The sequence below is a fragment of the Ruegeria sp. YKSF131 genome, from assembly GCF_059612645.1.
Window position 1 is genome coordinate 1 of record NZ_JBXWQZ010000016.1, and the last position, 56,733, is coordinate 56,733.

General features: G+C 57.1%; 53 protein-coding genes and 2 tRNA genes (1 of these 55 only partly in view). 34 read left to right on the forward strand and 21 right to left on the reverse strand.

All coding sequences use genetic code 11. The annotated features are described in order from the left end of the window. Window positions 1-1,241 (reverse strand): trimethylamine methyltransferase family protein (locus tag AC2FLZ_RS07760; protein ID WP_496882036.1); only part of this gene is annotated, 1,241 nt, incomplete at its 3' end. 414 nt (window positions 1,242-1,655) lie between these two features. Between AC2FLZ_RS07760 and AC2FLZ_RS07765 the strand changes: the two genes are divergently transcribed. Beyond that, window positions 1,656-2,174, forward strand: coding sequence for an outer membrane protein (locus AC2FLZ_RS07765; protein WP_480517136.1), 519 nt, complete (start codon window positions 1,656-1,658; stop codon window positions 2,172-2,174). Window positions 2,175-2,180: 6 nt separating this feature from the next. Here AC2FLZ_RS07765 and AC2FLZ_RS07770 read toward each other — a convergent pair whose 3' ends face one another. Together AC2FLZ_RS07770 and AC2FLZ_RS07775 are read right to left on the reverse strand one after the other, a co-directional pair. Next, entirely contained in the window at window positions 2,181-3,365 is a 1,185-nt protein-coding gene (locus AC2FLZ_RS07770; protein WP_496882037.1) for a pyridoxal phosphate-dependent aminotransferase, read from the reverse strand. A 56-nt stretch (window positions 3,366-3,421) separates the two neighbouring features. Further along, window positions 3,422-3,766: an MmcQ/YjbR family DNA-binding protein gene (locus AC2FLZ_RS07775; protein ID WP_480553591.1), complete on the reverse strand. Its 345-nt coding sequence runs from the start codon at window positions 3,764-3,766 to the stop codon at window positions 3,422-3,424. A gap of 219 nt (window positions 3,767-3,985) precedes the next feature. On the opposite strand from AC2FLZ_RS07775, the gene cysS reads away from it, so the two are divergent. From cysS to AC2FLZ_RS07790, 3 genes are read left to right on the forward strand one after another with little or no spacing between them, the layout of a single operon-like run. Continuing rightward, a complete protein-coding gene (gene cysS, locus AC2FLZ_RS07780) occupies window positions 3,986-5,383 on the forward strand; it encodes a cysteine--tRNA ligase (RefSeq protein WP_496882038.1) in 1,398 nt (465 codons plus the stop codon). Further along, the gene (cimA, locus tag AC2FLZ_RS07785) at window positions 5,383-7,017 is read left to right on the forward strand and encodes a citramalate synthase (RefSeq protein WP_480517130.1); all 1,635 of its coding nucleotides are present in this window, start codon (window positions 5,383-5,385) and stop codon (window positions 7,015-7,017) included. The genes cysS and cimA overlap by 1 nt, the downstream gene beginning before the upstream one ends. A gap of 2 nt (window positions 7,018-7,019) precedes the next feature. Further along, the gene (locus AC2FLZ_RS07790; protein ID WP_496714376.1) at window positions 7,020-7,796 is read left to right on the forward strand and encodes a squalene/phytoene synthase family protein; all 777 of its coding nucleotides are present in this window, start codon (window positions 7,020-7,022) and stop codon (window positions 7,794-7,796) included. Here AC2FLZ_RS07790 and AC2FLZ_RS07795 read toward each other — a convergent pair whose 3' ends face one another. Further along, window positions 7,797-9,023, reverse strand: a complete 1,227-nt coding sequence (locus AC2FLZ_RS07795) for an MFS transporter (RefSeq protein ID WP_480553587.1) — start codon at window positions 9,021-9,023, stop codon at window positions 7,797-7,799. It abuts the gene before it with no gap. 97 nt (window positions 9,024-9,120) lie between these two features. Between AC2FLZ_RS07795 and AC2FLZ_RS07800 the strand changes: the two genes are divergently transcribed. Both AC2FLZ_RS07800 and AC2FLZ_RS07805 read left to right on the forward strand, forming a co-directional pair. Continuing rightward, the gene (locus tag AC2FLZ_RS07800; RefSeq protein ID WP_496882050.1) at window positions 9,121-9,753 is read left to right on the forward strand and encodes a DNA-3-methyladenine glycosylase family protein; all 633 of its coding nucleotides are present in this window, start codon (window positions 9,121-9,123) and stop codon (window positions 9,751-9,753) included. Then, window positions 9,750-10,415: an alpha/beta hydrolase gene (locus AC2FLZ_RS07805; protein ID WP_480553585.1), complete on the forward strand. Its 666-nt coding sequence runs from the start codon at window positions 9,750-9,752 to the stop codon at window positions 10,413-10,415. The genes AC2FLZ_RS07800 and AC2FLZ_RS07805 overlap by 4 nt, the downstream gene beginning before the upstream one ends. A 43-nt stretch (window positions 10,416-10,458) precedes the next feature. Here AC2FLZ_RS07805 and AC2FLZ_RS07810 read toward each other — a convergent pair whose 3' ends face one another. Both AC2FLZ_RS07810 and AC2FLZ_RS07815 read right to left on the reverse strand, forming a co-directional pair. After that, window positions 10,459-10,884, reverse strand: a complete 426-nt coding sequence (locus AC2FLZ_RS07810) for a VOC family protein (protein WP_480472925.1) — start codon at window positions 10,882-10,884, stop codon at window positions 10,459-10,461. Window positions 10,885-10,916: 32 nt separating this feature from the next. Next, complete coding sequence (locus AC2FLZ_RS07815; RefSeq protein WP_480476745.1) at window positions 10,917-11,522, reverse strand: rRNA large subunit pseudouridine synthase E; 606 nt, start codon at window positions 11,520-11,522, stop codon at window positions 10,917-10,919. Between the two features lie 213 nt (window positions 11,523-11,735). Between AC2FLZ_RS07815 and AC2FLZ_RS07820 the strand changes: the two genes are divergently transcribed. Continuing rightward, on the forward strand, window positions 11,736-12,323 hold the full coding sequence (locus AC2FLZ_RS07820; protein WP_209503840.1) for an HNH endonuclease: 588 nt from the start codon (window positions 11,736-11,738) through the stop codon (window positions 12,321-12,323). Here the strand turns inward: AC2FLZ_RS07820 and AC2FLZ_RS07825 are convergent. After that, complete coding sequence (locus AC2FLZ_RS07825) at window positions 12,320-12,790, reverse strand: disulfide bond formation protein B (RefSeq protein WP_480472923.1); 471 nt, start codon at window positions 12,788-12,790, stop codon at window positions 12,320-12,322. The two genes, AC2FLZ_RS07820 and AC2FLZ_RS07825, sit on opposite strands and share 4 nt — an antisense overlap. Beyond that, window positions 12,787-13,365 carry a YqaA family protein gene (locus AC2FLZ_RS07830; protein WP_480472921.1) on the reverse strand — a complete coding sequence of 193 codons (579 nt, stop codon included), beginning with the start codon at window positions 13,363-13,365 and terminating at the stop codon, window positions 12,787-12,789. The genes AC2FLZ_RS07825 and AC2FLZ_RS07830 overlap by 4 nt, the downstream gene beginning before the upstream one ends. Window positions 13,366-13,510: 145 nt before the next feature. Here AC2FLZ_RS07830 and AC2FLZ_RS07835 point away from each other — a divergent pair. The 4 genes from AC2FLZ_RS07835 to AC2FLZ_RS07850 all read left to right on the forward strand — a co-directional run bounded on the left by AC2FLZ_RS07835 (window position 13,511) and on the right by AC2FLZ_RS07850 (window position 18,176). Continuing rightward, window positions 13,511-13,596: transfer RNA gene (locus tag AC2FLZ_RS07835), tRNA-Leu, on the forward strand. 465 nt (window positions 13,597-14,061) lie between these two features. After that, window positions 14,062-15,030: a TAXI family TRAP transporter solute-binding subunit gene (locus tag AC2FLZ_RS07840; RefSeq protein ID WP_480603544.1), complete on the forward strand. Its 969-nt coding sequence runs from the start codon at window positions 14,062-14,064 to the stop codon at window positions 15,028-15,030. 108 nt (window positions 15,031-15,138) lie between these two features. Next, a complete protein-coding gene (locus tag AC2FLZ_RS07845; protein WP_480553581.1) occupies window positions 15,139-17,748 on the forward strand; it encodes a TRAP transporter permease in 2,610 nt (869 codons plus the stop codon). Continuing rightward, complete coding sequence (locus AC2FLZ_RS07850) at window positions 17,745-18,176, forward strand: universal stress protein (protein ID WP_480472915.1); 432 nt, start codon at window positions 17,745-17,747, stop codon at window positions 18,174-18,176. The genes AC2FLZ_RS07845 and AC2FLZ_RS07850 overlap by 4 nt, the downstream gene beginning before the upstream one ends. A gap of 58 nt (window positions 18,177-18,234) precedes the next feature. Here the strand turns inward: AC2FLZ_RS07850 and AC2FLZ_RS07855 are convergent, their stop codons facing one another. Genes AC2FLZ_RS07855 through AC2FLZ_RS07865 form a run of 3 tightly spaced genes read right to left on the reverse strand, consistent with a single transcriptional unit; the run spans window position 18,235 to window position 22,323 of the window. Continuing rightward, the gene (locus AC2FLZ_RS07855; RefSeq protein WP_496714299.1) at window positions 18,235-19,275 is read right to left on the reverse strand and encodes a lipocalin-like domain-containing protein; all 1,041 of its coding nucleotides are present in this window, start codon (window positions 19,273-19,275) and stop codon (window positions 18,235-18,237) included. Beyond that, window positions 19,265-21,679, reverse strand: a complete 2,415-nt coding sequence (locus AC2FLZ_RS07860; RefSeq protein WP_496714297.1) for an FtsX-like permease family protein — start codon at window positions 21,677-21,679, stop codon at window positions 19,265-19,267. The genes AC2FLZ_RS07855 and AC2FLZ_RS07860 overlap by 11 nt, the downstream gene beginning before the upstream one ends. Beyond that, window positions 21,676-22,323, reverse strand: coding sequence for an ABC transporter ATP-binding protein (locus AC2FLZ_RS07865; RefSeq protein ID WP_480472909.1), 648 nt, complete (start codon window positions 22,321-22,323; stop codon window positions 21,676-21,678). The genes AC2FLZ_RS07860 and AC2FLZ_RS07865 overlap by 4 nt, the downstream gene beginning before the upstream one ends. 171 nt (window positions 22,324-22,494) lie before the next feature. On the opposite strand from AC2FLZ_RS07865, the gene AC2FLZ_RS07870 reads away from it, so the two are divergent. Then, window positions 22,495-22,929: an ion channel gene (locus AC2FLZ_RS07870; protein ID WP_480472907.1), complete on the forward strand. Its 435-nt coding sequence runs from the start codon at window positions 22,495-22,497 to the stop codon at window positions 22,927-22,929. On the opposite strand, the gene cls is transcribed toward AC2FLZ_RS07870, so the two are convergent. From cls to AC2FLZ_RS07885, 3 genes are all read right to left on the reverse strand, one after another. Beyond that, a complete protein-coding gene (cls, locus tag AC2FLZ_RS07875; protein WP_480472905.1) occupies window positions 22,926-24,338 on the reverse strand; it encodes a cardiolipin synthase in 1,413 nt (470 codons plus the stop codon). The two genes, AC2FLZ_RS07870 and cls, sit on opposite strands and share 4 nt — an antisense overlap. A 24-nt stretch (window positions 24,339-24,362) precedes the next feature. Continuing rightward, window positions 24,363-25,334, reverse strand: a complete 972-nt coding sequence (locus AC2FLZ_RS07880) for an HAD family hydrolase (protein ID WP_496882039.1) — start codon at window positions 25,332-25,334, stop codon at window positions 24,363-24,365. Between the two features lie 94 nt (window positions 25,335-25,428). Beyond that, window positions 25,429-27,048 carry an arylsulfatase gene (locus tag AC2FLZ_RS07885; protein ID WP_480480823.1) on the reverse strand — a complete coding sequence of 540 codons (1,620 nt, stop codon included), beginning with the start codon at window positions 27,046-27,048 and terminating at the stop codon, window positions 25,429-25,431. Window positions 27,049-27,254: 206 nt separating this feature from the next. Here AC2FLZ_RS07885 and AC2FLZ_RS07890 point away from each other — a divergent pair, with 206 nt between their 5' ends. After that, window positions 27,255-27,923 (forward strand): Crp/Fnr family transcriptional regulator, encoded by a 669-nt coding sequence (locus AC2FLZ_RS07890; RefSeq protein ID WP_480472899.1) that lies wholly within the window; start codon window positions 27,255-27,257, stop codon window positions 27,921-27,923. A gap of 99 nt (window positions 27,924-28,022) precedes the next feature. Here AC2FLZ_RS07890 and AC2FLZ_RS07895 read toward each other — a convergent pair whose 3' ends face one another. Continuing rightward, complete coding sequence (locus AC2FLZ_RS07895; protein ID WP_480603559.1) at window positions 28,023-29,111, reverse strand: AI-2E family transporter; 1,089 nt, start codon at window positions 29,109-29,111, stop codon at window positions 28,023-28,025. 171 nt (window positions 29,112-29,282) lie between these two features. Between AC2FLZ_RS07895 and AC2FLZ_RS07900 the strand changes: the two genes are divergently transcribed. From AC2FLZ_RS07900 to AC2FLZ_RS07910, 3 genes are all read left to right on the forward strand, one after another. Next, the gene (locus AC2FLZ_RS07900) at window positions 29,283-30,149 is read left to right on the forward strand and encodes a YihY/virulence factor BrkB family protein (RefSeq protein ID WP_480603561.1); all 867 of its coding nucleotides are present in this window, start codon (window positions 29,283-29,285) and stop codon (window positions 30,147-30,149) included. Then, window positions 30,146-32,047, forward strand: a complete 1,902-nt coding sequence (locus AC2FLZ_RS07905) for a cytochrome c3 family protein (protein ID WP_496882040.1) — start codon at window positions 30,146-30,148, stop codon at window positions 32,045-32,047. Before AC2FLZ_RS07900 ends, AC2FLZ_RS07905 begins: the two co-directional genes overlap by 4 nt. An 87-nt stretch (window positions 32,048-32,134) precedes the next feature. Then, window positions 32,135-32,326: a hypothetical protein gene (locus AC2FLZ_RS07910; RefSeq protein WP_480472891.1), complete on the forward strand. Its 192-nt coding sequence runs from the start codon at window positions 32,135-32,137 to the stop codon at window positions 32,324-32,326. A 2-nt stretch (window positions 32,327-32,328) separates the two neighbouring features. Here AC2FLZ_RS07910 and AC2FLZ_RS07915 read toward each other — a convergent pair whose 3' ends face one another. Then, window positions 32,329-33,045, reverse strand: coding sequence for an RlmE family RNA methyltransferase (locus tag AC2FLZ_RS07915; RefSeq protein WP_496714286.1), 717 nt, complete (start codon window positions 33,043-33,045; stop codon window positions 32,329-32,331). Next, window positions 33,045-34,157 (reverse strand): Ppx/GppA phosphatase family protein, encoded by a 1,113-nt coding sequence (locus AC2FLZ_RS07920; RefSeq protein WP_209503859.1) that lies wholly within the window; start codon window positions 34,155-34,157, stop codon window positions 33,045-33,047. Before AC2FLZ_RS07920 ends, AC2FLZ_RS07915 begins: the two co-directional genes overlap by 1 nt. Window positions 34,158-34,335: 178 nt before the next feature. Between AC2FLZ_RS07920 and AC2FLZ_RS07925 the strand changes: the two genes are divergently transcribed. From AC2FLZ_RS07925 to AC2FLZ_RS07955, 7 genes are all read left to right on the forward strand, one after another. Further along, window positions 34,336-36,222, forward strand: a complete 1,887-nt coding sequence (locus AC2FLZ_RS07925) for a PhoX family protein (protein WP_496882041.1) — start codon at window positions 34,336-34,338, stop codon at window positions 36,220-36,222. Between the two features lie 249 nt (window positions 36,223-36,471). Next, window positions 36,472-36,768, forward strand: coding sequence for a virulence factor (locus AC2FLZ_RS07930; RefSeq protein ID WP_209503861.1), 297 nt, complete (start codon window positions 36,472-36,474; stop codon window positions 36,766-36,768). 25 nt (window positions 36,769-36,793) lie between these two features. Then, on the forward strand, window positions 36,794-37,720 hold the full coding sequence (locus AC2FLZ_RS07935; RefSeq protein WP_496882042.1) for a methylenetetrahydrofolate reductase: 927 nt from the start codon (window positions 36,794-36,796) through the stop codon (window positions 37,718-37,720). Between the two features lie 9 nt (window positions 37,721-37,729). Next, on the forward strand, window positions 37,730-38,785 hold the full coding sequence (locus AC2FLZ_RS07940; protein ID WP_480553557.1) for a methyltetrahydrofolate cobalamin methyltransferase: 1,056 nt from the start codon (window positions 37,730-37,732) through the stop codon (window positions 38,783-38,785). Between the two features lie 125 nt (window positions 38,786-38,910). After that, window positions 38,911-39,738: a polyphosphate kinase 2 family protein gene (locus AC2FLZ_RS07945; protein ID WP_480472879.1), complete on the forward strand. Its 828-nt coding sequence runs from the start codon at window positions 38,911-38,913 to the stop codon at window positions 39,736-39,738. Window positions 39,739-39,807: 69 nt separating this feature from the next. After that, a tRNA-Gly gene (locus tag AC2FLZ_RS07950) sits at window positions 39,808-39,881 on the forward strand. A gap of 190 nt (window positions 39,882-40,071) precedes the next feature. Then, window positions 40,072-41,664, forward strand: a complete 1,593-nt coding sequence (locus AC2FLZ_RS07955; protein ID WP_496882043.1) for a trypsin-like peptidase domain-containing protein — start codon at window positions 40,072-40,074, stop codon at window positions 41,662-41,664. Here AC2FLZ_RS07955 and AC2FLZ_RS07960 read toward each other — a convergent pair whose 3' ends face one another. From AC2FLZ_RS07960 to AC2FLZ_RS07970, 3 genes are all read right to left on the reverse strand, one after another. After that, entirely contained in the window at window positions 41,665-43,203 is a 1,539-nt protein-coding gene (locus AC2FLZ_RS07960) for an MFS transporter (protein ID WP_496808789.1), read from the reverse strand. Window positions 43,204-43,329: 126 nt separating this feature from the next. Next, entirely contained in the window at window positions 43,330-44,550 is a 1,221-nt protein-coding gene (locus AC2FLZ_RS07965) for an APC family permease (protein ID WP_480603569.1), read from the reverse strand. Window positions 44,551-44,932: 382 nt separating this feature from the next. Beyond that, window positions 44,933-45,955, reverse strand: coding sequence for a LacI family DNA-binding transcriptional regulator (locus AC2FLZ_RS07970; RefSeq protein ID WP_480517104.1), 1,023 nt, complete (start codon window positions 45,953-45,955; stop codon window positions 44,933-44,935). A gap of 135 nt (window positions 45,956-46,090) precedes the next feature. Between AC2FLZ_RS07970 and AC2FLZ_RS07975 the strand changes: the two genes are divergently transcribed. The 11 genes from AC2FLZ_RS07975 to AC2FLZ_RS08025 all read left to right on the forward strand — a co-directional run bounded on the left by AC2FLZ_RS07975 (window position 46,091) and on the right by AC2FLZ_RS08025 (window position 55,101). After that, entirely contained in the window at window positions 46,091-46,276 is a 186-nt protein-coding gene (locus AC2FLZ_RS07975; RefSeq protein ID WP_480557875.1) for a hypothetical protein, read from the forward strand. A gap of 23 nt (window positions 46,277-46,299) precedes the next feature. Further along, complete coding sequence (locus AC2FLZ_RS07980; protein ID WP_480557873.1) at window positions 46,300-47,445, forward strand: TRAP transporter substrate-binding protein; 1,146 nt, start codon at window positions 46,300-46,302, stop codon at window positions 47,443-47,445. Between the two features lie 108 nt (window positions 47,446-47,553). Beyond that, window positions 47,554-48,066 (forward strand): TRAP transporter small permease, encoded by a 513-nt coding sequence (locus AC2FLZ_RS07985; RefSeq protein ID WP_480517100.1) that lies wholly within the window; start codon window positions 47,554-47,556, stop codon window positions 48,064-48,066. Window positions 48,067-48,077: 11 nt separating this feature from the next. Continuing rightward, window positions 48,078-49,406 (forward strand): TRAP transporter large permease, encoded by a 1,329-nt coding sequence (locus AC2FLZ_RS07990; protein ID WP_480517098.1) that lies wholly within the window; start codon window positions 48,078-48,080, stop codon window positions 49,404-49,406. A gap of 12 nt (window positions 49,407-49,418) precedes the next feature. Further along, window positions 49,419-50,726, forward strand: coding sequence for a histidinol dehydrogenase (hisD, locus tag AC2FLZ_RS07995; RefSeq protein ID WP_496882044.1), 1,308 nt, complete (start codon window positions 49,419-49,421; stop codon window positions 50,724-50,726). Continuing rightward, window positions 50,719-51,480 carry an SDR family NAD(P)-dependent oxidoreductase gene (locus tag AC2FLZ_RS08000; RefSeq protein ID WP_480517094.1) on the forward strand — a complete coding sequence of 254 codons (762 nt, stop codon included), beginning with the start codon at window positions 50,719-50,721 and terminating at the stop codon, window positions 51,478-51,480. Before hisD ends, AC2FLZ_RS08000 begins: the two co-directional genes overlap by 8 nt. Next, window positions 51,477-52,457 carry an alcohol dehydrogenase catalytic domain-containing protein gene (locus tag AC2FLZ_RS08005; RefSeq protein WP_480493122.1) on the forward strand — a complete coding sequence of 327 codons (981 nt, stop codon included), beginning with the start codon at window positions 51,477-51,479 and terminating at the stop codon, window positions 52,455-52,457. The genes AC2FLZ_RS08000 and AC2FLZ_RS08005 overlap by 4 nt, the downstream gene beginning before the upstream one ends. Window positions 52,458-52,480: 23 nt before the next feature. Further along, window positions 52,481-52,891, forward strand: a complete 411-nt coding sequence (locus AC2FLZ_RS08010; protein ID WP_480553549.1) for a universal stress protein — start codon at window positions 52,481-52,483, stop codon at window positions 52,889-52,891. 46 nt (window positions 52,892-52,937) lie between these two features. After that, window positions 52,938-53,444, forward strand: coding sequence for a sulfopyruvate decarboxylase subunit alpha (gene comD, locus AC2FLZ_RS08015; protein WP_480517090.1), 507 nt, complete (start codon window positions 52,938-52,940; stop codon window positions 53,442-53,444). After that, window positions 53,441-53,995 carry a sulfopyruvate decarboxylase subunit beta gene (gene comE / locus AC2FLZ_RS08020; RefSeq protein WP_209503877.1) on the forward strand — a complete coding sequence of 185 codons (555 nt, stop codon included), beginning with the start codon at window positions 53,441-53,443 and terminating at the stop codon, window positions 53,993-53,995. The genes comD and comE overlap by 4 nt, the downstream gene beginning before the upstream one ends. Beyond that, complete coding sequence (locus AC2FLZ_RS08025) at window positions 53,995-55,101, forward strand: alpha-hydroxy acid oxidase (RefSeq protein ID WP_480472854.1); 1,107 nt, start codon at window positions 53,995-53,997, stop codon at window positions 55,099-55,101. Before comE ends, AC2FLZ_RS08025 begins: the two co-directional genes overlap by 1 nt. 53 nt (window positions 55,102-55,154) lie before the next feature. Here AC2FLZ_RS08025 and AC2FLZ_RS08030 read toward each other — a convergent pair whose 3' ends face one another. After that, window positions 55,155-56,733, reverse strand: the 3' portion of a protein-coding gene (locus AC2FLZ_RS08030) for an ASKHA domain-containing protein (protein ID WP_480476741.1). Its footprint extends 467 nt past the window's final position; the window shows 1,579 of its 2,046 coding nt (coding positions 468-2,046); its start codon lies off the right edge, out of view — the gene reads right to left on this strand; its stop codon occupies window positions 55,155-55,157.

Consider the following 56,733-nt stretch of genomic DNA (forward strand, 5'->3'; position numbering starts at 1 on the left):
ACACAGCGTTGCGCCTGTCCGATCAGATCATCGCTGAGGATAAGGCTTTCCAGGCAGAACCCCAGCAACGAGGCATGCATCCCGGCCGCCTCATACACCATGTTCAGACCGGACAGACCTGCCATGACGTTCGAACACATCTGTTCCCAGCCGGCCTGCATATCGGGCAGTTTCGAATCCGATGCGCCAGCCGCAGCTCCGCCCGGCAAGTCATAGAACCGGTGCATCTGGGCGCATCCGGCAGTCAGAAGGGCCTGTTCCCCTGAACCAATCGACATGGCACCGGTCCGCAGGTCCAGACCAAAGGGCCAGGTGCCGAAAATCGCCGGGGCACCGGGACTTACGGCATTAACATAAACCAATCCCGCCAGGCATTCCGCAGTTGCTTGCGTGATCGCACCGGCGATGGTCGACGGCGCTGTGGCACCGGCCATACCAGCAGATAGCAACAAGACAGGCATACCGGCCTTGATGCATGCTTCCATCACTTCGCAGCTTTCGGTTGCGAATTTCATTGGAGGAACAACAAAGCAGTTCGAGTTCGAAACGAAGGGGCGCTCGCGAAATTTGTTTTCACCGCCCGCAATCATATAGATCATCTCCATCGCCGGTGCGACGTGGCTTGGTTCGGTGAAGGATGTCCCGACATGTTTGAAGGACCCAGAACAACAGGCGTAAATTGTGTTGAGGTCCATTTCGAAGTTGTCCGCGATGTCACGACAGACCATTGGCCGCTGCACAAAGTGAATGTTATCAAGCTGTTGGCAGATTCGCGCGGCATCGTGCAGATCTTGCACGGTGGAATGGCGATATTCCCGACCGTGGACGTCGACCATGGACACGGCGGCCCCGGCCGTACCGTAGTGCACTTTGGTGCCCGACAATTCCAGATCGGTGTTTCCATCCCGGCTGTACAAAGTGACTGAGCGGTTCGCCTTAGCAATCGTGTCCTCGACAAGGGCACGAGGGAAACGGATACGGCCATCGTCACCCAAGGTGCAGCCCGCACCGACCAGATAGTCAATGCCACTTTGCGGGGCATCCGCCAAGCCAATGGTTTCAAGCGCGGTAAGTGCTGCTTCGTGGATGCGTTCGATCTGCGCCTGTGTCAGTACATTCAGGACGCCGCCTTCCATTCCGGGGCGGACAGGTCGCAGGTGCTCAGGCAGTGCGGTTGCACGGGCAGCACGGCGCGCGGCGCGGCCGCCACTGCGCGAAGAATTGCGGGGTTGGTCGTTCATTTCAAGAATCCGGTCGTTGAGTGATGTCTTAAGGTGTCTGCAAGCACACCTTTACGGCCGTCCTCGTGCGGCACGGCCACGATCCGCCCCAATGGTGCGGCTGATCAGGCTGATTTTCCAGTCATCGTCTGCCATTTTGCCCCTCAACGTCTTGAGCCACAATTCCAAAACGCGGCGACACAATCTGTTCTATTTGCGACCTTTGATGATTATTCATATGGACAATTCTCACGGCTTATGGGGTCAGAGAACCAAACGCCGAGATTTTCGCCCGTTTTGGAAGAAATCTGTTATACTGCATTCACTTACTTCCAAGGTCTGCTGCGCGGAGTTGAATTGTGAGCAGCAGGTCACAGATTGAATTGAAGTCTTGCCTCTGATCGAAACCAGAGCGGTGTTGCATTGAACCCGACTATGAACCCTATTTCCGTCCTTGTTGTTGCGATATTTATCGCCGGCGCTAACCCTGTTGCGGCGGAGGATTGGACTGGCGGGTATGCCGGTTTCAGTTTTGGATTTGCAGATGCCGATGGTCCGGGTGGTGCGAATGGCGATGATACGGCCTTTGGTGCGCATCTGGGCTATGACCGGGACTTTGGGAATTTCGTTCTGGGCGGTGAGTTGGAGTATAATCGGCTGTCCCTGAACCTCGGACAGTCTCAGGGCAGTCTCGACAGCATGACCAGCTTGAAATTGCGTGGTGGATATGATTTCGGTAACGCTCTGGGTTATGTGGTCGTAGGCGCAGCGCGGGCTGATACATCGGTCGACAGTGACACAGCCGCGGTTTACGGAATCGGATTGGCCTATCCGATTGGCGAGAATTTCGTCATCAGCGGTGAAGCACTGCGGCAGAATTTCGACGATGTCACCCGGTCCAGTGGCAGTCTGGACACCAATGTTTTCAACCTGCGTACGACGTTTCGGTTTTGAATGCGGCTATTCAGCCGCGTGTCGCTTGGCGAGCTGCGCTGAAAACATGCACAGGGTTCTCAAGGCACTGACAAATTTCTCATCATCCACGGTCATGGCAACCCGAATGTGCCCCGCTGCGGCTTTGCCAAAGCTTTCGCCCGGCATGACCGCAATCGCATGAGTGTCCAAAAGGGCGTTCGCAAACCCTTCACTCGTCAACCCGGTCGCCCGTACATCCAGCATCAGATACATAGAACCCTGCGCCGGGACGAGCCCCACTGTGTTCTGTGCCGCTAATACGTCCATCGCCAATGAACGGCGGCGACGGAATGGCGCGGCGATCTTGTTTTCAAGTTCGTGTCCTGCGGTCAGTGCAAAGCTGGCCGCGTCCTGAATGAACCCCGGTACGCCATAGGTTGTATGAGTAGCCAGATCTATCAGGTGACGGATCACGTATTCAGGACCAACGATCCACCCGCATCGGGACCCGGTCATGGCATGAGATTTGGACATTGATCCAACAACCAAGGTACGGTCGGCCATTCCGGGCAGCACGCGGGCGGACAGGTGCTCGCCCTCCCAGATCTGGGTGTCATAGACTTCGTCTGATATCAGCCACAGGTCACGGCGTTGGCAAACATCGGCAATGGCTTCAAGTGACTGACGGGAATACACCACTCCGGTCGGGTTGTTCGGTGTGTTGATCAACAGCGAAACCGCGCCTTCCGCGGCTGCATCAATCAATTCGGCGCGCGGTTGAAATGCATCCTCTGCAGCGGTCCGAACAGCGCGGGCAATGGCCCCGGCACCGCGAATCGTCCCGGGATAGGTGGCATAATACGGGTCAAGAAACAGCCCGGTGTCGCCGGGATCGCACACAGCCATATGCGCCGCGAACAGGGCGGACTGCCCACCGGGCGTGACCAGTACATTGTTGCGCGTCGTTGGAATACCTGTGCGGGACTGAACCCGGGCAGCAACCGTATCACGCAGCAAATCTGTTCCGGGCACAGTGGCATAACCGGTGTGACCGTTGCGGGCCGACAGGCCCATAGCGTGCAGGATCGACGGGTCGGTACGAACGTCATGCTCGCCGATTGTCATTTCTGTCACGGCATGCCCATCATTCAGCATCCGTCGGGCGCGGTTGAACACCTCCCACCCGTCGCTGCCGCCGGTGATCTGCGTGATGCGCTTGGACAATTCCATGACAAGGGCCCCGGTTACTCTGCGCTGAATGGGACAGAGCGGCAGGCGTTTGTCAATCAGCTTCGCGGCGCTATCGAGGCCTGAAGTTTTTTGGTCAATGATGCGCGGACAAGGTCATAGGACACAGTCAAACGATGGCGCATTTCGTCAGCGCCGGTTTCAAACGGAAGACGCACCCAGCTGCGGTGGAAATAGGGGGCTTTTACGCCGATCCCGGCGTCAATCAGCATCTGCGCCGTCTCGATATCGGGCGTTTTGACGGAAACACCATCATTTGCGATTCCGATACAGGCGAACATCTTGCCACCAATTTTCCAGGCGTCATGGCCACCGCCCCAGGGATCGGACAGTTCAGCGCCGGGAAGCGTTTTGCAGATGGAAGTGACGAAATTTCGGTCCATGTTTGGCACTGTGCCCAACGGGGGTGGCAAACTCAACACTTGGCTTGCGAATGATCCCATGCTAACCGATGTCCCATGAACCCGGTGACCTGCATCATTATCTGCTGCATTACCTGCTGATTTATCAAGCGGGCCGGTTTCTTTCGTTTTCATCCCTGAGACAAGTTGCTAAGCCCGCGCCAACGCGCAAGCCTTTGCTGTTTCTTAGGAGCCCGACCGATGACGACGATCAAGCTGCACAACACACGGACGCGGACGAAGGAAGACTTCGTACCGATCGATCCTGAAAACGTGCGGATGTATGTCTGTGGCCCAACGGTCTATGACCGCGCCCATTTGGGTAATGCCCGTCCGGTGGTTGTGTTCGATGTGCTCTATCGCCTTTTGCGCTACGTCTATGGCGCAAAGCATGTGACCTATGTGCGCAACTTCACCGATGTGGACGACAAGATCAATGCGACGGCGCTGGCGCGCAAGCAGGCTGGTGCAGAAGGCTCGCTGGAACAATTGGTGCAGGAGCGGTCGGACGAGACCATCGACTGGTACTTGCACGACATGGGGGCGTTGGGAGCGTTGGAACCCAACCAGATGCCGCGCGCGACCCAGTATATCGCCCAGATGATCGCGATGATCGAAGACCTGATCGCCAAGGGCCACGCCTATGCCGCCGAAGGCCATGTTCTGTTCGCGGTCGACAGCTGGAAAGAAAGCTATGGCAAGCTGTCTGGCCGGTCGGTCGATGACATGATCGCAGGTGCGCGGGTCGAGGTGGCACCATACAAGAAAAACCCGATGGATTTCGTGTTGTGGAAGCCTTCGACCGATGAACTGCCGGGCTGGGACAGCCCATGGGGCAGGGGACGTCCGGGCTGGCACATCGAATGCTCAGCCATGAGCTATGAACTGCTGGGTGAGAGCTTTGATATCCATGGTGGTGGCAACGACCTGATGTTCCCGCATCATGAGAACGAGATCGCCCAAAGCAAATGCGCGCACCCGCATGGCGAATTCGCGCGGGTCTGGCTGCATAACGAGATGCTGCAGGTTGAAGGAAAGAAAATGTCCAAATCGCTGGGCAATTTCTTTACCGTGCACGATCTGTTGGAGCAGGGCGTGCCGGGTGAAGTGATCCGCTTCGTCTTTCTTCAGACGCATTATCGCAAGCCGATGGACTGGACCGAGAAAAAGGCCCATGAGGCCGAGGCGACGCTGCGCAAATGGCGGGCGCTGACAGCAGGTATCGAACCTGCCGCCAGTGCGGCACCTGAAGTCATCGCAGCACTAAGTGACGATCTGAATACGGCAGGTGCCATGAGCGAGCTTTACCGCCTGGCTTCAGATGGTGACGCCGCAGGCCTGTTGGCAAGTTCGCAACAGCTGGGTTTGCTTTTGTCTGAGATGGGCGACTGGGCCGATACCGCATCTTTCGACCTGACCGCCCATGCGGACCGTTTGGCGAAAGCACGAGCCACCGCGATGCAAAGCAAGGACTTCTCGGAAGTTGATCGCTTGAAGGCAGCATATGTAGCGGCGGGGCTTGAGGTTCGAATGAGCAAGGAAGGTGTCGAACTGGTGCCGGGCGCCGGTTTTGATGCTGCCAAGCTGGAGGAGGTCTGATGACCAAGGAACGCCTCTACCTTTACGACACAACCCTGCGCGATGGGCAGCAAACGCAGGGCGTGCAGTTCTCGACCGCAGAAAAAGTGCAGATCGCGCAGGCGCTGGACGCATTGGGCGTGGATTACATCGAAGGCGGTTGGCCCGGCGCCAACCCGACCGATAGCGCGTTTTTCGAGGTGGCTCCGAAAACCGCGGCCCGGTTGACGGCATTCGGCATGACCAAACGCGCAGGACGATCAGCCGAGAATGACGATGTGCTGGCTGCGGTGATGAATGCGGGAACGCAGGCTGTTTGTCTGGTCGGCAAGTCGCATGATTATCACGTCACCCACGCGCTTGGCATTTCACTGGAAGAAAACACGGAAAACGTGCGCGCCTCGGTCGCGCATATCGTCGCGCAGGGGCGTGAAGCGCTGTTTGATGCGGAACATTTCTTTGATGGCTACAAGGACAATCCGGAATATGCCGTGGATGTATGTCGCGCAGCGCTTGAGGCTGGCGCGCGGTGGGTTGTCCTGTGCGACACAAATGGTGGCGCTTTGCCGTCCGAGGTCGGGCGGATTGTATCCGAGGTGATCGCAGCCGGGCTGCCCGGTGATCGGCTGGGCATTCACACCCATAACGATACCGAAAACGCCGTTGCCTGTTCTCTGGCTGCTGTTGAGGCCGGTGCACGGCAAATTCAGGGCACATTGAATGGTTTGGGCGAGCGTTGCGGCAATGCAAATCTGACCGCTTTGATCCCGACGCTGTTGCTGAAGGAACCCTATGCGTCGCAGTTTGATATTGGTGTCAGCCGTGAGGCTTTGGCTGGTTTGACCCGGATCAGCCGGATGCTGGATGATGTTCTGAATCGGGTGCCCAGCAAGCAGGCGGCTTATGTCGGGGCGTCGGCTTTTGCGCATAAGGCCGGGCTGCACGCCAGCGCGATCCTCAAGGATCCATCGACATATGAGCATGTGGAACCCGCAAGCGTCGGGAACTCGCGTATCATTCCGATGTCGAACCAAGCTGGCCAGTCAAACCTGCGTAAGCGTTTGACCGAGGCCGGTTTGCGTGTTGAGGCAGGTGACCCGGCACTTGGCCGCATCCTTGACCAGATAAAAGCCCGCGAGGCTGACGGATATTCCTATGACACCGCTCAGGCCAGTTTTGAACTGCTGGCGCGGGAAGAGCTGGGTCAATTGCCCGAGTTCTTCGAGGTTAAGCGTTACAAAGTCACCGTTGAACGGCGTAAGAACAAATACAACAAGATGGTCAGCCTGTCCGAGGCCGTTGTTGTCGTAAGAGTGGATGGCGAAAAGAAGCTGTCTGTCAGCGAATCCATGGACGAGTCAGGCAGCGACAGGGGGCCGGTGAACGCGCTGGCCAAAGCCTTGGCCAAGGACCTGGGCCAGTATTCGCAGGTACTGTCAGATATGCGTCTGGTCGACTTCAAGGTGCGGATTACGCAAGGCGGCACCGAAGCGGTCACGCGTGTCATCATCGACAGCGAAGACGGGCAGGGGCGGCGCTGGTCTACCGTGGGCGTCAGCGCGAACATAGTCGATGCGTCTTTCGAGGCGCTTCTGGATGCGATTCAGTGGAAGTTGGTGCGCGATTGTGATCCGAAAAAGGCAGCAGCCGAGTGAGCGTGGTCTTTGACCAAGACGTCAAAGCCTGCGCGGCACTTGTGCAAAGGGCTGATCCAGATCGTTTCCGCGCAGCGATGGCTGCACCGGTTGCAGACCGTGCAGTCCTGTTCCCAATTTACGCGCTGAACGTCGAAGTTGCCCGCGCACCCTGGGTGACGCAAGAGCCGATGATCGCCGAGATGCGGCTGCAATGGTGGCGTGACGCGCTACAGGAAATTGCTGAAGGGGCAACCGTACGGCGGCACGAGGTGGTAACACCCTTGTCACGGGTTCTTTCGCCCCATCTGGCAGGCGTTTTGGATGAATATGTGGCCGTAAGGCGTTGGGATATATACCGTGACCCGTTCGAAGATCAGGAACACTTTGACGCCTATATCGATCACAGTACGGGTTCATTGTTTGTTGCATCCGCTCAGGCACTGGGGGCAGCGGATGAACCAGCGTTGCGTGATTTTGGATATGCGGTCGGGGTGGCGAACTGGCTCAGGGCTATCCCTGAACTGGAACGACGCGGGCGGATACCGTTGCTGGACGGCACCTACGAAGGGGTGCGTGCCTTGGCCGGGGCCGCATTGAATCGTCTGTACAAAGCCAGATCGCATCGGGCTGATATTTCGGTTGAGGCACGGTCGGCATTATATTCCGGGTGGTTGGCCGAACGGATATTGAAGCAAGCCATAGCTCGACCCGAACGTGTTGCCTCTGGTGCTCTGGTACCGGGAGAAATACAGCAGCGATTGTCCTTGATGTGGGCTGTGGGCAGCGGGCGCTGGTGATCAGGCCCGTTCCGGGTCGGCCGGTCGCAGAACCAGCCACAACAGGGCTCCGCCTGCCAGTGTCAGCAATGGGATCATTGCAAGGTTGACTGCTGTCCACCCTTCGACCGGGGACCCACCCGAGCAGTTCATCAATCCACCCGAAGCCAGCGAGGCCATAGTCACTCCGCCAAACACCAGCAAGTCGTTAAGGCCCTGCATCCGGCCGCGTTCCTGCGGCTCATGCGATGCGGCCAGCATCGTTGTCGCGCCGATAAAGCCAAAGTTCCATCCAACACCCAGAAGAATGAGGGCAACGAAAAAGTTCCCCAATTCAACGCCCTGCAAGGCGACCAGGCCAGCGGTTGCAAGAATCGCCAGACCCAGCGCAACAATCCTTTCGATACCAAACCGGGCGATCAGGTGACCGGTGAAGAAACTGGGCACATACATGGCAAGCACGTGGCTGGTAACGATGTCCGCCGCGTCATTGGCCGAGTAACCACAACCAACCACGGCCAACGGCGTTGACGTCATCACAAGGTTCATCAGCGCGTAAGATACCATGGCACATATGATGGCCACGGCGATGTGAGGTGTTTTCAACAACTCCAGTCGCGACCGCCCCTTGGGCTCGGAGCCGGTGGGTTTTGCAGGTGTTGGAATATCAAGGAAGAAGAACAGGGCGGACCCCAGAACATTGATCCCAATGACAGCCAGATAGGTGCCCAGAAAAGGGATGACATAGGCTTCGGATGTGAGTTTTACGATTTGCGGGCCAATGATGGCAGCCGCCAGTCCACCAGCCATGACATAGGAAATCGCTTTGGGGCGGAACTCGTCCGACGCGATGTCCGCTGCGGCGAACCGGTAGAATCCGTGGGCGCTCATGTAGAGGCCCGTCAACAGGCTGCCGACAAGGAAGACGGGGAAAGAGCCAAGAAACAGGCCATAGGCCCCGATCAACCCGCCCAACGCACCGGATGTCGCGCCAACAAAGAACCCGACGCGACGCCCCCATTTTTGCATGATGGCCGAAATTGGCGTGGCCGCCAGCATCGATCCCAGAACAATCAGTGAAATGGGCAATGTCGCCAGGCAGGGATTGGTCGCCAGCGACTGACCGGCCAGCCCTCCGACGATGAACATCATTGGCATCTGCGCGCCCAGAATGGCCTGCGCCGCCACTAAGACAGCAACGTTGCGTTTGGCCTGACGGTCATTAGGAAGGGTCGAGATCATGGTCATGGCGGAATGGGTATCGGCTAAGTGTTTGCGGCACAACCCGGTTGCATCTGCGGCACTTGCGCCTAACGTGCCAGTAACAACCGAGCAGGGGGACTACATGCCCGTTGGCCGCATCATCGAAACGCCGGGTTGTGTGGCGGAAGGGGCTGAATGGCTGGCCCGGAGCTGCCCACGCATGGCCTATGCAATGGAACAGATTGGCCCATTGCCGCTACGTCGCCGTCCTGACGGGTTCGCGCAGCTGCTGAGTGCCATTGTCAGCCAACAGGTCAGCGTGGCTTCGGCCATTGCAATATGGCAACGCCTGCAAGACGCCAAACTGACAGGTCCGCGTAAGATCATGTGGGCAACGGATGACGATCTGCGGGCCGTAGGGCTAAGCCGTCAGAAGATCCGATATGCAAAGGCGTTGGCAGAAGCGCGTTTAGATTACAAAGCGTTACGTGATGTTCCTGATGCGGAGGTTGTGACCACGCTGACGCAAGTGCCAGGCATCGGCGTATGGACTGCGGAAATATACGCAATGTTCTCACTTGGTCGCGCTGACGTGATCGCCCCCGGCGACCTGGCGCTGCAAGAGGCCGCGCGCATCCTCTATGACCTGCCCAATCGCCCAACGGATAAAGAACTGCGCAAGATGGCCGAGGCCTGGTCGCCCTGGCGCTCGGTTGCGGCGCGGGTGCTGTGGGCCTATTACCGGGTTGCAAAGCAAAGAGAAGGGATCAGATGACACGGGTTTTGAATGCGCTCCGGAAAGAGCCTGTTTCGGCCGACACGCGCTCGGTTGTGGTGTTCGTGCATGGCTATGGCGCAAACGGTGCCGATCTGCTGGGTTTGGCCGACCCGCTGGGTGAACATCTGCCCGACACATTGTTCGTGGCCCCGGACGCGCCCGAGCAGATCCCCGGAATGCCGAATGGCTTTCAGTGGTTTCCGATTCCCTGGATTGACGGGTCGTCTGAGGAAGAAGCGCGCAGGGGCATGGAAATGGCGGTCGAGGACTTTAATGCCTTTCTGGATGCGCTGATGGTGGATGAAGATGTTCTGCCCGAACAGGTAGTCCTGTTTGGTTTCAGTCAGGGCACGATGATGAGCTTGTATGTCGCGCCCCGCCGCGAAGACCCCGTGGCCGGAATTGTCGCTTTCTCAGGCCGTTTGCTAGAGGCGGACCTTCTGGCAGACGAAACTGTCAGCCGGATGCCGGTATTGCTGGTGCATGGCGACGCCGACGACGTCGTCCCGCCGCAATCCTTGCCCGAAGCGGCAGAGGCCCTGCAATCCGCCGGTTTCAAAGAGGTCTACGCTCATGTCATGAAGGGCACCGGGCACGGCATCGCCCCGGACGGGCTGAGTGTGGCCCTGGCCTTCATGCGCGACAAGCTGAGCCTTTAGCCGGTAAGATTAAATCAGCAGAACACTGTCGTTTCGCATCGGATTAAGACCAAAGATGCGCTTCCGCAAACTCGACTGAGTTTCCGGCCGGGTCGCGCACGTACAAAGATCGTGCGCCTCCGGGCCAGTCAAATTCTGCGTCTACGGGGACATTCCAGTCCAGAAGGTGCTTGCGCATTACCGCGATTTCATCACGGGTCAGTACAAGACACACATGCCCGGCACCACGGGCGCCATGTGGCGGAACGGGCATGTCCGGGTTGAGGGGCGGCTGTTCCGTCTGTTCCGGGTTAAAGATCAGCAGGACCGATCCGCCAATTCGGTAAAACACGTGGCGGTCGGCGACACGCTGAATGCGTTTCAGGCCCAGTACTTCGCCGTAAAACTGTTCTGCTGCGTCCAGATCATCGACATAAAGCGACGCTTCCAGAATCGCCGAAGGGGCCGGTATTCCGGGAGTTAGTTTCATGACTCAAGTTTAGCAGATCAGGGCAGGGTATGTCACCGGCGCGGTCGACGGTCGCGTTTTCGTTGCGGTGTGGTGTTCAGGGATGGCATGGGCAGGCTGTCCCACTGGCCCGGTTCCAGATCGTCCAGAGTCCAGTCTCCGATTCGATAACGGATCAGGCGCAGGGTCGGCAGGCCCACGGCGGCCGTCATTCGACGCACCTGACGGTTTTTGCCCTCGCGTATGGACAGTTCTATCCAACTGTCTGGAACTGTCTCGCGTTCGCGGATTGGTGGGGTGCGGGGCCACAGGTCGTCTGGCTCGTCGATCTGGCGCACCTTCGCCGGACGGGTCAGGCCGTCTTTCAACTCGACGCCGTTTCGCAGCGCTTTCAGGGCGGTTTCGTCCGGGATGCCTTCGACCTGAACCCAATAGGTTTTTGCCATCTTGTGCTTGGGATCCGATATCTGCGCCTGCAACTTGCCGTGGTCAGTCAGCAGCATCAAACCTTCGCTGTCACGATCCAACCGACCGGCGGGATAAACCCCGGGCAGATCGATGAAATCGGACAGTGTACTGCGCGGAGTATCCCCATTGTCGCGGTCGGTGAACTGCGGCAGCACATCATAAGGTTTGTTGAAGCGAATGAACCAGGACATGACCCGCGCATACCCCGAAGAGTGCGTCCCGCGCAAGCTGTGGATAACTGTCATGCGCCTGTTACGGATTCGCATTACCCAGTTTGCGACATATTGTGGAAAATCAGGGCTTGTCAGAGTATTAACACGATATATAGTTATACTAAGGCCGGGGCGGGTGTTCCCCGCTCTGATGTCAAAAACGGGCAGAGCAGAGCGAGGAGCGATTCTGATATGGACGGAGACTTCAGGACCGAATTTGTCAGGGAGCCTGGTGCGCTGAAGCATCATCCGGCATTGGTTTTGAACGCCGATTATCGCCCCCTGTCTTATTACCCGTTGTCCCTGTGGCCCTGGCAGGAAGCGATCAAGGCCGCCTGGCTGGATCGCGTCGACATCGTGGCCGAATACGACGAAGTGGTTCGCAGCCCAAGTACTCAGATCCGAATACCTTCGGTCGTTGTTCTGAAAGACTATGTAAAACCCAGAAAGCGCGTGGCCTTCACGCGCTTTAATTTATTTCTGAGGGACGAGTTCCGGTGCCAGTACTGTGGCAGCCGCGGTGATTTGACCTTTGATCATGTGGTGCCACGCGCCGCCGGTGGGGTGACCAGTTGGCAGAACGTTGTGGCGGCGTGCAGCCCGTGCAACCTGCGCAAAGGGTCGAAATCGCTGCGTCAGGCAGGAATGAGCCTGCGAAAGCCGCCCCGTCAGCCTGACGCCGAAGCACTGCGCAATGTTGGTCGGAAGTTTCCGCCCAATCACTTACACGAAAGCTGGATCGATTTTCTGTATTGGGATGCTGAGCTGGACGAATTCTAGGCCTTGCTTGCCCGCCACGCCGCGAGCCAGATCAGTACCAGAACAGCCGAGGCAATGGCATTCCATCCGGCCATCGAGATGTTGAACATTTCCCACGGGATATCGTCGCAGCGAACCAAAGGCGCTGACATAATCTGGTCGAACAGGTCGTCATTCGACATCCCACTGATGCTGCCGGATGTGCAACTGGTCGGACCTTCCCACCATCCTTGTTCAACGCCGGCGTGGTAAAACCCAATACCCGAAGTGACAGCCGCTGCCATCGCGCCACATAGTGGCAGGATGCTCAGTCTTGGCAAGGCCAGCGCCAAAACGCCAATCGCGATTGCGACCCCATGCGGGTAGCGCTGCCAGATACACATTTTACAGGGGGCAAGGCCGCCCAGATATTGAAAGCCAAAAGCTGCCAGCAGAAGGGCCAGGGACCCAAGACTTGCCAGTGCGATAAGTTGTGAACGTCTCGTCATAGGTATTTCACCACCAGGAAGCCGCCGAACAGGAGGACGATGAACAAGGTGAACATCAGCCCCAAGCGTTTTTCAATAAATTCACGGATCGGCTCGCCAAAGCCCCAAAGCAGGGCCGCAACAAGGAAGAATCTGAGCGCACGTGCCAGTATCGACGTTGCGATGAATGTCCCAAGCGGCATTCCTGTCCAGCCGGACATGATGGTGATGACCTTGTACGGGAAAGGCGTCACTCCGGCGGCCAGGACCGCCCAGAACCCGAAATCGTTGAAGCGTGTGTTGAATTCTTCCATCGCATGGGCCTTGCCCATGGATTCAAGAATGGGCTGCCCCAGACTTTCATAGAAAAACGCACCAATCGCATAGCCCAGCATCCCGCCCAGAACCGAAGCCACCAGAGCAACAGTTGCAATCAGCCAGGCGCGCGACGGGCGCGCCAGGATCATCGGAATCATCAGAACGTCGGGGGGAATCGGAAAGAACGAACTTTCGACAAAGGCCACAACAGCCAGCGCCCACAGCGCATGAGGGTGTTCCGCCAGACGAATTGTCCAGTCATAAAGTGATCGCAACATTAAGCACTCAAATCCCGTTCTCGGCCCCGGAAAGCCAAACCACGCACCTGACGGCCCGTCAACCATCGCGGTCGAAACAAATGGATTATTGGATGATTTTTGCCTCTGGACCTTCCCTCGGATGGGCGCTAATCCAGTGTCCGTGGCCCAAGTGGCGGAATGGTAGACGCAGGGGATTCAAAATCCCCCGGTAGTGATACCGTGCCGGTTCGAGTCCGGCCTTGGGTACCAAAGTAAAAACAGGGGGTTAGGGGAACCTGCTTCCTGTTTTTTCTTTTCGGGCTTATTGCGTGCTCGCGCACTTAACTCTCACTTTTCGATCTGGTCTCGTTCTTTTCAGTCCTCTGTTATCAGTCTCATGCTAATACAGGGGCACCGTATACGTCCTGCTGTCGAACCGACCTGAACAGAAAAGGACAGTAAAGTTCCGGAAGACTGATCGGGCGGGTTTTCCTGTGTGCCAGAGGGGAAAATTCAAAACTTACGCTCATATATGCGGAATGGAGCAAGTCAGGCTGGCGCTGGCCTTGACATTGAATGTATCTGGATGAACCCTCAAGGGGGTTGGGAGAAACTGGAAAATTCAACAGGTTGCATCTGCTGTGAAGCGGGCCGATTTTTTTATCGGCACGGATTCATGAGCAGGGTGATTGATTTGAATTCCAACTGCCAGACAAAAAATGTGGGAGTTCTGAAATGAAAAACAGCAGAAAATTGAGCCTCGGCGCGTTTGTAACCGCAGCCATGTTGGCTCCGGCGGCCTATGCCGAAGAGTTCATTACAATTGGTACTGGCGGCGTGACCGGTGTTTACTATCCGACAGGTGGCGCGATCTGCCGTCTGGTGAACAAGGGCCGGAAAGAGCACGGAGTGCGCTGCTCGGTCGAATCGACCGGTGGCTCGGTCTACAACATCAACACCATTCGCGAAGGCGAGCTGGAATTCGGTGTTGCCCAGTCCGACTGGCAGTATCACGCGTATAACGGCACCTCGAAATTTGAAGAGGCAGGTCCCTTCGAAAAGCTACGTGCGGTGTTCTCGGTCCACCCCGAGCCATTCACCGTTGTGGCCCGCGCGGATGCCGGTATTTCCAGCTTTGAAGACCTCAAGGGCAAGCGCGTGAACATCGGTAACCCGGGTTCTGGCCAACGTGGCACCATGGATGTGGTTCTGGAAGCGTTGGGCTGGACCGTCGATGATTTCGAATTGGCGTCCGAGCTGAAAGCGGCTGAGCAGTCGGCTGCGCTTTGTGACAACCAACTGGATGCGATGATTTACACCGTGGGTCACCCGTCGGGTTCGATTCAGGAAGCTACGACAGCCTGCGATTCTGTTCTAGTGAACGTCACCGGTGATGCGATTCAGGGTCTGATCGACAACAACTCATACTACCGCACTGCGACTATCCCGGGTGGCATGTACCGGGGTTCGGACAATGACACCACCACCTTTGGCGTGGGCGCGACCTTCGTGACTTCGGCGGATGTGTCGGACGATGCTGTCTATGCGGTTGTAAGCTCGGTCTTTGAGAACTTCGAAGACTTCAAAAAGCTGCACCCGGCATTTGCAAATCTCAAGCCCGAGGAGATGATTTCGGACGGCCTGTCCGCTCCGCTGCATCCGGGCGCCGAAAAGTACTACAAAGAAAAAGGCTGGATTCAGTAAGCCAGACTTTACACGGGGCGTCCTTTTGCGGCGCCCCGGTTCACATCCGGGATAAACCGGGGACAAGAGGGCCAAAGAATCCAAGGCCGCAGGACGGGGAGATTTCACATGAGTTCCGATACACAGGGCAATCGCCCACTCTCGGAGGAAGAGCTTCAGGACCTTGTCGCCTCATCCGATGCAGGGGCGCGAAATCCCGCTGGAAACGTGGGGCTGTTTCTGGCGATTGTTGCCGTTTTGTGGTCGGTATATCAGATCGTTCTGGCCTCTCCCTTGTCGAATTACCTGCTGCCCGGAAGCGTGGTGAATAATTCACGCCAGATCCATCTGGCCTTTGCGATCTTTCTGGCGTTTGCGGCCTATCCGGCGCTGAAATCCAGCCCGCGCAATTATGTCCCTGTTCAGGACTGGGTCATGGGCGTTTTGGGCGCGGGTATCGCGCTGTACGGCTACATCTTCTATGAGAAACTGGTCAATAATGGCCTGCTGGCCGATGACATCGACAAATGGGTGGCTTTGTTGGGGCTGCTGTTGCTGTTTGAGGCCGCGCGCCGCGCACTTGGTCCGGCAATGGCGATCATAGCCACGGTTTTCCTGGCCTATGTGTTCTTTGGATCGTCTTCCTGGGTCCCCGAAGTGATCCAGTGGAAAGGTGCGAGCCTGAAAAAGGCCATGAGCCATATGTGGATCACGTCCGAAGGCGTGTTTGGCATCGCGCTGGGTGTTTCTACGAAATTCGTATTCCTGTTCGTGCTGTTTGGCGCGCTACTCGATAAGGCTGGGGCAGGGAACTACTTCATAAAAATGGCCTTTGGCGCTCTGGGTCACCTGCGGGGCGGCCCTGCCAAGGCGGCCGTTGTGGGGTCTGCGGCAACTGGCCTGATCTCGGGTTCGTCGATTGCCAACGTTGTTACCACCGGTACGTTCACCATTCCGTTGATGAAGCGCGTTGGCTTTTCCAGCGAACAGGCGGGGTCGGTCGAAGTTGCAAGTTCCGTGAACGGTCAGATCATGCCGCCTGTAATGGGTGCTGCGGCGTTCCTGATGGTGGAATATGTGGGCATCTCATATGTCGAGGTGATCACCCACGCCTTCCTGCCAGCGGCGATTTCTTACATCGCACTGGTCTATATTGTGCATTTGGAAGCGGTGAAGCGGAACATGCCAACCTTGGGTGACCGAGACGTGCATCTGGCGCGAACCGTTGTGGGTATGCTGGCCTTCTTCCTGGTGTTTGCTGGGCTTTGCTATGGCTCGCAATTCCCGGTTGATGCTGTAACAAGCTGGATTCCGTCCGCGGCGGGCTTTGTGCTGAGCCTGATCGTCTGCGCGGTTTACGTCGGATTGCTTTTTCTGGCGGCACAAGTGCCGGACCTTGAGCCTGACGATCCGAATGCAAAGGAAGTCACGCTGCCGGTTGTCGCAGATATCTACAAGGCAGGTTTGCACCACCTGCTGCCGATCGTCGTTCTGGTTTACTTCCTGATGATCGAACAAAAATCACCGGGGCTGTCGGCCTTCTGGGCAACCGCATTGCTGTTCGTAATCCTGCTGACGCAGAAACCGCTCAAGGCGCTTTTCCGGGGGCAGAGCAATTTAATCAGTACCTTCGTCGACGGTGTCGCTGACCTGTGGCAAGGTCTGATTGACGGCGCGCGGAACATGATCGGTATCGCACTGGCAACTGCAACTGCGGGCGTGATCGTGGGTACCGTGACCTTGACGGGTGTTGGTCAGGTTATGGCTGATCTGGTCGAGTTCCTGTCGGGCGGCAATCTTATCCTGATGCTGATCATGGTTGGCCTGCTGAGCCTGATTCTGGGCATGGGCCTGCCGACCACGGCGAATTATATCGTTGTCAGCTCGTTGATGGCCGGAGTGGTCGTTGAACTGGGGGCGCAGAGCGGACTTATCGTGCCGTTGATTGCCGTGCACCTGTTCGTCTTCTACTTCGGGATCATGGCGGATGTGACGCCACCGGTGGGTCTGGCCAGTTTCGCCGCTGCCGCTGTATCAGGCGGTGATGCAATCAAAACCGGCTTCACAGCATTCTTCTACAGCCTGCGCACCGTGGCACTGCCTTTTGTGTTCATCTTCAACACCGATCTTCTGTTGATTGACGTAACATGGTTCGAAGGAATTACGGTGGCAATTTTCGCGACCATAGCGATTCTGGTCTTCACGGCGGGCACGATGGGGTATTTCCTGGCCCGCAGCCGTATATATGAAAGTGTTGCCCTGGTTCTGGTGGCGTTTGCCCTGTTCCGACCAGACTTTTTCATGGATCGTATCTCGCCTCCGTTCGAATCGGTTGAACCCGCTGCATTTGAAGAGACCATTGGTCAGACACCGCCGGGAACGGATGTCCGCCTAGTGGTCGCAGGCCCCGATTACGATACGCTTGAAATGGTGGACACAACCGTTGTTGTCACTGTGGGCGACGAGGAAGGGGGGGCCGCACGGGTCGAGGCGATGGGCCTGCTGCTGTTTCCCGAGGACGGGCTGGTCAAGCTTGACGAGCCGCTGTTCGGCGCGCCGGTGGCCGACGATCTGGCCATCTTTGACTACTATGGCGATGAACCCGTACGCCTGACGTCGGTCAGCTTGCCGTCCGACCAGCTGCCCAAGCAGCTGGTGTATATCCCAGCGATGATCCTCTTGGGTCTTATCGCGTTCCTGCAACGCGGCCGTGCCGCCAGACAAGGGGTGCCCGCATGACACGTTCTGTTCTGTGTGCCATTGATATCAGCAATGGCGAGATTGATGCTCCGGTCCTGCAAAAAGCCGCTGCTTTGGCGGATCTGGAAGGGGCACAGTTGGATGTCGTGACTGTGCTGCCCGATTTCGGGGAAAGCTGGGTGTCCGGGTTTTTTGAATCAGGTTTTCACGACAAGGCGTTGGCCGAGGCGCGAGCCAAACTGACGGCGCTGTGCATTTCGGCATTGGGGGCAGAGCGCAATGAAAGCATCCGCCATGTAGTCGCGACAGGCACAGCCTATCAGGAGATCCTGAAAACCGCCGAAAGTGCCGGTTCCGACCTGATTGTGATCGGCGCGCATAGGCCGGATTTCAAAGACTATCTGCTTGGTCCGAATGCAGCGCGTGTGGTGCGGCATTCCAACGTCTCAGTTTATGTGGTTCGCTGACTGATTTTCCAGCGCGCAAAAGATCGCGTCGCCGGTCGTAGAGAAAAGTCGGGTTGGTTCAGTAACCTGTCATCTCAAGATAGCCAACGCCTTTATGGCTGCCGTTTACGGTGACAGGGCCTTCCCAGTATTCGAAACTGGTACCCATCCACGCATCAGGTGTCAGGGCTGAGACCTGAATATCTATGCCCCGATCCGCTAGGTCGACTTGCCAGTGTGTCGGGATATTGCGTCCGGCAACCTCGTCGGTACTCAGCGGCAAAAGGCCGATTGTACCGTTGGGGATGGCCTCAGTACTGCCGTCAGAATTGATCCAGGTGGCCGAGGTGAAATCGCCTCGATCCCCGCGCAGGCGAAAAGCCATCAGCTTATCGCCTCCCTCAAAACTGAGCGAGAACCAATCCCAGCCCCTCTGATCCGCCGCCAAGGGTTGTGAGGACCATTCCCGATCCAGCCACCCCTGACCGGTTACCTGCACCTCGCCATCCGGCAAATGCAGCACGCCTTCGACTGTGTAAAAGGGCTGCGAGTAATAGTAACTTGCCTGTCTATCGGCGGATTTAACCGAATAGCCCGCGTCGCCGTGAAATACCAATGGCCCTTGCGCAGTCAGTGAAAGATCATAGCCGAATTCATCACCATTGGCCGTCAGTGACAGGCTGTCCAAATCCGATCCGGCCATGCGCCATTCATCAATCCAGGCCTCAAACGGTTGTGCGGTTACACCGGCCTGGCCAATCCCCCCGCGTGACAATCGCTCGGTAAAAAAATGATCCTTGGGGGTCGTGACAGCAGCATGACCCATCCAAAGTTGCGGACTTTGCCACCCGTCGCTGTCATAGGGTTTCAGGGCTGACCGGAACAGGGTCCATTGAATGCCATAGTCCAGGCCGTCGTCCCCTTGGAGATTGGCGGTCAGATACCACCATTCGATGCGGTAGGCCGGGTGGGGGCCGTGATCCTTTGGGAAATCAAATTCAAACCCGGCTGCCGGCACTTCAAAACCTTCAGCGGTTCCGCCTAGACCTGCATAGCCCTGCGCCCAAAGCGGTATCGGGTAGAGCCACATAAGCAGGATTAGTAGGGTCCTAACGTTCATTGGCGAACACTTTCAGCAGATCGGCGGGTGGCAGGCGCAGCATCCGTAGCGCGGGCAGGGCGGCGGCAAGCAGGGCAGCAAGAAGGGTCAGTAGAAACAGCCACAGCCAATCCCAGGGGAAGACGAACATCGGCAGGCGCCAACCAAAAGCCTGAACGTTGATCACCGTCAGCAGAACCCATGCCAGAACAAGCCCAAGTGGCAACGCCAGACAGGCGGTCAATGCCGCCAGCAATAGGCTGCGCAACAGTTCCAGCCCTGCAAGTTGCGCCCTGTTCAGCCCCAGCGCCCAGACCGGTGCGATCTGTGGCAGGCGCTGGGTCCACAGGGTCAGCAGACTGGTGAGAATGGCAAATCCCGCCACGCCGAGGGTCAGCACATTCAAGGCCGAGGTCACGACAAAAGTCTTCTCAAATATCGACAGCGACTGCGCCTTCATTGCAGCTTGCTGTACGACAGCCTGACGTGGAAGGTTGAACCGTTCCCTTAAGGTTTGCGCCATTTCGGTTGCGTTTTCGGGGTTTAGACGAATGCCAAAGCGGCGGGCCTCCGTACCCGGAGCGATCCGGTTCAGTTGGTCCATCGAGACCATGGCTTGCCCGGTCGGATTCCCATAATCCGAATAGACCCCGGCGATGGTCAGGATGTGGTCCGGCGATAAGGCCAAAGCACCGCCGGGCCAGAGATCGGCACGTCGCGCCAGTTGCTCGTTGATCAGAACCGCACGTCCGGCCATGACGTCATCCCATGCATTCGGGCTTGAGGTGATCACTGGCCAGTTCTGCCGATAGACCGGATCATCTACTACACCGTAAAGAAACAAAGGCCCCGTCTCGTGCGACAATTCCACATTTCGGATTGGCAGAATAGCTTCGACCTGAGGGCGCAGCCAGTCGGTAATCTCCTGCCCCTGATCGTCGTCGCTGGCAGTCAGGTAGAGTTCTGACGTCAGGCGCTGGTCAAGCCACCCGACGAATGTCAGCCGGAAGCTGGACACCATCGTGCCTACGCCGACATTCGCTGCCAAAGCCAGTAACAGGGCCATCAGGGCAAGTGACAACCCGGGCAGTTGTGCCCGCATATCTGCCCAGACCCATTGCGTAACAGGGCCCCGCGCCGCGCGGGCGCAGAGTGAAAGCATTACAGACAAAAGCGCAGGCAGCAGCAGCGCTGCACCGGTCAGCAAGCCAGCCAACAAGGCAAACCCGGCGATCAGCCCCCCGAAACTGACATAAGCCAAAACGCCACCCAGGATCATGACCAATCCCAATGCCGCTGCAAGATGGCGCGCGCGGGGGTCGCCCCGCCACGCTTGAACGCCCGGACTTGCCAGCAGGGGCATGCGCGACAGGCGCCATAATGCGTGGCCGCTGGCCAGCAATGTGCCGAAGACTGCCATGGCGATCCCTGCCAAAACCCACTGCAATTGCAGCGTCAGTTGCCCTGTTACTGGTGCGTCGTAAAGGCCACGCAACGTGGCCGCGACATCGGGTAGAAGTGCTCCGGCCAGAAAGAAGCCCAAAAGCAACCCGACGAGCCCACCGATCAGGGCCAGAAAAGTCAGTTCAGCAAGGATCAGCCAGACCAGTAATCGCATCGAGACACCCAGTGCCCGCAGCGAACGGATGATGCCTCTGCGTTGTGCAAAGGCCAGCCCGACCGTGCCGTTCACGATAAAAAGGCCGACCGCAAAGGACAGCAATCCAAAGGCTGACAGGTTCAAATGAAAACTGTCGGTCAGCCGAGCAGTGTCGATCTTTTGTGAAGGGCTGATACGTTCCAGCTCAGGCGTGATCGTGGTTAGGGACTGAAGCCCGCGCGGCTGATCGGGCAGAATAATGAGCCGCGAGATTGCACCGGGCTGATTCAGAAGACGTTCGGCAACGCCGATATCCGTCAGGATCACATCCGGCGGCAGCGCAGAAGTACTGAGAACCGGGGGCAGAGTGTCCTGATCGCGCAACAAGGGCTCCAATTCTGTCGAAACCAGCAGGCGACCCGGAGCAGTCAATATGTCCGCCGGTTCGGGCGGCGCACCGCTTTGCTGGGCCTCGGTAATTGCGGGCAGGGCGGGATAGGCCACCATATCCACGCCCATCAAACGCAACGTACGTCCGGCGACCCGATAAGGGCCTTCCAGTACGGCGGCCACCTGCCACCCCGCGCGACGCAGGTCGACATAACGGGACATGGCGATGAAACCGGCTGGATCGTGCAATTCGTCAAACTGCCCAAGTGCCAGTTGGGCGTTGGCACGGGAATAGCTGGCGCGGGCCTCGGCATTGATGGCCTGTACAGCGGACCACAAACCAGTTGCCAGGGCGATACCGATCAGCAGCGTTGCCAGTTGCAACCAATGCACCCGCCAATGGGACAGCAGGGCCTGGACGACGGCCAATGTCATTGGATGCGCCCGCCGCTCAGGCGTAGGTGCGTGTCCAGACGGGCCGCGATTTGCGGGGAATGCGTCACCAGCAGCAAAGCTGCGCCAGTATCAGCCACAAGTGACAGCATCAGGTCCAGCACTTTGGCGCTGGCGGTTTCGTCAAGATTGCCTGTCGGCTCGTCCGCCAGCAACAGTTTCGGGCGCGCGGCCATGGCCCGTCCTATGGCCACCCGCTGCTGCTGGCCGCCCGACAAGCTTTCGGGGTAGCGGTCCAGCAGATCCGAAAGCCCAAGCCGGTCTGCCAATTGCCCGGACCATTGGGCATTTTCGGTACCTGCAAGGCGGGCATGAAAGGACAGGTTTTGCCCCACGGTCAGCGATGGGATCAGGTTGAACTGCTGGAACACAAGCGAAACCTTTCTGCGCCGCAACCCGGCCCGGCCCGCATCATCCAAAGGGGACAGGGGCGTGCCATCCAGCGTAATCTCGCCTCTGTCGAAACTGTCCAGGGCGGCGGCCAGATTCAGCAAGGTGCTCTTACCGCTGCCGCTTTCACCGGTCAGAGCAAGCGTTTGTCCCTGATCCAGTGTCAGAGACACGTCGCGCAAAACGGGCCGCCCGCCGGGATAAGTCTTTTGAACTCGGTCGATGATCAACAGCATGAAGCGCCCTTTTTGCACAGGATGTGCGCCGGACTTCCCAACTGTCCAGTGCAGACCTTTCACCGGTTCCTTTCGCCGCAGGCTACCTTATCCGGTGGCGGGGTTGTGCCTTGCGTTTTGAAAGGTCATTGTGCCCTGACAGTTCGTGGCCGAAAATCAGGGTGTAAATACATGACGTTGCTGCATCAGATCGTTTGGGGCAGTACCTTTCTGGGTATTTGCATCCTGATCGAGATTCTCTTTCTGACCTGGTGCACGATGTCCATAATCAAGATGGACAAAAAATGGGTCACACGCGGGGTGTTTGTGGCAACCGCGGGGCCGATTGCCGTTGCCTTGGGCTTCATTATCGCAACGCACACCATTCAGGTCTGGATCTGGGCTATCGTCTGGGTGTTGCTAAATGTTCTGCCGGACTGGAACTCGGCCATCTATTTCTCGTTGGTGACGTTTACGACGCTCGGATACGGCGACATCGTTTTGGGTGAAGGGCTGCGCATTTTCGGCTCGTTTGCTTCGGTCACCGGGCTGTTGGCGTTTGGATTGTCGACCGCGTATCTGGTCGCATTGATGACCCGCGTTTTTCAGGAGAAGTTCTTTTCCTAAAGGATCGGTGCAAACAACCGTGCCAGCGGCGCACCAAAGCGGATGTGGGCCGGTTGTTGACGCAACCTACGGGTCAATTCGAAACTGGTTTCGAAATCTTCTTGTAGCATCTGGTCGACGGCCTGTGCAGCCCGGGCATCAAAGAACAGCGCCATTGCTTCGAAGTTGAGGCGGAAGGATCGGTTGTCGAGGTTTGTTGTTCCAACAGCGGCCAGCGTATCGTCGACAACGAACGCCTTTTGATGCATGAACCCGCCGGTATAGCGGAATACGCGCACGCCACAGTCGCGGATTTCATCGAAATAGGCAAACGCGGCCAGCCATGGCAGGCGATGGTCGATCATGTCAGGAACAAGGATGCGCACATCCACACCGCGCATCGCGGCATGTTGCAGCGCTGTCATGACATCGATGTCGGGTACGAAGTAAGGCGACGCAATCCACAACCGTTCTTTTGCCTCGGCGATTGCTGCAAAAAACATCATGGCGCCAGTTTCGGTTTCGTCTCCGGGTCCGGTCGCGACCAGCAGGGCATTCATGTTCTGTTCGGATTCACTGCCCGCCCAGTCAAGTTCATCAATCAGGTCTTCGTTATGCGCCCAATGCCAATCTTCAGTGAAGATAAGCTGCAATTGCCGGACGACATGACCGGACATCATTATGTGAGTGTCGCGCCAATGACCGAAATGCGGATGTTTGCCCAGATATTCCTCGCCAACATTGTGGCCACCGATAAAGCCTGTCTCGCCATCGATAATGACAGTTTTACGATGGTTTCGGTAATTCAGCTGAAACCGGAAATTTGGGCCGCGTTGCTGACGCGGGTCGGCTACATCAATTCCGGCTTCACGCATGGTATCCAGATACGCGCGCGGCAATCCGTAACTGCCGACTGCATCGGTCATGAAACGGACGTGAACCCCACGTTTCGTCGCCTCGATCAGCTTGGATTGCAGTTTGCGGCCCAGTGCGTCGTCTCTGATGATGTAGAACTGAATGAGGATATAGTTCTTGGCCTTGTCGATGGCGTCGAAAATGGCGTCGAATGTGGCTTGCCCGTCAACCAGTAGCCGGGCACCGTTTCCGCTGGACACAGGAAGATGCGCCAGAAACTCGAACGGGCGCGGATTGATGGACATTGAGGAGGGATCGGGCCTTGAGTAATCGGCAAAGGTTTTGATCCCTTCAACAACCCGCTCACTTTTCTGGCGCGCGATGCGATATCCGTGAAAGCGATGGTGTCCCAGAAAAAGATACAACGGCACCGCTAGGAAAGGGGCTGAAACCAAAAAAACCACCCAACCAACGGCACCTTGCGGTGTCCGCGCGGTTTGTGCCGCTCGGATCGAAAACACAAATGCAGCCACGTACAACGTGAATACAAAGATAGATACCAGTGCTGTCCACATGGGGTCTTACATCTTTCGGGCCGTTTAGTTTGCCCCAGTGTAGATGCGTGACCAGTCTTGCGCCATATCGACAATGATCCATCCCTTGTCAGGACCCCGATCCAGCCCATCTGCCAGCTTTCCGATCGAGCTTTCGCGGTCATAAGCCCATTCGCGTTCGGCGTCCGTGTGGTGGATCAGAATTCCCAAACGCGGACCATCACCCGACGTTGTCCAATCCAGCATAGCGAAATCTCCGTCCGAGTTGCCTGCGGCCAGAATAGGGCGTCTGCCAATCGTGCGTTCGATATTGATCGGCTTGCCTTCCTTGTCGTCGATGAAGGCTAGCCCCGGTGCCTTGATGATCGTCGGGTTGCCGTCGATCACCTTATAGGTGCTGTCTGCATAACTCCCCAATATCTGTTCCGGCGGGATACCATAGGCATCCTCGGCAAAGACGCGCATGAAATGAATGCCACCGCCGGATACGATGTAGGTCTTGAAACCTTCGTCACGTAGATAACGCTGCAACTCGACCATCGGCTGATAGGTCATCTGGTCATAACGAAGGCCGGTGTTGGGGTGGCGTTCGGTTTCCAGCCACTGCGCAACAGCTGCCTGAAATTCTTCGACGCTGGTGCCAGAATGCGATGCGTTGACAACTTCGATCAGCGCCTCATGCCCGCCTTCAAGAACGGTCGCTAGATCACCCTTTGCAGCAGCTTCCAGAGCAGGAGTTGTCAGGATCGACGGGTCCCGCTTGGCCAGATCGGCCAGACGATCCATGGCGAAAAGGAACTGAAAATACACCGGCTGTTCGGCCCAAAGCGTTCCGTCATTGTCGAATACGGCGATCCGATCATCAGGCGTCACGTAATGAGCTGAGGCAGGGTCGGTTACCTCGTCAACAAACGAAACGATTTTCGCTTTGGATTCTAAATTGTTCCATGACGGCAAGGGGTCAGCGATGGCGACCGTCGCTCCTAGCACACTGCACAATATCAAAAATAGACGCACGGATTATTCCTCAATTTTCAACCGCTAATGAGAAGGGCCGGGGCCCCGGTATCGGGACTCCGGCTTTGCTGTGTCTTGGATCAAACAGTCAGGTTCACGGTGCGCCCGGAGGTGACGTCAACTTCTCCATCACTTTGTCGAGGCTGAAGCTCGCCGCTTCCTGTCGGGGTGGGTATTCCTTGAAGGTTTCAAGGAACTGCGCGACATAGGCCTGCGCAGGTACCAGCATGTAGGCACGGTCGAGCATCCAGTCATAGTAGGTGTTCGATGTGCGGTAGCCACGCTCGTACGGGTCGCGTCGCAGGTTGGTGATCAATGGCACGCGCAGAGGGGTCAGTGGCTCCATCCAGGCGCGCAAGGTTGCCCATGCCTTCTGTTCCAGGAAGGTGATTTTCCAATCACCGAAGCGCAGTGCCGCAAGGTCACCATCGTCCGTGAAATAGAAGATTTCCCTGCGCGGACTCTTGTCTGTTTCGCCGGTCAGCAACGGCAAGATGTTGTAGCCATCCAGATGCACGCGATAGTCACGCCCGCCGCCAACTTCGGCCACGGTGACACCTTCCAGAAGATCTTCTTTCACGGTTTCGTTGCCAGCTGCAGCCAGGAATGTCGGTAACCAATCCATATGGTGCACGATCTCGTTCGACACAGCGCCTTCGGTAATCTTGCCGGGCCACCGAACCATGGCAGGTACGCGCCATGCGCCCTCCCATTGGGTATTCTTTTCACCCCAGAACGGGGTCATCGCGGCATCTGGCCAGGTATTCATGTGCGGACCATTGTCGGTCGAGTAAAACACGATGGTCTTGTCGGCGATGCCCAGCTCATCCAGCGCAGTCAGGAAGTCGCCGATATGCATATCGTGTTCGATCATGCCAGCCGTATACTCATCTACCTGCTTGCCGACGATTTCATTTGCTTTTGCCCATTTCTCTTCGGAAACATGCGTGCGGAAATGCATCCGGGTACCTGACCACCAGACGAACCACGGTGTGCCGCTTTCCTCTTGTTTGCGGATGAATTCAATCGCAGCCGCCGCGGTTTCATCGTCGACCGTTTCCATGCGCTTCTTGGTCAGCGGGCCGGTATCCTCGATCTCACCACCCGCTGTCGACTTGATTACACCGCGCGGGCCAAAAGCTTGTCGGAAGGTTCTGCCATCGGGCAGAACAGCATCATTGGGATAGTCGATGTTTTCCGGCTCTTCCTCGGCGTTGAGATGGTAGAGGTTGCCAAAAAATTCGTCAAAACCGTGGTTTGTCGGCAGATGTTCATCCCGGTCGCCCAGGTGGTTTTTTCCGAACTGACCCGTGGCGTAGCCTTCCGCTTTCAGAAGGCCCGCAATGGTCGGGTCTTCGATCTGCATGCCTTCCTCAGCGCCCGGCAGGCCAACTTTGGACAGGCCCGTGCGGAAAACGGATTGCCCCATGATGAAAGATGATCGCCCAGCCGTGCACGACTGTTCACCGTAGTAATCCGTGAACATCATACCTTCTTCGGCGATACGGTCGATATTGGGTGTCTGATACCCCATCAACCCCCGCGTGTAGGCCGAGATGTTGGACTGACCAACATCGTCGCCCCAGATCACAAGGATATTCGGTTTCTGGTTCTGCGCCCAGGCGGGTATGGCCAGTGTCAACGTGGCGGTTACCACGGCAAGTCGGCGCAAGTTACTGCGCCAGGTGCCGGATAGCGAACGTGGAGGTAACATGGTTTGCTCCTGATCTGAGAGGATCTTGGCGACCCCAAAGGAAATGAATCACCCGGCGTTCAAATGCATGAACAACGCGGCAGCAAAGTGTTGATTCCCATATTGAAAATCTTTGGTAGCAGGAATCGAACACCATTAGCATAGGTTACTTCTTGCGTCGGAAACTCATCATATGATTATATCGCAAAGTACAAATGTGAGACAAAATGAATAATCTGAAGCTATTACGAAACACCGGATGGTTCAGTGAACGCTCGTCAGAGTTTCAGGCCGATTTGGCAGCCCTTGGCATACCGAAATCGGTAGAGGCGGGAGAGACGCTGTATCACTATGGTGATCCGGCAAATGGTATCTACGCGATTCTCAGCGGTGGTGTGCAGATAACGGCCCCAGCGGATGATGGTCAGGAGTTTGTGCTTCACCGCGACGGCGCTGGGTTCTGGATCGGCGATCTGGCTTTGTTTGCAGGTGCGCTGCGTCTGGTCAGTGTTATCACGACGCAAGCCACTCAAGCCTTGTTTTTCCCAAATTTAAGCATCTCGCGGTTGATTCAGAACAATCCTGACTACATCCGGGATTTCTATGCGTTGACGCATGAGAATATGCGGACCGCTTTGCGCATCATGGCAAATCTGGCTGTGACGGGAACGGAAAAGCGGCTGGTCTTGAGGTTGCTTCACTTGGACGAGGGGACCTCGAAAACCGATGGATGGATTGATGTTTCCCAGGACGATCTGGCGGCGATGATTGCTGTATCGCAACCGACTTTGCACAGGAACCTTCACCGGCTTGTGGATTTGGGGTTAATCGAACTGGGGTATGGCCGGGTTCGACTGCTGGATCGGGGCGCATTGATAGCCAGTTGTCAGACCTGAGGTTTCGGGTCGTGACACCGGTATGCGGTCCAACATATGCGGACAGGCTGGCGGCTGTGTACGGCACCCGACGAACTTAAGCCTACGCCACGCCGCAGTTCAGTTATTAGCACGCGCCTGACCGTCCTCCTCGCCCAATTGGCCGTCCAGAGACATCAGGATCGCGACCGGGCGTAAAGCAGGGATGTGGCTGAACACGATCAGAATACAGACCGTCAGTGGCACGCTCAGGAAAGCGCCGATCAGGCCCCAGACAGTTGTCCAGAATGTCAGCGCCAGAATGACAAGGAATGTCGACATGTTCAGCGAGCGGCCCAGCATGGCCGGATCAAGGAAGTTACCGATCAGGAATTGAAGGGTGCCGCACCCAAATAAGATGATCAGAAACGGAACGATCGTATCAAACTGAACAAGCGCGATCATGGCCGGAAAAAACACCGCTATGATCGACCCGATCGAAGGAATGAAGTTCAAAGCAAAGGTCAAAACGGCCCAGGTTTCCGCATATTCCAAACCAAGGGCCCTGAATACAAAATAACTGATGCCCGCTGTGATCAGGCTGATCAGGGTCTTAACCCCAACATATCGTTGCAGGCTGATCGATATGGCATCAAGCATGGTCGCAAAATCAGCGCCGGTTTGGGGGTCGCCAGCCGCAAGTTGAATTTTCTTGCGAAAGGCCAGACGCTCGGCCATCAGGAACGCGACATAGAGGCTGATCAGAAAGAACTGGTTCAGTAGGGACGTAGCGCTGCCCAGCAACAGGCGTGCGACATAGGTCATGTCGATGCTGACCAGATTGTCGCGGATGAAAGTGGTGACGTCGTTGCCGACAAGACCGGTTATGCGCTCAACCGCCCCGTCGAACTGGTTTTCGTAGGTGCTGACGGACCGTGCAAACTGCGTTGCCTGACTGCCCAGCACGTACATGATCATGAACAAACCCGCCAGAACGATGGTCACACCAGCGATATTTGCCAGCCAGACTGGAGCGCGGGTTAGCGCGACGACGCGGTCGCTCAGCGCAATGATCAGAACGTTGACCAGCAGTGCCATGGCAAGCGGGATCAGGAAGTTCGCCCCCGCATAAAGCCCCAGCACTATCAGCGCCGCGATAATGCAGGTGTCGCGGACAACAGACAGTTTTAGCCTGGGGCGAGCCGTGAAATCTTCCTGATCCGGGATCATTCAGTATCCTGTTTATCTGTTCTTAAGCAGGCTAGTGATCGTCCCGCTTTGCCCAATCCTGCACCTGCATTCCGGTTTTAGCAATGCAGTCAGCGGTTTGCAGACCGGCTTTTGTCACTTTGATACCGATGACGGGTTCTGTGTTTTATTTCGGCGGGTTAGGGTTGCAGGATGACAAAGCCTACGATTCCCCCATTTGGCCGCCCGCTTCAGGCGTTATGGCTGGCGCTTCGCCGGTTCGTCAGGAAAAACGGACCTGTCATGAGCAGCCATGTCGCCATGTCGCTGATGATGGCCCTGTTTCCCTTTGTGTTGTTCACCGTGGCGCTGGCTGGGGCATTGTCGCAGGACTATGTTACCGATGAGCTGATTGATCTGCTGTTCGGGGCATGGCCCAGGGATGTTGCGGACCCGATCGTGGCCGAGCTGCGTGCGGTTCTGGCCGGGGCGGGGTCGGGTGTGATTACGCTGGGTGGTCTGCTTGCAATCTACTTTGCGTCCAACGGGGTTGCCGCAGTACGCGCTGCCATGAATCAGGCCTATCACGATCAGGACAGTTGGCCTTTTTGGAAAACCCGGCTTTTGTGTCTGGTTCTGGTTATCCTTGGCGGTTCGGCAATCCTTGTTATTGCAACGGTCGAGGTGGTCTTGCCGGTCTACACGAAACTGGTGGCAGAGCATACCGAATCTCCGGTAGCGGACTGGCTGTCCGTAGATCGCCTGCGGTGGACGTTTACCGTGGCCGTTCCGGCAGGCACTGTCCTGCTGGCACATCTAATTCTGCCAACCCGCAGGCACAGCCTGACCCAAATCCTGCCCGGCGTCATACTGACATTGGTTTTGTGGGCAGCTGGCGGATGGGCATTTTCAGTCTATATCAGCCAGTTCGCCACCTACAGTGCCACATATGCGGGTTTGGCCGGGGCAATGGCCGCGCTGATTTTCCTGTATCTGTGTTCTGCGATGCTGATCCTTGGCGCTGAATACAACGGCGCATTGATCGACCTTCGGAACGCCGCTGAAGGAGATATGGCATGAGATTTGCCATTCTGGCGGCTTGTTTAACCCTCGCAAGTGAAGGGCAGGCGCAGTCACTGGAATATGTGGGCTCAGATCGGTGTTCAGACTGCCATCAGCACGAGGCCGAGGCATGGGCTTCGTCTCATCATGCCTTGGCCTGGACAGAAGTTGGCGACGGCCATCTGGTCGCCGAATTCGATGGAACCCGGTTCGTGCAGAACGGGATGACGGTTGAATTTACTAAACAGGCAGACAGGTTCACAGCTCGTGTAACGGAAAAAGACGGAGCGACGACGGCATATGATGTGCATTCCGTCGTTGGAATCGCACCTCTGCAACAATATCTGTTTGAAACCGAACCGGGGCGGTTGCAAAGCTTTGATGTGGTTTGGGATACCGAGCAGAAGCGCTGGTATCACTTATACCCCGATCAGGATCTGCCACCAGAAGACGGGCTGCACTGGACGGGCCCTTACAAGAACTGGAACGCGCGCTGCGCCGAATGTCACGCCACAGGGTTTGAAAAGAACTACGACGCGCAATCCAGAACATACTCTTCCCGACAGGCCGAGATTGGTGTTGGCTGCGAAGCCTGCCATGGACCGGGGTCAGCTCATATCGATTGGACCAAAGGGCAGAGCGTTACTGAGGGGCTGAGTGATACAGGCTTTTCGATGAGCTGGGGAAAAGGTCAGACCGAGGCCGAGATCCAGCAATGCGCCGGGTGTCATTCGCGGCGCGAGGCACATGGCAACGGAAACCCTTTGCCGGGAACCTCGTATCATGATGCCTATAACCTGGCTGTGTTGCGGCCCGGTTCGTATCATCCGGACGGGCAGATACTGGATGAGGTCTACGTTTACGGCTCATTCCTGCAATCCAAAATGTATGCCCGAGGGGTCGGGTGCATGAACTGCCACGAGCCACACAGTGCGCAGTTGAAGGCCGAAGGCAACGGTATTTGTACCCAATGTCATTCCACGGCCGGAAACCCTGATTTCCCGACGCTGGCGAAACAGGAATACGATACACCCAATCACCATCATCACGTTACGGATAGCGCGGGTGCCCAGTGCAAAAGCTGCCACATGATCGAACGTAAATATATGGGCGTGGACGGTCGCCGGGATCACAGCTTTCGCGTGCCGCGACCGGATTTGGGATTGGGGGCTGATGCCTGCACTGATTGCCACCAGAATAAGGATCAGGTCTGGGCTGCCAGCCGGATCAAAGGCTGGTTTCCTGACACAGCCAATCGGGCCCCGCATTATGGCACGGTGTTCAAAGCTGCTGCCGATGGCCATTTGAACACGCCAGAGGGTTTGATTGCTGTCGCAACGGACCCCTCGCAACCCGCTATCGTGCGGGCAACAGCAGCGTATCTGCTGCAACCTTTTGGCTCGCTTGAGGTTGCCGCGTATACAGCGCCACTGTTGCAGGAAGACGATCCGCTGATACGCGCAAATGCAGCAGCCTTGCAGCGTCAGGCGAGCCCAACGGATCGTGCGCAAAGGTTAGAGCCCCTTTTGTCTGATCCTTTTCGCAACGTTCGCATAGCCGCCGCCAAGGAATTTCTGAGTATCCCTCTTCAAGCTCTGACATCTCAGCAACAGGATCTGGCCGGGGAGGGGATGGCCGAGTGGCAGGCGGCGATCTCGAACAGGCTGGATGCCCCGGAAACACATCTGGTTCTGGGGGGGATGGCCTTGACGCTGCGCAACGCCCCGGCTGCCGAACGGGCATTTCGCGAGGTTGTAGCGCTGGATCCTCAGCGCGCCGAAGCGTGGCCCATGGTGGTGCAGCTGGCACAGATCAATCGCGGCCCGGAAGCCGCACGTATCGCCCTGCGAGAAGCCTTGGGCAGATTGCCCGATGACCCGGCCTTGCTGCAATTGCTGCAACAACTGGGGCCCTGATCCGGCACAGGTTTGCCCGATTTGTTCCAACTTCACGGCAAAATTTCACGCTAACAGCATTTCAGATTTGCTGTTTTGAGGTGATGTATGTCCGCGGATTCAACAAGACAGAAAGCAACCGGGACGAACCCCGCTACGCTGGCGCAGCGCATTGAAGAGCTGCGCAATCGCGAGCCTGTATATGTTTCGCACGGGGATACACTGATGTTGCAGGGTATGGCCGCGACGTCGCTGCGCGAACAACGGCTGACCGGGAACCGTATCCGATTGGAAGATTAAGTTCAGCCGCGAAACCCGGTTGCCACAACAAATTTTTCTGAACTGTCCGAACGTGATGCGGGCGGTTTCACATGCGCCACTTTCTGAAATTTCTGCTTCAGAAGTTTTTGCAAATCGCCCTCGGCACCGCCGGCAAGAACCTTGGCTACGAATGTGCCACCTTCTTCCAGCACGTCAAACGCGAAATGGGCCGCAGTTTCACACAGTGCGATGATCCGAAGATGGTCGGTCTGCTTGTGACCCGAGGACGCCGCTGCCATGTCTGACATCACCACATCCGCTTTGCCACCCAGCCAGTCCTTGACCTTCTGGTCGGCGTCATCCTCCATGAAGTCCAGCACATGAGTATCGGCACCCGCAACCGGTTCGACTTCCTGCAAGTCGATGCCCAGCACAGTTCCGATCCGTTTCCCTGACTTTTCGCCAAGCGCGTTTACGCGTTTGACTGCAACCTGGCACCAGCCACCGGGCGCGCACCCCAGATCAACAACCCGTGCTCCGGGTACGAGAAAGCGGAACTTGTCGTCTAGCTCCTTGATCTTATACGCGGCCCGCCCCCGGTATCCTTCGGTCTGGGCGCGCTTCACATAGGGATCGTTCAGCTGTCGTTCGAGCCAGCGGGTCGAACTCAGCTTGCGACCACGTGCGGTTTTTACCTTTACCTTCAGGTCACGCTGACCGCGACCCGAGTTGTTTTTGCCAGTTGGTGTCTTCGCCATCAGAACGGTCCGTCTTCCAGTACCCCGTCCGCGCTCATCTGTGCATAAAGCAGGCCCTCGCGTAGCCCCCGATCTGCCACGGAAAGGCGATCAGTGGGCCAGCAGCGCAACAATGCCTGCAAAATGGCTGAGCCGGACATGATCAGGGCCTGCCGGTCTTCACCAATCCGAGGATCCCGGCGGCGCCCATGAGGGCCGAGTTCTAAATACCCGCGTATCACTTTGTCAATCTGATCACTGGTCATACGCAGCCCGTCAACCTTGGTCCGGTCATAGCGCTTCAGGCCAAGATGCGATGCAGCAACCGTTGTGACAGTTCCGCTGGTGCCGACGATCTGAAAACCTTCGCGGGTCTGTTCATCTTTGTAAGGTGCGAAATCGGCCAGGTTTTCTTCGAAAAACCAGCTCATCAATGCAAAGCGAGCGGCGTCGTTTTCGACGTCATTGAACTGATCCCGCAACGTGGCAACACCCAGCGGTACGCTGATCCAGTCTACAACTTTTGCAGCCGGAAAAGGGCTGTCGACCGTGTGAAATCCGTTGTGCAAACGCATGATCGCAGCCGGGCGGTCACGGCGAGGGACGGACGAAATGTCGATCCAGACCAGCTCGGTCGAACCGCCGCCAATATCGACAACCAACAGCTGTTCGGTCTTGGTGGACACCAGCGGGGCGCAGGAGATCACCGCCAAACGGGCTTCTTCTTCGGGTTGGATGATTTCAAGCGTCAGTCCGGTTTCGCGTTTGACCTGTCGGATGAATTCGCGGGAATTCTTGGCGCGGCGGCAGGCCTCGGTTGCGATCAGACGCATCCGTTTTACTTTGTTCCGCTTCAGCTTTTGTTGACAGATTCGCAGCGCCTGAACGGTGCGTGCCATCGACGCCCGCGACAGACGTCCGGTGCGTTCCAGACCCGCGCCCAGCTGCACGGACTTGGAGAAGCTGTCAACCACATGAAACCCGCTGCCCTTGGGCTGGGCTATCAACATGCGGCAACTATTTGTTCCCAAATCCAGAGCCGCATACAGGGCATCCGGATCGGGTCTTGCCGGCGCGGGGCTTTCGACCGCTTTCGGGAACGCGCCCGCACCTTTGGGACGCTTGGGCGCCATCGTAACGCCCTCCGATTTTCGAGTTGATTTGACCCTAGGCGGGGCGTCGTCGACGTGCAAGCGATTTCCATTTCAAATTTGGCTTGGATGTCACACGCCGTTCATACTGAGGTGCGATTTGATCTTTGATCCCGGTTGAGGGATTCTTGATCGCAATCAGCCGCAGACGGAGCCTGCCATGAAAGATAAACGTGTCCTGACCTTTGACGAATTCGATGAAATGGTGAACCCGCGCCCAGAGGAATGTGAGTTTGACCGCGTCGTTGAACGTGCCCTGTCACGTCGTGGATTTCTGGGCGGCGTATTGGCGGTGGGAAGTTTCACGGCTTTGGGCGGGTCGCTGCTTCCAACTGGTGCGCGCGCAGCCGCAGATCGATTTGCGTTTGAGGCGATTCCGGCGTCAACTGCCGATGACGTCATCGTGCCGCCGGGCTACAAGGCCGAGGTGATGGTGCGCTGGGGCGACCCGCTTTGGTCTGATGTGCCCGAATTTGATCCGGCCACCCGTGGAACCGCTGCCAGCCAAGAGCGCGCATTTGGTGATAACACCGACGGTCAGGATGTGTTTTTGCACGAGGGTCACGTTCTACTGGTCGTGAACAACGAATACACCAATCGCGATATCCTTTGGGGCAACAACCCGGACGCCAAAGCCGCCTCGGATGACGATGTCGCCAAAGGCATGATGGCGCATGGTGTGACGGTGGTCGAGATTGCGGTTACCGACGGCAAATGGGGCATCGTCAAGGATAGCTCGTATAACCGCCGCATCACGCCGCAGACAGACATGTCATTGACGGGGCCTGCCGCTGGCCATGATCTGCTGAAAACTGCCGCCGATCCGACAGGCACCATCTGTAAAGGCACCTGGAACAACTGTGGTAATGGCATGACCCCATGGGGGACGTATTTGGCCTGTGAAGAGAATTTCAATGGTTACTTCTCGACTGAGGACGAAAAACATGAGGTCAGCGCCGAACTTCAGCGCTACGGCGTTTCGTCCAAGGACTGGGGATACGGATGGGCCGGAATTGACGAGCGTTTCGACGTCTCGAAAAACCCTAACGAGCCGAACCGCGCAGGCTATGTTGTCGAAATCAATCCGACCGAGCCGACCTCGACCCCTCGTAAGCTGACCGCGCTCGGTCGGTTCAAGCACGAAAACGCCGAGGCCATTGTGAACAATGACGGTCGTGTCGTTGTCTACATGGGTGATGATGAACGGGGCGAGTTCCTGTACCGCTTTGTCTCGGAAGGTTTTTATGCCGCTGGGGTGGACACGCATGCGCTGCTTGAGAACGGTACGTTGTCGGTTGCAAAGTTCAACGACGACGGGACTGGTGAGTGGCTGGACCTGACCCCCGAAACAACTGGTATGACGTCGCAGGCCGAAATCTGCATCCATACGCGGCAAGCAGCATCGGCTGTTGGCGCGACCACCATGGACCGCCCGGAATGGGTTGCGGCCAACCCGAACGCGCCCGAGGTCTATTGCTGCCTGACCAACAACAAGAACCGCGGTGTGAAACCGAATGCCGGTGGCGACGACACTTCGGTCAACGGGCCGAATCCGCGCGAGGCGAACAAATACGGTCAGATCGTGCGCTGGCGCCCTGAAGGCGGAGACCATGGCGCATCGGGTTTCGAATGGGACCTGTATGTACTGGCCGGAAACCCGACCGTGCATCAGGATGCGTATGGCGGTTCGGACAATGTCAACGCCGACAACATGTTCAACTCGCCCGACGGTCTGAAGTTTGACAGCAACGGCCTGCTGTGGATCCAGACCGACGGCAAATACAGCAACGAGGGCGACTTCGAAGGGCAGGGGAACAACCAGATGCTGGCAGGCGACCCGGTTACCGGTGAAATCCGTCGTTTTCTGGTTGGCCCGAACGAGTGTGAGATCACTGGGCTCAGCTGGTCGCCGGATCGCCGCACCATGTTTGTTGGTATTCAACACCCCGGTGAAGACGGTAATAGCCACTGGCCCGACGGTGGTAACTCGGTTCCACGTTCAGCCATCATTGCGGTTACTCGTGAAGACGGTGGGTTGGTCGGTTAACCTTGGCAAGACGCGTTGAAACAAGCCTCGGGCGGGTCATGCCGTCCGGGGCTTTTTGTTCATTATGCAATGCTCTCATAGTGACAATGAGAATTTTGGTATGCGTTTTTGCCGCGAGACGGGTTAAAACCCCGCCACGCCACCGTGGGCGAAAACGTCGCTTGAAAAGCGCCGGGTGTCGAAAACCGACCGACCAATCCCCACATTGAAGTTTAGAACCGGCCCATCGGGTTAGGAGGAATCACAGTAATGCCTGACGTCACCATCGTGTACTGGCGCGACATTCCCGCTCAGGTCATCGTCGGCAAAGGCCGTCGCGGCGCGAAGCGGCAACTGGAAGAACGGTTCGAGCAAGCCATCGACCGCGCCGCCATGAAGGTAAACGCCAAGGACAGTGATGCCTATCTGGCCGAATGGCGCAAGGCCGAGCCTTTTGCGGTTGATGGCGACCCGGCAGAAGTAGCCGAGGCCGAGGCCCTGCGTCTGGAAAAGGAATACGATCAGGACCGCATCAAAGCGCTGATCGCAAATGACGGTTGGGCATAAGCCCGTATCTTAATGGGAGGCCTCAATGGCTTTGCTGAACTTCAAGAAACGTGATGTGGTCGAAAACAGCCCTGTGAACCCGACCGTCGAAGCCTTCCTGCAAGGCTATTCGATCGAGGTCATGCCGCGGACCGCCGAAAAGGTCGAGGATTTCCCCGCGCTGCTGCCCGAAGGCACACGCGTCTACATTGCTCATATCGAAGGCACCCCGATTGAAGATATGGTCAAGACAGCCAAGCGGATTGCAGCCGAAGGCTATCCTGTCATGCCCCACTTCCCGGCGCGGATCATCAAGGATGCGGCGACCTTGGAAAACTGGATCTCGATGTACCAGGGTGAGGCGGGCGTCGAGCAGGCGCTGTTGCTGGCCGGTGGCGTGACAAAGCCGCATGGCGATTTCGACAGTTCCATGCAGCTGATGGAAACCGGTCTGTTCGACAAGGCAGGGTTCAAGCGACTTCATGTTGCCGGTCACCCCGAGGGTAACAAGGACATCGATCCCGATGGGTCCACCAAGAACGTCGATGACGCCCTGCGCTGGAAACAGAAATTCAACGAAACCACGGATGCCGAGATGGCCCTGGCAACTCAGTTTGCCTTCGATGCCAAGCCGATCATCGCCTGGGCGGATGGTCTGAAAGAGGCAGGTATCGACCTGCCCATCCACATTGGTATCGCCGGTCCGGCCAAACTGCAGACCCTGATCAAGTTCGCAATTGCTTGCGGCGTCGGCCCGTCGCTGAAAGTTCTGCAAAAGCGCGCCATGGATGTGTCGAAGCTTCTGTTGCCCTATGAACCGAACGATGTTGTGACTGAATTGGCCAACCACAAAGCGGCCAACCCGGATTTCAACATCACCAACGTGCACTTCTTCCCGCTGGGCGGGATCAAAACCAACGCCAACTGGGCGATCAATAATGGCGGTGCCTCGGCGCAGCCTGCAAACTCCTAAGGAACGGACATGACCCGTACAGTCTTAGAATCAAAAACAAAAACTGCCGTTCTGGGCTTTGATGAACCGTTCTGCGTGATCGGAGAGCGGATCAACCCGACCGGTCGGAAAAAGCTGGCGGCCGAACTGGAGGCAGGCGATTTCTCGACCGTCGAGAAGGATGCGCTGGCGCAGGTGATGGCGGGCGCGACCGTTCTGGATATCAACGCGGGCGTCGTCTACAACTCGAACCCCAACCCGAACGAGACCGAACCGCCACTGATGCGCAAGATCGTTGAGCTGGTACAGGGTCTGGTCGAAGTTCCGCTGTGTATCGACTCGTCGGTACCCGGTGCTCTGGAGGCGGGTCTTGAGGCGGCGGAAGGTCGCCCGCTGCTGAACTCGGTCACCGGTGAGGAAGAGCGCCTGGAACTGGTTCTGCCGCTGGTCAAAAAATACAATGTTCCTGTTGTGGCAATCTCGAACGACGACACAGGTATTTCGGAAGACCCCGATGTCCGTTTCGAAGTGGCCAAAAAGATCGTTCAGCGTGCTGCCGATTTTGGAATCCCCGCGCATGACATCGTTGTTGACCCGCTGGTCATGCCGATTGGCGCGATGGCAACAGCTGGTCAGCAGGTGTTTGCTCTGGTTCGCCGCCTGCGCGAGGAACTGGGTGTGAACACCACCTGTGGCGCATCCAACATCTCGTTCGGCTTGCCGAACCGCCACGGCATCAACAATGCCTTCCTGCCGATGGCAATGGGTGCCGGCATGACCTCGGCGATTATGAACCCGGTGGCTCTGCCAGTGACGCAGGCAAAAATTACCGAGAAAAAAGAAGCCCTTGCCGCAGCTGGCATCATTCTGCCAGAAGGTATGGATGACGAGGCGTTTGTTCAGATGTTCGGCCTGGGCTCCACCAAGCCGCGCGCCGGTAAGGAGATGGAGGCCATCCGCGCCGCCAACCTGCTGACCAACAACGACCCGCATGGTGGGGAGTGGATCAGGTTCAACAAATCACCTGACGAGGCCGGTGGCGCAGCCGGTGGTCGTCGCGGCGGTGGCCGTCGTCGCCGCGCCTGATTGCATCAACAAAGACAGCTAAGGCCGGGCACTGTGCCCGGCCTTTTCGTTTGACCCTGATCAATGTCGATTTTGCGCAAGGGTTCAGGATATCCTGAACCGGGACGCAACGATCAGGTGGCACGATGAGCAAACATCACCCCCCGAAACTCTCAGAAGCGGATCTGACCAAGCGGTTGGGCAAAAAGGAGTATTTCGAGCAACTGATTGATCTTCAGGCCAAACTGGCCAGGATTCAGCAAGCGTATCTGTTTCACGGGCTCAAGGGTGTGCTGGTGTTCGAGGGATGGGATGCGGCAGGCAAGGGGGGAACCATTCGCAGGATCAGCCAGGCTCTGGACCCGCGCAGCTTTAAGGTCTGGCCAATTGGGGCACCCAGGAACTACTACCTCAACCGGCATTACCTGCTGCGGTTTTGGGAACGTTTGCCACCGTCCGGAGCGATATCCGCATTTGACCGCAGCTGGTACGGGCGCGTGTTGGTTGAGCGGATCGAGAACCTGACCCCGGAAACGCGCTGGCGCGCTGCCTATCAGGAAATCAATGATTTCGAACGCATGCTGGTCGACGATGGTGCCCGGATCGTCAAGCTGTTCTTCCACATCTCTGAAGATGAACAGATGCAGCGGTTTACAGAACGGCTAAGAAACCCGTTGAAGCGCTGGAAGTTGACGTACGAGGATTTCCGGAATCGCGAGAAATGGGATGTTACCGAGGTCGCCGTGGATGAAATGTTGGCCCGGACGTCAACCGATCTGGCGCCGTGGCACGTAATACCGGCCAATAACAAAAGATATGCGCGCATCAGCGCCATGAAGGCCATTGTCAAAGCGTTTTCAGCAGGGGTCGATCTGAACCCGCAACATCTGGACAGCCGTACGCTTGAGGCGGCCATCCAGGCTTTGGATGTTGAAGACTCGCTGATCGACAGTCTTCGTGCGCGGACTGAGTGACATTTTCCGGGCGAGCTGAAACGATCTGGCTTGCGCGTCAGGGAACTCTGGTTATATCTCAGAGGTGCGGCGGGTATGATGTAATGGTAGCCTGTCAGCTTCCCAAGCTGAACGCGCGGGTTCGATTCCCGCTACCCGCTCCAGAACTCTCAGGTAAGACGGCGATTTCCGGTGAAGGCCTGCTCTGGCAGGCATGGGGGTCGTTTCGGGACGTTCCACCAAATTGATTTATGCCTGTAGATAGTTCCGGTTTGGGGCATCCCCCTTGCGATTAGTAGGATTCCGGGCGTCTTATGATAGAGTGACCCCATCACTGTTGAGCAGAGCCCAACTATGCGGGAAATTGATCAGACCGGCACGAGAACCCCCCAAGAGCCTTGCGCAGGTGATGTTCATGCCTTTCTGGAGAGCCTGACCGGCCCGTCCCGTGGAACGGTTTCCTGGCTTGTCGACAGCGCATTGACTGTTTCAGTTGGCGAAGGCCGTGCGCTAGGCCTACGCCTGAAAGACAACACACCGCCCCATGACGAAGATATCGCAACGCTTCAGTGGACCGAGGGGGGCTACGTGCTCAACGCGCTGGCAGGGCAAGACATCTGGGTCAATGGCCACAAGATTGTGTCGGCAACGCTGAAACACGGCGACATGATCGAGTTTGGCGAATTGGGCCCGATCTCCCGATACCGCATATGTACTCAGAGGTTTCCCATCCGTCATACGGTCGAGGATATCCTGAGCGACGCCTATGCCTATGCGCGGTCAAGTCGCCGACCCTTTGCCCAAAGAATGTCGGGTGCGCTGCGTGAGAGTGGGCGAAGGCTTGTTTCTCAAACCACTATGTTCTTCAGGATTACGGTAGTAGCCGCGATTGCGCTGATCGCAGGTCTGCTGTTCCTGCTTTATCAAAACGACCGGAGACTGGCCGACAGCCTGCAACAGGAAGCTCGCAAGATTGAAGCTGTGGCGACCATGCTTAGCCAGACGCGGGAAGATGTTCTAACCCCCGAAGACCTTGTGGCGTTGAGGGAAGCCTTTCAGAACCAGCTGATATCAACCGAGCAGCGGCTGGGTACCCTTGAACAACGCGCGGGGGCGTCTACGCGGGTCATCACCGCCTCTACTCAATCCGTGGCTTTCATTCAGGGCGCCTACGGATTGCGTCATATCGAAAGCGGTAAACTGCTGCGCCACGTGTTGGGGCCGAACGGAGAGAAGTTGCAAACACCCTTCGGACAACCCTGGATCGAACCGGACGCAACAGGCGAGCCCGCGGAGTTCCAGTTCACTGGCACCGGATTTCTGCTGGAGGGTGCGCCGCTGATGGCCACCAACCGCCACGTTGCCTTGCCCTGGACATCCGGCGACCAAGCTCAGGCACTGAAAAACGCAGGTCTTGAGGCCGAGATGCTTCGGTTGCTGGCCTATCTGCCAGGTCAGACCGATCCGATCGAGGCTACTTTGGACCGGTTCAGTGAAACCGCTGATCTGGCACTTTTGTCGGTTGATCCAAACCGTATCGAGGGGCTGGGATTGCCACTGGCGGAAGATCTTCCACGAAGCGGTGACGAAGTCTTTCTGCTGGGGTATCCTACTGGCCTGAAATCATTAATTGCGCAGGCGGGGCCGGAGTTTCTGAATACGCTCGAAAAAGACGGGTCCGTCAATTTCTGGACGATCGCCGCACGGTTATCTGCGCAAAACCAGGTTCAACCTCTCGCCAGCCGAGGAATTGTGGCGCAGACAAGCCCGGGTGCAGTCGTTTATGACGCGGAAACAACGTCAGGAGGAAGCGGAGGGCCGGCCCTGAACCGCAAGGGAGAGGTGGTCGCGATTAACGCCGCGATCCTGCCAGAGTTCGGGGGCTCGAACATCGGGGTTCCGGTTTTGCACCTGAAAACCTTGCTGAGAGAAACTGTCAGCCAGTAATCAGTCGTTGGTCTGGAACGGCGATTTTTGAACAAGGAATACGACCACCAACGGAACGATCACAGAAATCAGGCCCACGGCGATCAACAGGTGCCCAAGTTGGCCGTAATCGGCAATCGATGTGACGACACCGGTTTCCGGGTCGGTTACCGCGCGCGACACCACGAAAATCTGGTTCAGGTATTTCGTTGCCAAACTGCTGGCCGACAATGCCATGTTGGTGAATGACGCCATGACGGCAAAGAAAGTTGCCTTCAGATGCACAGGAGCATTACGTGCGATCCAGGCCAGCATCGGAACCATCGCGATTTGACCCAGCGGAGATTCAACTGCGGTGTCGAGGACTGCGATGAACCTTGCGTCTACGATCCCGCCGGTATGCGCAGATGTCCATTCATGCACGCCGTAATACAGCGCTAGGTTGGGCAGGGCGAGGACCCCCGACGCGATGGTCAGAATGATGACGACCTGCGCAATCGAGCGGTTGGCCATAAATGGTCTCAGGACGATGAGCCCCACCAATGCAAGCAGGGACGTCAGAAGCGCCAGGATTGCCAGGAACTGCTCGTCAAACCCCAACTCGTCGATTTCGAACCAGGTCAACCCCGGCCCGGGCAGAGGAACCGCACGAAACACGAAAATGATTATCGCCGTACCAATCAGGGCCTTTGCCTGATTTGGGTTCAGTTCCTTCACCAAGCGTGACATCAGGTACAAGATCACACTCAGAGAGACTGCAAAAATAGTTTCCTGGGCGAGTTGGAAATTCGATGTTCCTAACACGATACTCAATACAACAAAGGCGAGACCGCCCAGCAGGATCGGCCATTTGACCTCGGTGGTTTCGTCATGGGTATGAGGGGGATGACCTTGGCGAAGACGTTGACGCTGTATCAAACCGTGCAAAACCACACCGCTGACGGACAGCAGTGGAATGACAAGCGCGATCAGGTAGACGTTGCCATACAATGCAAGGCGGTCTGATTTCTGCATGCCCTCGGTTCCCGAGAACACCCAGATATTGACCGCGGCAACGGCTGCAAAACCGGAGAAAATGGCGATCCTGCCCAGTGTTTGCATAGTTGTATGCTGTGCACGGGTTTCCTCGGGCGAAAACGGCTGCCCGTCGGGATTGATCTTTGGAACGGCTTCGACTGTCATCGCGTCGGCGACAACATCCTGAATGGCATAGCCGGAAGGCGCCAAGAGCAGGGCAATGATGTACCAATGTTCCAGCGGCATGACATCAGCCATATGTCCGGGAAAGGCTACAAGCCCGTACATAGTGAGCAGGGACAAGGTGATCAGGGTTGCCCCCAATAGGATCAGCAATGACTTCCACCGCCAAAACAGATCAACAATATGACCCAGCGGCATTTTCAGGATCCAGGGAAGCCCGGCCCAAAACGCCAGCCCGGCAACAAAGGATGCGGATAGGTTAAGGTAGTCCTTAAGAAAGAAGGCACCGACGACCGATGTCAAACCAGAAACACCGGCGGCAAAATAGACCATGAGCGGTGGCAGGTAGGACCATTGCATCTGTCGGGCCAGATCAACAAAGGTTCTATGCCACCATGCAGAAAGCCGCACTCTTGTAGAAGGCTGGTCAGTGGTCATGTTCACGTAAATCGCATCGCAGGATTTCCTTGACCTAATGACACAGGGTTACAGAAATGCGGACGCAAAAAGCAACAAACTGGTCACCACCCCAAAGAGGGGAACAACAAGCGGCACGCGGAACTGCGGTTCATCGGTTTCAGCCCGGGTCTTCAAAAGGATCAGTGACAGATTGACCAGCACAAAGACTCCCAGAACAATTTGCGACGTCCGCTCGGCCAGAATGGCGATTGGAAGCGTTTGGGTCAGCAACAGGATTATCGCCGTGACCATGATTGTCGCTACCGTTGGCGTCTGAGTGACCTGAGATACCTTAGCCAGAAACTTTGGCAAATGATCCCGATCCGCGAGCCCGTAAATCACGCGGGATGCCATGATCATCTGGATCAGAACACCATTGATCGTCGCAACGATGGCAATGGCTGAAAACCCCTGCTGGATAACATCGGGCGCGTCCGTAAAAATCAGGGCCAGCGGCGCGGCGGACGTCGAAAGGACATCGATCGGCACCACATACAGAACAGTCATGGACGTACCAAGATACAAGACCGTAGCCAGAATAAGCGTCAACAGGATCGCTTTCGGGATTGTTCCGGCGGGGTCTTTAACTTCTTCAGCGACATTCGCCATGTCCTCGAAACCCACAAAGGCGAAAAACGCCAGAAGCGAAGCGGCCAATATCCCTCTCCAGGCGTTTGGGTCCAGCCCGGGAACCATCTGGGTGAGCGCATAGCCCTGAGGCTCAGGAAGGGACAGGCCCCAACCAATAACGACGAGTAGCCCGCTGATTTCTATGATGGTAATGACTGCCGCCACCATTACCGACTGCGTGATCCCCCATAGGGCGATCAGCCCCATGACCAGAACTACACCGATTGTCAGACTTGAAATGCCTAAACCTGTAAGCGTTTGAAGGTACGACGCGGCCCCGATAGCCACGGCCGAGGCCGAGATGATGCCCGAGGCGGCCACGGCGAGACCGACCAGCACGGCCATCCAGCTTTTCTGAAACCCTGCTTCGACATAAGCGGCTTCACCCGCACTCACAGGATATCGGGTTGCCAGTTCTGCGTAGGACAGGGCAGTCAGCGCAACAACAAGCGCGGCAATCAGGAACGAAACAGCGGCAAATGGGCCCGCAATCCCGGCCGTCGCACCAACAAGCACGTATATTCCAGCGCCGACGGTTACCCCAAGCCCATAGAGCGTGAGCAGCGGGGTCGTCAGCGCCCGTCGCAGCTTTGGTGTATTTTGTTCAACGATGGACATCATCTATCCGCCAATTGGAATGCGTTGCGTGTCTTGGGTTGGCATTAAAGTTTCTCTGCTTGGTCCCGTTGCCTCGATCATATGAGTGACTGACGTGCGTTTGGTCCCGAGAAGCCAGAGCGTAGTCGGCAGAAGAGTGCGCCTCGCATTTGCCGCGCCCGTGGAGTGAAACCTTCGCGCCGTTGAAATACTGATCACCGGTAAATTTGCTTGGGGTCAGGCAGGTGAGCGTCGGGCCCGTTGATATATTCGTACTTCACTATGTGGTCGTATTGCGTGCCTTGATTCAGGTCAATGAAAGCGGATCGTCATACTGAATCGTAGAACGGTGCACCTTTCACACGCAATAAACTCGGGAACAAATCGCCGAACTTCCTGAGCCTTAGGGCATGCGGCCAAGCAAGGAGTCTCGGGTGACCAAATGGGTTGAAAGTTCCAAAGACTGGCCTGCAGAGTTCGTTTCGATCATCCGTATCAACTCCTGCGCAGCTTTTTGACCCATTTCACGGTGGGGCACGTGAACCGTTGTCAGGGCAGGGCTGACAATGCGCGCGATTTCGATGTCGTCAAAGCCGGTAATCGACACGTCTTCGGGCACTCGGAGCCCCATTTTTTGCGCCTGTCTCAATGCGCCGACAGCCAGAACATCGTTTCCGCACAAAACTGCGGTCGGCGGTGTGTCTCTCGCCATGAGATCCCTGAACGCCGTCGCGCCATTTTCGAATTCATAGGTGGTTTCGATCACCATAAGGTTATCCGGCTGCAAGCCGTGGTCAGCCATGGCGCTTTTTATCCCTGCGATCCTGAGCCGCGCCCGATCATTGCCCGAACTGATACCCGATATCGTCGCAAGACGCGTATGCCCCTGTCTGATGATCTGGTCTGCCAGCGCTTTCATGGCTTTGCGGTTGTCAAACCCAACTGACGGCACAGGTTTGTCCGGCAGAAAGGACCAGGCAACCAGCGCGGGCACTTTCCGTCTATCCAGGTAATCATAGATATCTGCGTCCCTGTCATGACCGATCAGCAACAGCCCGTCTGCACCCCGTGCAACCAATGTTCGGATCTGATCCTTTTCCGCTTCGGGCTCATAGGCTGAACTGGAGACCAGCAATGTGTAGCCACGCTGATGTATCGCTTCCTGAAACGCTTGCAACCCCCTTGCGAATATAGCGTTTTCCATGGTTGGGATGATGGCGCCAATGGTAAATGACCGCTTGGCCGCCATCACGCGGGCCGCGAAATTTGGCGTGTACCCCAATTCTTCAACCGTCGACAGGACACGCTTGCGCGTTGCTTCAACAACTTGCTGCGGGTTGTTCAGACACCGGGACACTGTCGCGGTCGAAACGCCCGCGGCCTTGGCAACGTCATCCAGTGTCGGAGCAGACCGATGTTTTGACATTCTCGAACTCTCAATTCTGGTTGGCTTAAGTTAATCGCATTTCTCAGATGATGAAAGGGTCAATGTAAGCGCTTGCAATAATGATGTAAGCGCTTACAAAGGTGTTGAGCCGATTCTGAAAAGGGAGTCCCGGAAATGGTCCTTGCTGCATCTATCGTCGTTTTCGCGATCTATTTCGCCAACGTTGCTTTGGGTGCTTTCTCAGGCCGCGCGTTTCTTGGCGACGTAGGAGAGATGTTGGTTCTGTTCGCGGCGTCGATTTTGTTCGTTGTCGCAATTCTGAAAAAGGAAGCTGACCGAAACGCAACGAACGGCAGCTGAACTTTAGCTTGGGAGGGCAATTCATGAACAACGACAAGATTGAACTGGCGTCAGCAGAGCGCCGCAACTTTCTGAAGCTGAGCGCAAGTGGCGCGTTCACAGCCGCATTGGTTGCCGGGGTTGGGGGTGTTTTGTGGTCTTCAGAGGCCGCCGCGCAAACCGCAAAAGAAGAGAGTGAGCGTGAGAAGGCCGCTGACCATGTTATGACGGTGGCGACAGCCTATGTGCTGGGCGCGTCGCGCAGCTATCCCATCATGCAGTTGGACCTGAAGGAAAACATCCAGAATGCCACCAACGGCAAGGTCTATGTCAAATTGGCCCCCGGTGGCCAGCTAGGCGCGGGCGGCGCGCTGGTGCAGAAAGTACAGGGTGGAACGATTCAGGCCGCGCAGCATTCTCTGTCGAATTTTGCACCTTTTGCGTCCACGGTCGACCTGATCAACATGCCGTATCTGTGCGGGTCGAACCAGCGCTTCACCAACCTTGTCCATTCAGACACGTGGAAAAGCGAAGTCCATCCCAAGGTCGAGGCGGCAGGCTTCAAAGCCTTGTTCTACGTGAATATCGATCCGCGTGTTGTCGCAGTCCGGCAGGGCGGCAATGCGGTCATAACCCCGGGAGATATGGGCGGGATCAAGTTCCGCGTTCCCGGATCGAAGATGCTGCAACAATACTATCGCATGGTCGGTGCCAACCCGACGCCTGTCGCATGGGGTGAAACGCCTTCGGCGATCAAGCAGGGTGTTGCCGACGCGCTCGACCCGTCGGTAGGGGCGCTGTATGTTTTCGGTTTCAAGGACATCCTCAGCCATGTGACCTTCACGCAGGCCGTTCCGGACAGTCAGGTTTATTCCTGTAATCTGGAGTGGTTCAACTCGATGCCTGCTGACGTGCAGGAAGGCATCATGTGGGGTGCCGAGATGACTGGTCATCAGAACCTGTCCAAGGTTCCGTCGGCCCGCGCCTATGCCATGGCCGAGTTGAACAAGGCTGGTGTTGAATTCCATTCGCTCAGCGATGATCAGCTGGCGGAATGGCAGGATGCCGGTGGGTATCAGCGTTCGGAATGGGATCCGTTCAAGACGGAACTGGCTGGTTCGATGGACAACTTTGAGAAGCTGGTCGAAGCGGCTGGTACGCAGGGTAAATATTACGTCCACGACGCCTAAGGTGAAACCCGTGGGCGCCTGCTGGCGTCCACGATTCTTGTACCGCGCGGCCAACAGCGGCCCGACAAGGCAGGTGCGGACCTGGCTGTTCCATCGCCGGAGGATCAGATGACCGTTCTTCAGAAAATTGACCGAAACGCCGAACGCTGGTTGCTGCTGGTGTTCTACGTGATGCTGGTGATCACTATGGCCATCGAGGTGCTGCGGCGTGAGATATTCGCCTATTCCTCGATTTGGGGCGAGGAAATCGTACGGTACTCCTTTATCTACCTGGCTTGGATTGGTGCGGCTGCCGCGGTGAAAGAGCGCGCTCATATCCGGATTGATGTGATCATGCACTATGTCGGACCACGCCCCAAAGCGCTGCTTTATATCTTCGGCGATCTGGTGATGTTCATGGTGGCGATCATCGCACTCTACTGGTCATATGAGGCGGTTCACGTTTCGGCCAAGTTTGGTTCCGTTACGGACGGTTTGCGGATTTCCAAGGTTTGGTTCCTGATGGCCGTGCCGACTGGATTTGCCCTGATGATCTGGCGACTGATCCAATCCCTGTTGCGCGATCTGAAATGCCTTCGCGACGGCACGCCCGTCTTCGAAGGCGACAAACTGTTTGACTGAGGAGAAACCGGATGCTTTGGAACTCCCTCAATCAAACCGTTGAACTGGGCTGGGATTTTTATCTGCCGGTGATCCTGTTTGTTGCCCTGATCGCCTTGGCCGTACCGGTTTGGGCGGCCATAGGAACGGCTGCGATCGTAATGCTGATCATGTCCGGAGACCTTCCTCTCAGCCTTGTCGGAGAGAGCCTGTTTACAGGCATTGACGCTTTTGCCCTGACTGCCGTGCCCTTGTTTATCCTGACCGGGGATGTTCTGGTACGGACGGGGTTGTCACGCAAGTTTCTGGATGTTGCCGAGGCTTTGACATGCTTCGCCAAGGGTGGTTTCGGATCGGCCACTGTGCTGGTCTGCGGAATGTTTGCGGCGATTTCGGGGTCGGATGCCGCCGGGGCTGCTGCGGTCGGCCGGATGACAATCAACCGGTTGGTGGAAAGCGGGTATCCGCGCCCCTACGCCTGTGCTCTGGTCGCGGCCGGTGCCTGCACCGGTATCCTGATACCGCCCTCGATCGCCTACATTATCATTGGCCTTGTGCTGGGTATCTCTGCATCGACGCTTTTTCTGGCCGCTCTGATCCCGGGTCTGGCTATCCTCGTGTCGATCCTGATCACCAACATCATCATGAACCGCCTTTATGCTTACGAAGGCGGCGGCATGATGACCATGGGGGAGTGGTTCGCCAATCTGGGCAAGGCGCTCAGGTCCGGCTGGTATGCCTTTATCGTACCGGGGATTATCTTTTATGGCATCTTCTCGGGGCGCCTGACACCGACTGAGGCTGGTGCCACGGCTGTTGTCGTCACCATCATCATGGGCTTCATCCTGCGTACGCTGACATTGGCAGATTTTCCGTCGATGCTGGTCAGCTCTGCAAAGGTGAACGGGGTGATCCTGCCGATCATCGCCTTTTCGGCACCGCTGGCCGAGGCGCTGGCGATCATGGGCGTTCCGCAAGGGTTTGTCACTTCGGTGACCTCGCTGACAGACGATCCGTATCTGCTGATCCTGCTGATGATCGGCATCCTGATCGCAGCGGGCTGCGTCATGGAGACGACACCGAATATCGTGATCCTGGCACCGATCCTGAAACCATTGGCTGACAATATCGGCATGAACGAGATCCAGTTCTGCATCATGATGATCACCGCACTGGGAGTGGGCTTTATCACCCCGCCGCTTGGGCTGAACCTGTTCGTCGTGTCTGGCATTACCGGTGAATCCATTCTGAAGATTGCCGCCCGAGCTGTGCCTTTCGTATTGACCATGCTGATCGTGGTGATCCTGATCGCCTACGTGCCAGCCGTGTCGACAACATTGTTACCTGAAATCTACCAATAGGACCTGCTGAACATGCCTCGCGAATATCTGAAAAAGGCAACTTTAACGGCTCAATCACACGCCTCAGAGGTGCATGATACGGTGAAGACCATTCTGACCGATATCGAGGCGGGCGGTGATGCAAAGGCAAGAGAATATGCCGCCAAGTTCGACAAGTACAAAGGGAATGTCTTGCTGACCCCGGCTGAGATTGAGGCCGCCTGTGCAAAAGTTTCTGAAAAGCTGAAGGCCGACATCCGTTTCGCCCACGACAACGTTCGGCGCTTTGCCGAGACGCAAAAAGCCACCGTTTCTGACGTCCAGACTGAGATCGTGCCGGGCTTCGTTGCTGGGCAGAAGGCAATTCCAGTGGATGCTGCGGGGTGTTACGTGCCGGGTGGGCGATACAGCCACATCGCCAGCGCAATTATGACAGTGACCACCGCCAAGGTTGCGGGATGTCGCCACATCACGGCCTGCTCGCCTCCGCGCCCTGGCGAAGGGGTTGCGCCTGCCATCGTTTATGCGGCCCATATCAGTGGGGCCGACAGCATTCTGGCTATGGGGGGCGTGCAGGGCGTTGCCGCCATGACCTACGGTCTGTTTGGTTTGCCACGCGCCAACATCCTTGTGGGCCCCGGCAATCAATTCGTAGCCGAAGCCAAGCGCATCCTTTACGGCAAGGTTGGTATCGACATGATCGCAGGTCCGACCGACAGTTTGATCCTTGCCGATCAGTCTGCCGATGCGCATGTCGTTGCCACCGATTTGGTCAGTCAGGCGGAGCACGGATACAACTCACCGGTCTGGCTGGTCACTGATGATCGTGGCCTTGCGCAAAAAGTGATGGAACTGGTGCCTGCGCTAATCGCCGATCTGCCGGAATTGAACCGCGAAAACGCCTCGGCCGCATGGCGCGATTATGCCGAGGTTATCGTCTGTTCCAACCGCGAAGAGATGGCCGCCTGTTCCGACGAATATGCACCTGAGCATCTGACGGTTCAGGCTGAGGATCTGGACTGGTGGCTGGAACGGCTGACCTGTTATGGATCGCTGTTTCTGGGCGAGGAAACCACCGTGTCATACGGTGATAAGGCGACCGGTACGAACCATGTTCTGCCAACATCGGGCGCGGCCAGCTATACTGGTGGGTTGAGTGTCCATAAGTACATGAAGATCGTTACTTGGCAGCGGGCCACGCGCGAAGGGTCGAAGCCCATTGCCGAAGCGACCGCGCGGATATCGCGGTTGGAAGGAATGGAAGGTCACGCCCGCGCCGCAGATGTGCGTCTTGCGAAGTATTTCCCGGACGAGCAGTTCGACTTGACCGCCGATGGATGACCCGCGCACTTTATTCGACCTGACAGGCCGGGTGGCGTGTATCACCGGTGCCAGCTCGGGGCTTGGGCGGCAAGTGGCTCGGACTCTTGCCGCTGCCGGTGCGCGTGTTGTCGGCGTAGCCCGGCGCAGCGAGGCATTGGCGCAGATGCAGGCCGAGATTGGCACGCGCGCTGCAGCGGTTGTTGCAGACGTTGCAGATCGCGATGGGGTGAATGCGCTGACGCAGGCCGTCGCTTCCAAGTTTGACCCCCCCGATATTCTAGTCCATGCGGCTGGGGTGAACACGCGTGAGGCTGCGGATGATGTTACTCCTGAGGGGTGGGATGCCACGCTTGCCCTAAACCTCAGCGCACCGTTCTTCCTCAGCCAGGCGATGGTTCCGGCGATGAAGGAAAAGGGGTGGGGGCGTATTGTCAATTTCGCCTCGCTGCAAACAACGCGCGCTTTTCCTGGTGGTATCGCCTATGGCGCATCCAAGGCGGGGATCGGGCAGTTGACACGCGCCATGGCCGAGGCCTGGTCGCCCTTTGGCATAACCGCCAACGCCATCGGGCCGGGGTTCTTCCCCACCGAACTGACGCAGGCCGTGTTCGACGACTCCAAGCGCGCAGAACGGAACGCCGAGCAAACCTGTATCGGACGCAATGGGCGGATGCAGGATATTGACGGGCCGATCTTGTTCTTATGCTCTCGGGCGTCTGACTATGTCACGGGGCAGGTTTTGATGGTTGACGGAGGGTTTACAGCCAAATGAAGGCTCTGGTTTACAAAGGTGTTGAACAAATGGTGTTCGACGATGTGCCGAATGCCGAACCGGGCGCATCGGAACACCTGATCCGGGTCGAGGCGGTTGGCATCTGCGGATCGGACATGCACGCTTATCTGGGCCATGATACACGTCGCCCAGCGCCTCTGATCCTCGGGCACGAGGCAGCCGGTGTCATCGCTGATGGTATCCGCGCTGGTGATCGGGTGACGATCAACCCGCTGGTAAGCTGTGGTCAATGCGATGCATGTCGGACGGGTCGCGAGAATCTGTGCCCGAACCGACAGATCATCTCGATGCCGCCGCGCGAAGGGGCGTTCGCGCAATATGTCTCGATGCCCGGCAGAAATCTTGTCGACGTGCCCGAGGATGTCTCTTTCGCCAAAGCTGCGCTGGCCGAACCTCTGGCGGTAAGCTGGCACGCAGTCAGATTGGGGATCGAGGCTCTGCATTCTGCGATGGACCGCCGCGCCTTGGTGATTGGCGGTGGGGCCATTGGCCTTGCGGCGGCCTTGGCCCTGCGGGCACAGGGCATTGAAGACGTTACAATCGCGGAACCAAACGCGTTGCGCCGGGCTTTTCTGGCGGAAATCGAAAGTTTTGCACTCGTGGATGCGCCCAATGGGTCTTTCCCGTTGGTCATTGATGCTGTCGGATATGCCGCGACACGGTCGGTCGCTTCGGCCATGGCCGCGCCGGGCGGCGTGATCGTGCATGTCGGATTGGGTGAAGATGCCGGAGGTCTGGACGTGCGTCGCATGACCTTGCAGGAAATTACCTTTATCGGATCCTACACCTACTCCGCGCAGGATTTCCGCGACACCGCTCAAGCGATCTTTGACGGCCGTCTTGGCGCCCTGAATTGGGTTGAAGAGCGTGCATTGGCCGATGGCGCCCAGGCGTTTCGCGATATCCGCTCTGGCTCCGTAGCCGCACCGAAGATTATCCTGAGACCCTGGGGATAAACCCGACAGAACTGGAGGCCACCATGTACAAGAAAATTCTGGTCCCGATGGCTTTGGATCACGGCATTTCACAACATACGCTGGAAGTCGCGCATGCCTTATCGGAAAACGGGGCCGAGATCATAGGCTTACATGTCTACGAAATGCCACAGGGATCGGTCAGCGCCTATCTGGACAAGTCCGCAGTGGCCGAAGGGTTCGAACGTGCGAGGGGGGCATTGTTGCAAAAGGTTGACGGGCTCGACGGTGTGAAAGCCGAAATCATTAAAGGGCACACCGCCCGCACCATTATTGACTACGCGACCAGCAACAATGTGGACTGCATTGTTATAGGTTCCCACAAACCGGACCTGAGCGACTATTTTTTGGGATCGACAGCGTCACGCGTCGTTCGTCATGCCCCCTGCGCTGTACACGTACACCGCAGAACCTGATTTCCTTCATCGCGCCATGCGCCCCAACAGGACCAACAGCCCGACCATGAACATAGACAAGAAGATAACCGACGATCTGGTGGCCAACGATATCTCGTTCGTCACCACCGTCCCCTGCAAGCAACTGGCAGGCGTCATCGCTGAAATCGACCAGCGAGAGGACATCCATCACATCCCGTCCAACAAGGAAGACGAGGGGATGGGCCTGTGCGCCGGAGCATGGATGGGCGGCAAGCGTCCCGCGATCATCATGCAAAACACCGCAATCGGTGTGACGATCAACACGCTGGCGACACTGATCCAGTATTATCGCATGCCTTTGCCCATGCTGATTTCCTATCGCGGAGAGCTGCGCGAACCGGTTGCCTGCCAGGTTGAAATGGCTGTGCATACAAAAGCGCTGTTGGCTCAGTTGAATATCCCGACTTATCACTTCCACCATCAGTCAGATGTTGAGGAACTCGACGCGATCCTCAAATACACCTTTATGTGCAACAAACCGGTCGCCATTCTGACCGATGCCAGTTTCTGGGGAGGCTATGGCGACCAATGATCCGTTCTGAAATTCTGAAAGAAATCGCTCCGATCCTGCGCGATCAGCTTGTTGTTTGTAACATCGGCATTCCAAGTCAGGAACTGCATGCCATCGACGACCAGCCCACCAATTTCTACATGCTGGGCACGATGGGGCTGGCCTCATCCATCGGTCTGGGTCTGGCCTTGTCGCAGCCCAAGCCTGTTATCGTGATCGATGGGGATGGGTCGGTCCTGACCAATCTGGGTACTTTGCCGACCATCGCCAATAACGTGGCGGACAACTATATCCTGTTGATCGTCGACAATGGGTCGTACGGGTCCACTGGGGATCAGCCGACATATGCGGGGCAGAAGACCTCTCTGGCGAAAATGGCGGAAGCCGCAGGATGCGAGCGCGTAATCGAATGTCAGGCAGAAGATACCGGCCGCGTGCTGCAAGAAGCGCTGGATTCGAAACAGATGACCATCATCGTGGCCAAGTGTGAAAGCGGAAATGCCAAGATGCCGGTTATCACGATGGATCCGGTGGTGATCCGCGACCGGTTCATGAAGGCCGTACAGGCCTGATGCTATCCAGCGCTATCCACAGTTCCGAAGACGCGCGCCGCCTGGCCCGGCGGCGCCTGCCGTGGATGGTGTTTGACTATATCGATGGGTCTGCCGGGGCCGAGGTTGGCGCAACCCGAAACAGGGCTGCACTGGATGCGCAGATCCTTCGTCCACGGATTCTGAAAGACGTCAGTGAAAGGTCGCTTGCTTGTTCCGTCTTTGGCAGGTCGACCCAGCGCCCGTTTGGCATCGCACCGATGGGTATGTGCAACCTGTCGGCCCCCGGTGCAGACCTGATGCTGGCACGTCTTGCGGCGCGGTACGAGGTGCCGCTTGGGGTATCAACCGTCGCATCGACTCCGATGGAAGACCTGATTCTCGAGGCAGAAGGACATGCCTGGTTTCAACTGTATTTCAGCGGTGATGGCAGTGGTACATTCAAGCTGGTCGAGCGCGCAAAGTCAGCGGGGTACGAAACACTGGTGCTGACGGTGGACGTGCCCGAAGTGGGGCGTCGCCCGCGTGAATTGCGCCATGGGTTCAGGATGCCGTTCAAAATGGGCCTGAAACAGGTGCTTGATTTTGCGCTTCATCCGCGGTGGTCGCTGTCCACGCTGCTGCGGGGCAAGCCCGGTATGGCGAATTTCCTGATGGGCGGATATGATTTTGATCGTCGGGAAAGCCGGGCCAAGGCGACTTGGGAGACTTTGGCCCGTCTGCGCGAACAGTGGGCCGGGAAGCTGGTGGTCAAAGGCGTTCTGGATGCTGAAGACGCGTTGCGCCTCAAGTCGGCAGGTGTCGATGCCATTCAGGTCTCAAGCCACGGAGGGCGCCAGTTGGACAGTGCGCCAGCGCCGATTGCCGTATTGCCGGAAATTCGGAACGCCGTCGGTCCGGATTATCCGCTGTTTTACGACAGCGGTTTGCGCTCGGGCGAGGATGTTTTGAAAGCCTTGGCAAACGGGGCAGATTTTGCCTTCTTCGGCCGCATCCTGCAATTTGCAATCGCGGCAGAAGGGGAAGAAGGGCTTGAGCAGCTGTGGTCTGTGCTGAGTGATGAAATGAGTATTGCCATGGCGCAGATGGGCGTTTCGTCGCTGGACGAGGTGCGACGCGCAACCTGAACCAAATATGGAGAACGACCCGAGGCGTACCTTCGAGTCGTTCCTATGCTGGTTTAACCGCGGCGTCTGCGGCGGCGTCCACCGCCTGTTTCGCTTTCTCCGCCTGTGTTGAAGCTTGGATTGGGCAACGTGACAACCTGCGCCAGTTCCGGGAACGGATCGGTCTTGTGCGGGATCGCGTTGGCGGCCACGAAATGATCTTGGAACTTCGGCTCAATTGCGGTTTCGATCTTGGTGATCTCGCGCACGACGCGTTCGATTTCAGCGCGTGATCCGATATTGCACAGCGCAATCCGCGCGCCTGTACCAGCGGCGTTACCCGCGCTGGTGACCTTGTCCAGCGGAGCATCAGGGATCATGCCCAGAACCATTGCGTGCTTGGTTGAAATATGGGCGCCAAAGGCACCGGCCAGAACCACTCGATCCACCTTGTCGACTTCCATCTCGTCCATCAGCAGACGCGCACCGGCATAAAGCGCGGATTTGGCCAGTTGGATGGCGCGGATGTCGCCTTGCGTGACAGTGATGCGGGGGCCACCTTCGGCGCTGGCATCGTGAATCAGGTAAGCGTGAGTGCGGCCTTCGGGGATGCAGCGGGCCGTTCCAGTCTGCTCGGCCGATCCGATCAGGCCGCTTTCATCCAGAAGGCCGGCCATACGCATCTCGGCCACAGCTTCGATAATGCCCGAGCCGCAGATACCGGTGATACCAGTGGTGGCGACATCAAGGTCAAAGCCGTCTTCGTCCGACCATTTCTCGGACCCAATGATGCGAAAGCGGGGTTCCTTGGTGAGGGGATCGATTTCGATCCGCTCGATCGCGCCGGGTGCTGCGCGCTGGCCAGAACTGATCTGAGCGCCTTCAAACGCAGGCCCGGTGGGTGAGGAACAGGCCAGAACTCGGCTGGTGTTGCCCAGCAGGATTTCGGCATTGGTGCCCACATCGACGATCAGAACCAAATCCTCGGAAATACCGGGTTCCTCGGACAGGGCAACCGCCGCACAATCCGCGCCTACATGGCCCGCGATGCAAGGTAGGATATAGACCTGCGCGCGAGGGTTCATGTTGGTCAGTTCCATCTCGCGTGCGGGCAGGGACATCGACTCGGACGATGCCAAGGCAAAAGGCGCCTGACCCAGCTCCACCGGGTCCAGACCCAGAAGCAGATGGTGCATGACCGGGTTGCAGACAAACACCGTTTCCACGATCAGCGCGGTGTCAATGCCGGCTTCTTCAGCGATTGAGGTGGTCAGATCATTGATCGCCTCGCGCACGGCTTTTGTCATTTCCTGATCCCCGCCGGGGTTCATCATGGAATATGAAACACGGCTCATCAGGTCTTCGCCAAAGCGGATTTGCGGGTTCATCAGGCCCGATGAGGCCTTGACCTCGCCGGTTTCCAAGTCGGTCAGGTGAGCCGCAATCGTAGTTGAGCCAAGGTCGATGGCCAGCCCATACAGCCCGCCTTCGTGCAAGCCGGGCCAGATTTCGACAATGCGTGCGACGCTGTCCTTGTGACCTTTGTGAACGGCCACAGTGACTTCCCATTTGCCTTTGCGCAGAACCGGTTGCAACTTGGACAAAAGTGACAGGTCCGCCGTGACCGCGTCAATATTCCACTGTTCGCGCAGC

Coding starts and splice junctions, on each gene's coding strand:
- AC2FLZ_RS07965 (WP_480603569.1), bottom strand. CDS start 44,550: ATGTCCATCGTTGAACAAAATACACCAAAGCTGCGACGGGCGCTGACG.
- AC2FLZ_RS07885 (WP_480480823.1), bottom strand. CDS start 27,048: ATGTTACCTCCACGTTCGCTATCCGGCACCTGGCGCAGTAACTTGCGC.
- AC2FLZ_RS07805 (WP_480553585.1), top strand. CDS start 9,750: ATGACACGGGTTTTGAATGCGCTCCGGAAAGAGCCTGTTTCGGCCGAC.
- AC2FLZ_RS07935 (WP_496882042.1), top strand. CDS start 36,794: ATGGCTTTGCTGAACTTCAAGAAACGTGATGTGGTCGAAAACAGCCCT.
- AC2FLZ_RS07910 (WP_480472891.1), top strand. CDS start 32,135: ATGTCCGCGGATTCAACAAGACAGAAAGCAACCGGGACGAACCCCGCT.
- AC2FLZ_RS07930 (WP_209503861.1), top strand. CDS start 36,472: ATGCCTGACGTCACCATCGTGTACTGGCGCGACATTCCCGCTCAGGTC.
- AC2FLZ_RS07975 (WP_480557875.1), top strand. CDS start 46,091: ATGGTCCTTGCTGCATCTATCGTCGTTTTCGCGATCTATTTCGCCAAC.
- AC2FLZ_RS07920 (WP_209503859.1), bottom strand. CDS start 34,157: ATGGCGCCCAAGCGTCCCAAAGGTGCGGGCGCGTTCCCGAAAGCGGTC.
- AC2FLZ_RS08010 (WP_480553549.1), top strand. CDS start 52,481: ATGTACAAGAAAATTCTGGTCCCGATGGCTTTGGATCACGGCATTTCA.
- AC2FLZ_RS07765 (WP_480517136.1), top strand. CDS start 1,656: ATGAACCCTATTTCCGTCCTTGTTGTTGCGATATTTATCGCCGGCGCT.
- AC2FLZ_RS08005 (WP_480493122.1), top strand. CDS start 51,477: ATGAAGGCTCTGGTTTACAAAGGTGTTGAACAAATGGTGTTCGACGAT.
- AC2FLZ_RS07865 (WP_480472909.1), bottom strand. CDS start 22,323: ATGCTGTTGATCATCGACCGAGTTCAAAAGACTTATCCCGGCGGGCGG.
- AC2FLZ_RS07855 (WP_496714299.1), bottom strand. CDS start 19,275: ATGAACGTTAGGACCCTACTAATCCTGCTTATGTGGCTCTACCCGATA.
- AC2FLZ_RS07940 (WP_480553557.1), top strand. CDS start 37,730: ATGACCCGTACAGTCTTAGAATCAAAAACAAAAACTGCCGTTCTGGGC.
- cls (WP_480472905.1), bottom strand. CDS start 24,338: ATGTGGACAGCACTGGTATCTATCTTTGTATTCACGTTGTACGTGGCT.
- AC2FLZ_RS07895 (WP_480603559.1), bottom strand. CDS start 29,111: ATGATCCCGGATCAGGAAGATTTCACGGCTCGCCCCAGGCTAAAACTG.
- AC2FLZ_RS07860 (WP_496714297.1), bottom strand. CDS start 21,679: ATGACATTGGCCGTCGTCCAGGCCCTGCTGTCCCATTGGCGGGTGCAT.
- AC2FLZ_RS07905 (WP_496882040.1), top strand. CDS start 30,146: ATGAGATTTGCCATTCTGGCGGCTTGTTTAACCCTCGCAAGTGAAGGG.
- AC2FLZ_RS07825 (WP_480472923.1), bottom strand. CDS start 12,790: ATGACGAGACGTTCACAACTTATCGCACTGGCAAGTCTTGGGTCCCTG.
- AC2FLZ_RS07770 (WP_496882037.1), bottom strand. CDS start 3,365: ATGGAATTGTCCAAGCGCATCACGCAGATCACCGGCGGCAGCGACGGG.
- cysS (WP_496882038.1), top strand. CDS start 3,986: ATGACGACGATCAAGCTGCACAACACACGGACGCGGACGAAGGAAGAC.
- AC2FLZ_RS07820 (WP_209503840.1), top strand. CDS start 11,736: ATGGACGGAGACTTCAGGACCGAATTTGTCAGGGAGCCTGGTGCGCTG.
- AC2FLZ_RS07850 (WP_480472915.1), top strand. CDS start 17,745: ATGACACGTTCTGTTCTGTGTGCCATTGATATCAGCAATGGCGAGATT.
- AC2FLZ_RS07845 (WP_480553581.1), top strand. CDS start 15,139: ATGAGTTCCGATACACAGGGCAATCGCCCACTCTCGGAGGAAGAGCTT.
- AC2FLZ_RS07810 (WP_480472925.1), bottom strand. CDS start 10,884: ATGAAACTAACTCCCGGAATACCGGCCCCTTCGGCGATTCTGGAAGCG.
- AC2FLZ_RS07830 (WP_480472921.1), bottom strand. CDS start 13,365: ATGTTGCGATCACTTTATGACTGGACAATTCGTCTGGCGGAACACCCT.
- AC2FLZ_RS07870 (WP_480472907.1), top strand. CDS start 22,495: ATGACGTTGCTGCATCAGATCGTTTGGGGCAGTACCTTTCTGGGTATT.
- AC2FLZ_RS07795 (WP_480553587.1), bottom strand. CDS start 9,023: ATGACCATGATCTCGACCCTTCCTAATGACCGTCAGGCCAAACGCAAC.
- AC2FLZ_RS07980 (WP_480557873.1), top strand. CDS start 46,300: ATGAACAACGACAAGATTGAACTGGCGTCAGCAGAGCGCCGCAACTTT.
- comD (WP_480517090.1), top strand. CDS start 52,938: ATGAACATAGACAAGAAGATAACCGACGATCTGGTGGCCAACGATATC.
- AC2FLZ_RS07925 (WP_496882041.1), top strand. CDS start 34,336: ATGAAAGATAAACGTGTCCTGACCTTTGACGAATTCGATGAAATGGTG.
- AC2FLZ_RS08000 (WP_480517094.1), top strand. CDS start 50,719: ATGGATGACCCGCGCACTTTATTCGACCTGACAGGCCGGGTGGCGTGT.
- AC2FLZ_RS07915 (WP_496714286.1), bottom strand. CDS start 33,045: ATGGCGAAGACACCAACTGGCAAAAACAACTCGGGTCGCGGTCAGCGT.
- AC2FLZ_RS07985 (WP_480517100.1), top strand. CDS start 47,554: ATGACCGTTCTTCAGAAAATTGACCGAAACGCCGAACGCTGGTTGCTG.
- AC2FLZ_RS07800 (WP_496882050.1), top strand. CDS start 9,121: ATGCCCGTTGGCCGCATCATCGAAACGCCGGGTTGTGTGGCGGAAGGG.
- AC2FLZ_RS07840 (WP_480603544.1), top strand. CDS start 14,062: ATGAAAAACAGCAGAAAATTGAGCCTCGGCGCGTTTGTAACCGCAGCC.
- AC2FLZ_RS07775 (WP_480553591.1), bottom strand. CDS start 3,766: ATGGACCGAAATTTCGTCACTTCCATCTGCAAAACGCTTCCCGGCGCT.
- cimA (WP_480517130.1), top strand. CDS start 5,383: ATGACCAAGGAACGCCTCTACCTTTACGACACAACCCTGCGCGATGGG.
- AC2FLZ_RS07890 (WP_480472899.1), top strand. CDS start 27,255: ATGAATAATCTGAAGCTATTACGAAACACCGGATGGTTCAGTGAACGC.
- AC2FLZ_RS07815 (WP_480476745.1), bottom strand. CDS start 11,522: ATGTCCTGGTTCATTCGCTTCAACAAACCTTATGATGTGCTGCCGCAG.
- hisD (WP_496882044.1), top strand. CDS start 49,419: ATGCCTCGCGAATATCTGAAAAAGGCAACTTTAACGGCTCAATCACAC.
- AC2FLZ_RS07970 (WP_480517104.1), bottom strand. CDS start 45,955: ATGTCAAAACATCGGTCTGCTCCGACACTGGATGACGTTGCCAAGGCC.
- AC2FLZ_RS07990 (WP_480517098.1), top strand. CDS start 48,078: ATGCTTTGGAACTCCCTCAATCAAACCGTTGAACTGGGCTGGGATTTT.
- comE (WP_209503877.1), top strand. CDS start 53,441: ATGATCCGTTCTGAAATTCTGAAAGAAATCGCTCCGATCCTGCGCGAT.
- AC2FLZ_RS07960 (WP_496808789.1), bottom strand. CDS start 43,203: ATGCAATGGTCCTACCTGCCACCGCTCATGGTCTATTTTGCCGCCGGT.
- AC2FLZ_RS07955 (WP_496882043.1), top strand. CDS start 40,072: ATGCGGGAAATTGATCAGACCGGCACGAGAACCCCCCAAGAGCCTTGC.
- AC2FLZ_RS07945 (WP_480472879.1), top strand. CDS start 38,911: ATGAGCAAACATCACCCCCCGAAACTCTCAGAAGCGGATCTGACCAAG.
- AC2FLZ_RS07900 (WP_480603561.1), top strand. CDS start 29,283: ATGACAAAGCCTACGATTCCCCCATTTGGCCGCCCGCTTCAGGCGTTA.
- AC2FLZ_RS08025 (WP_480472854.1), top strand. CDS start 53,995: ATGCTATCCAGCGCTATCCACAGTTCCGAAGACGCGCGCCGCCTGGCC.